The following is a 57,671-nucleotide window of genomic DNA, read 5'->3' on the forward strand; positions in this document are numbered from 1 at the left end:
CTGCGCAAGGACGCCGACCACGCCATCAACCGGCTGCGGCTGCGCAAGCTCTGACGCCCGCTCCTCGTGCGCGTTTTCGGTAGCGCCTGCTACCGAAAACGCGCACGGGCACGGGTGCGGCTACCGGGTGCTACGCCCCGAAACGGCGGTGCCGGGCAGCGAAATCGCGTAGGGCGCGCAGGAAGTCGACGCGCCGGAACTCCGGCCAGTAGGCCTCGGTGAACCAGATCTCCGAGTACGCGCTCTGCCACAGCAGGAACCCGGAAAGCCGCTGCTCCCCCGACGTCCGGATGACGAGGTCGGGGTCGGGCTGGCCGGAGGTGTAGAGGTGCCCGTCGACGGCGTCGACGGTGACGGACTCGATCAGTTCCTCACCGGACAGCCCGGCGGCCTGCTTCTCCCGCAGCAGCGACTGGACGGCGTCGACGATCTCCTGCCGCCCGCCGTAGCCGACGGCGACGTTGACGTGGGTGCCGGTGCGTCCTTCGGTGCGGCAGGCGGCCTCGCTGAGCCGGCGGGCCTGCTCCTCGGGCAGCAACTCCAGCGTGCCGACGATCTTGACGCTCCAGTTCTGCTCCGGCCCGGAGATCTCCTCCACGACGTCGGTGATGATCTCGATCAGGACGTCGAGTTCCTCGGGTTCGCGGCGCAGGTTCTCCGTGGACAGCAGATAGATCGTCGCGGTCTCGATGCCCGCCGCGTCGCACCAGCGGAGCAATTCGGCGATCTTGCGGGCGCCGGCACGATGGCCGTGACTGACGTCGGTGAAACCGTTCTCCCGGGCCCAGCGACGGTTGCCGTCACACATGACAGCGACGTGCCGCGGGTGCTGAGCACCTTCGAGTTGGCGCAGCAGACGCCGTTCGTACAGCTGATACAACACCCCGCGCGCATTCACCCCGACATCACCACGGGGGTCACACTACGCCCACCGGACCCTCCGGTCGCGATGGTGGTCACACCCACACGCGTCGCGGGCGGCACAGGGGTAACGTGACCTTCCAGCAAGAACCTACGGTTGCGTAGGTTACCGAGCAGTACGAAGGGGGTCGGGCCCATGGCGGTGTTCGGGATCGACGAACTGCCGGTGAAGCCGCGCATGCGGGGATGGATCCATCTGTGGGCGTTCGCCGTCTCGGTGATCGCGGGCATCGTGCTCGTCACCCTGGCCGCAACCATCGCCGAACCACCCGCGGGCATCGCGACCGCGATCTACAGCCTCACGGTGTGCGGGGTGTTCGGCGTCAGCGCCCTCTATCACCGGGTCCACTGGCACGATCCCCGCGCTCGCATGTGGATGAAGCGCGCCGACCACTCGATGATCTTCCTGTTCATCGCCGGCAGTTACACCCCGTTCGCGACCCTCGCCCTCCCGCCGGAGACCGGCCGCACCCTCCTGATCGTGGTGTGGTCGGGCGCGGTGGCGGGTGTGGCGCTGAAGATGCTGTGGCCGACCGCTCCTCGCTGGGTCGGCGTGCCCCTGTATCTGCTGCTCGGCTGGGCGATCGTCCCGGTCGCCGGCACGGTGGTCGACACGGCCGGGCTGGTCCCGATGCTGCTCCTGCTGATCGGCGGCATTCTCTACAGCGTCGGCGCGGTGCTGTACGCGACGAAATGGCCGAACCCGTGGCCGCACACGTTCGGGCATCACGAGTTCTTCCACGCCGCGACCGTGCTCGCGGCACTGTGTCATGCGGTCGCGGTCTGGCTCGTCGTGTTCGCCTGAACCGGCCGTGTTCGCCTGAATCGGAGAACCCCGGCCGGCGAGATGTGCCGGTCGGGGTTCTGCGGAGTTCGGGGCGGTTCAGGCGTCGATCGCCTGCTCGGCGGGTTCCTTCCGTGACCGGACGGCATCGATCGCGACGACGAACAGCAGCGACACCACACCCCACATCACGAAGGTGACCAGGTGCGACCCGACGGCGTCGCCGCCGAAGTACAGGATCGAGCGGACCGACTCCACCGCCGCCGGCATCGGCAGCACGCCGTGCAGGAACTTGAAGATCTCCGGCGTCATGTACATCGACATCGCGCCGTTCGAGGCCGGCACGCCGAGGAACATCAAGGTCCCGACCGCGGGGATGACGGCGAGCAGCCCGAACAGGCGGTGCAGCGCCAGGGTGAACATCGAGGTCGTGAACGTCGCGACGATCCCCACTCCCCACAGCGGCAGGAAGTGCCCGTCGACCGCTCCGGTGATGGGGTCGGCGATCACCCAGAGCACGGCCGGCATGAAGAGCGCCCATCCGGCGGCGATGGGCAGCATGCGCCGCAGGACCATGGCGGCGGGCTGCGCACCGCCGGCCACGACGACCACCATGAAACCGGACATGATCCAGCCCATCGCGACGTAGAGCGTGACCGTGCCCATCGTGTCGGAGTCCGGCAGCGGGGCGACGTTCTCCACGGTGAGGGGCACCTGCATGCCGCCGGCGACCTGGTCGAAGACCCGCTGCACGACCTGCTGCTGGCTCATGCCGGCAGCCTCGTTGGTGATCAGGGTCGCGGTGGGCGACGCGGCGGACGGCAGGACGAAGGCCGCCACGATCGTGCGGTCCTGCACCTCGGCGCGTGCCTCGTCGAGCGAGTCGGAGGTGCGCAGGTCGAACAGACCAGCCATGTTCTGCTCGAGCCCTGCGACCACCTGGCCGGCCTGCTCGGTCGTCCCGGCGACCACGGTCACCGGCATCGCGCGCGGCGTCGGCTGGTACATCGCGCCGAGCATGATCGAGAGCATCAGCACGACCATGGCGAAGGGGAAGAACGCGAGGGTGAGGTAGCGGACCCGATCGCTTTCGGGACGCGGCCCGTTGGTGAGCGAGGGCATCGTGATCTCGGGGTCCCCCGCATCGGGGTTGCGGCGACGCTTCAGGGCGTCGACCCCGAGGGTCGCGGCCAGCGCGAGCACGGCACCGAGGACCAGGACCAGAAGGTGGCCACCGAGTCCTTCCCCACCGAAGTACAGGACCGACCTCAGCGACTCCCCCGCGGCCGCGGTCGGCAGGAAGCCGTGCAGGCTCGAGTAGATCGACGGCAACGAGTAGACCGACATGCCCAGGTTCGAGGCGGGGACGCCGAGAACCATGACGAAGAGCATGCCCGCCAGGACCGCCATCGGTCCGAGGATCCGGGTCAGGAACAGCTGCACCGAGCCCACGGCGAAGATGGAGAGCCAGCAGATTCCCAGCACGGTCGCGGTGTGGCCCTGGATCACGCCGAGGATCGGCCCGGCGACGAGCCATACGAGGCTGCCGATCAGGACGGACCATCCGGCGAGCAACGGCACGATGCGGCGGAACCGCAGCAACTCCGGGGAGTTGGACAGCATGATGCTCAGCGGCATGTAGCCCGCGAGCATGAGTGCCTGCGCCATGAACATGACGCCCAGGCCGGCCATGTCGTTCTCCGGCAGCGGAGCGAGGTCCTGGGCGGTGAGGTCGAGACCCTGTCCGAGGACCTGCGGGGCCAGCAGTCCGGTGACCAGCGACGACTGCGACGCTCCCGCCGCGCCCGCGGTGTACACGGTGGCGGTGCCGGCGTCGGACAGCGAGACCGCACCGGAGACCTCACGCGCCAGCACGAGATCGCGCGCAGCCGCGTCGTCGGCGACGATCCGGACGTCGACGGCGTCGGGATCCGCGTCCTCGAGCGCACGCGCGAAGTCGTAGGCCTGCTGGGTGGGACCGGCGACGGCGATCGGCATGTCGTGCGGTGCCGGCGCGTGCATCGCATACAGGTACCCGGTGATCATCATCCCGACCATCAGGAACGGCATCACGAAGATCGCGACGTAGCGCCCGATGTGTTCCTTACGGGCGCGGGCGAGTTCGGCCTCGGTGGGTTCGCCGCCCGGCGGGTCGTTCTTCTCGAGCGTGATGGTGTCGGTCAATTCGGGGACTCCTCGATGCCCTCCGGCGACCCGGTCGTCTCCACGGCCCGGCCCGGAAAAATACGCTGGTTGACTTAAAAAGTTACGCCGAGTGTCTTAAAGTGCCCAAGCCGAACAGTGGTGACCTTCGTCCCACTCGGCGTCGGGGCACACTGTGACCCGAGCGAGAGAAAGCGACGGGACCAATCGTGGGCAGTTACGGCGACCAAGCACGACGAGCACTGCTCGATTCGGCGGAGGAACTCTTCGCCACCTTCGGGGTCGACGCGGTATCGAACCGGCGCATCGCCGAACACGCGGGCAACGCGAACCACTCCGCCGTGAGCTACCACTTCGGCAGCCGGGACGAACTCGTGCGCGCCACGCTCCTCCGTTATTCCGAGGACGCCGCAGCCCGGCGCAGAGAACTCGTCGCACTGCTGGGACCCGACCCGGGAATGCGGGACCTGTTGAGCTGCTTGATCATTCCCTTCACCGATCAGCTTGCGTCGATGCCCGTCCCGAGCTGGCGGGCCCGGTTCCTCCAGCAGCTCAGGACCGTGCCGTCGATGGTCGCGACCGTCGCCGCGAACACCATCGCGGACCCGATCGTGGAGGATCTCGTCCAGCGGGTCCGGGCATACGTGTCCGAGCTCCCGGAGTCGGTGTACGCCGGGCGTTCGTGGCTGCTGGGACGGTTGGTCATCGACGCGTGCGCCGACTACGAGGAACGGCTCGAACGAGAGGACGTGGAGCCGGACTGGACCGGGTTCGCCAACTTCCTCATCGACGCGTGCGCGGGCATGCTCGAAGCCCCGGTCACCAGCGCGGGCGACTTCCTCGGCTACCGCACCACGTCCGCGTGGGCCTGATCGGTCACCCGACGGCCAGCGCGGCGCGCAGGTCCGACACCGAGATCACCGGCCGATCGCACACGAACCCGCGGCACACATAGGCCGCCGGCGCTCCGTCGACGAGGAACCGACCGGCGAACAGCGGCGACGACTCAGGTTCACCGCCCACCACGAGCGATCCGCCCGGAGCCGTCCGCCGCGCGACGTCGAGCAGCTCTCCCCCGCCGACGACGGCCACCTGGATCGGACCGCGCACCGCGGCCTCGGCGACCGTGAGCCAGTGCCCGGCCGATCGGGGTGCCCGTTCGAGCAGCAATGCGGCGGTGGCGAGCGCCGCGTCGGCGGCCTCCCGGTAGCGACCGCCGTCCTCGACCGCCGCGGACAGCGTCAGCAGCGCCTCGGTTACGAGCGCCGCGCCCGACGGGGTGGCGCCGTCGATCGGGTCGCGGGGCCGGGCGACGAGCGTCTCCGCGTCGTCGGCGGTGTCGAACCAGCTGCCCGGCTGCTCAGGGTCGGCGAAATGCGCGAGCGCGATGTCGGCCAGGTCGCGGGCCGGTGCGATCCACGACGGGTCGCCGGTCGCCTGATACAGCGCGAGCAACGCGGTGACCAGGGCTCCGTGGTCCTCGAGCACGCCGACGGGTGCGCCGACGACACCACCGAGCGACGCGCGCCGCAGCCTCCCGTCGACGAGGTGCGTCTCCAGAAGGCGACGCGCGCAGGTCGCGGCGGCGTCGATCCAGTCCGCGCGCCCGAAGGCGGCGCCGGCCTCGGCGAGTGCGGTGACGGCGAATGCGTTCCAGGCCGTGACGACCTTGTCGTCGCGTCCCGGTTGCGGCCGGGACTGCCGGGCCTCGAACAGCCGCGCGCGTACCCGCTCGGCGCGTGCGGCATCGTCTGGGTCGGACGGCAACTGCAGCACCGACATGCCGTCCTCGAACGTGCCGGCCTCGGTGACCTCGTAGAGCCGCGCGGCCCACGCGCCGTCGTCCGGGCCGAGGACCTCGATCAGTTGCGCCGGCGTCCACACGTAGGTGAGGCCTTCGACGCCTGCGGTGTCGGCGTCCAGCGCGGAGGCGAAGCAGCCTTCGCCGGTGCCCAGGTCCCGCAGCAGGAACCCCGCGATGCCCTCGGCGACGCGCCGCGACGCGTCCCGCCCGGTGATACGTGCGAGGTGGGCGTACACCCGCAGCAGCAGCGCGTTGTCGTAGAGCATCTTCTCGAAGTGCGGCACCACCCAGGCCGCGTCGACGCTGTACCGGGCGAAACCCCCGGCGAGCCGGTCGTGGATGCCGCCACGCGCCATCGCGTCGGCCGTCCGTTCGACGACCGCGAGCGTCTCCGGCGTTCCGCTGCGTTCGTAGCTGCGCAGCAGCCCTTCGAGCAGCGCCGACGGCGGGAACTTCGGAGCGCCCCCGAACCCGCCGTGGGTGCGGTCCTCGTCGGCGGCGACCGTGCCGGCGACCACGTCGAGCAGCGCGGCGTCGACGGGCCGGGCCCCCTCCGGCAGCCCGCTGCTGCTGCGCTGCAGTTCCGCCACGATCGCACCGGCCGCGCCGGCCACGTCGTCACGGCGGGTCCGCCAGGTGTGGGTGACAGCGTGGAGCAGTTCGATGAACGACGGCATGCCGCCACGCGCGACGTTCGGGTAGTAGGTGCCGCAGTAGAACGGGGCACCGTCGGCGGTGAGGAAGCACGTCATCGGCCAGCCGCCGTGTCCGGTCGTGGCGACGGTGGCGTTCATGTACACCGCGTCCAGATCGGGTCGTTCCTCCCGGTCGACCTTGATGCACACGAAGTTCTCGTTCATGACGGCCGCGGTCGCCTCGTCCTCGAACGACTCGTGCGCCATCACGTGACACCAGTGGCATGCCGCGTAGCCGATGGACAGCAGGATCGGCACGTCGCGTTCCCGCGCCTCGGCGAGAGCCGCGTCGGTCCATTCCTGCCAGTGCACCGGGTTGTCGGCGTGCTGCTGAAGGTACGGCGAGGTGCTGTGGCGGAGGCGGTTGGCCATGCTTCCGAGCCTGCCACGCCGGGCGGCGTGGGGCTCGTGACAAGCGAGAGCTATTTGCTCTCGGACCCCTTCTTTTCGGTGCCCTCGATCTCGGGCGCGGTCTTCTCCGTGCCCGGCGCGGGGGCCGCGCCCCGGTCGGTGCCCTCGTCGGCGGCCTGATCGGGCTCGGGATGCTCGGGCTGGAACGTCTCGGGCAGCTTGCCGATCCGCTTGTTCATGTTCCGGATGAGCAGTGCCGTCGCGACGAGCAGGACGACGATCAGCGCCAGCCCGACCGGGGACGCCTTGCCGAACTCGGGGCCTGCGGGTTCCTGCGCCAGAACGTCCGCTGCCAGCATGCCGATCGTCATCGCACTCGTCCGTCCTCGATGCCCGCGAACAGATCCGACTCGGGGATCACCGTGTGCACGCGGGTCTTGGCCAACTCGAATTCTTCGGTCGGCCACACCTTCTGCTGAATGTCCAGGGGAATCGCGAAGAACGATCCGTTGGGGTCGATCTGCGTCGCGTGCGCGCGCAGCGCGTCGTCACGTTGCGGGAAGTAGTCGCCGCAGGTGATCTGGGTGGTCACGCGCGCCATGATGTCGCCTTGTTCGGTGCGCCAGCGGTTGAGCCACTCCTCCATCGGGAAGCGTTCACCGCGCCGTTCGTACTCGTCGCGGAACAGCTCGATGCGCCGGCGGATGAAGCCGTGCGAGTAGTACAGCTTGCGAACCTTCCACGGCTCGCCGTCCTCGGGGTGGTAGTCGGGATCGCCGGCGGCCTCGTAGGCGGCCATCGACACCTCGTGGCAGCGGATGTGGTCGGGGTGCGGGTAGCCGCCGTTCTCGTCGTAGGTGGTCATGACGTGCGGGCGGAACTCGCGGATGACCTGGACGAGCTTGCGGGTGGGTTCTTCGAGCGGAACGAGCGCGAAGCAGCCTTCGGGCAGCGGGGGCTTGGGGTCGCCTTCGGGCAGGCCGGAGTCGACGAAACCGAGCCAGCGGTGCTGCACCCCGAGGATTCGGGCGGCCTCGGCCATCTCCTCGCGGCGCACCTCTTCCATCCGCTCGCGGATGCCCGGGACGTCCATGGCCGGGTTGAGGATGTCGCCGCGTTCGCCACCGGTCAGGGTGACGACCAGGACCTCGTTCCCCTCGGCCGCGTAGCGGGCCGTTGTGGCGGCACCCTTGCTCGACTCGTCATCGGGATGGGCATGCACGGCCATGAGCCGTAGTCCGCTCACGTGTTTCCTCCACCTCGCCGTTGTGTGCTCTGTCCGACCGCGCGCCCGGCACCGCAGGCGGGGCACGTCGGTCCTTCCCCTATAGTTCCACCTGACCAGTCCTCCGTCAGCCGTGGCCCCGGGCCCGCGCAGACGGGCACGAAAGCAAAGTGATGAGCAACACCACCGCGAACGACAGATACCCGGCCGGCCGCTACCCGACGGCCGGCGGTTCGTCCCGGCGCACCCGCAAGTGGGTTCTCGGTGCGATCAGTGTCGCCGTCGGTCTGGCCCTGGCGTTCGTGGTGTATCTGCAGTTCGGCCGGTCGGAGATCGAATCGGAGATCATCACCTTCGAGGTCATCGACGATTCGACCGTCGACCTCCAGTTCACGGTGACCCGCCGGGACCCTTCGCAGGAGGCGGTCTGCGTGATCCGGGCCCGGTCGAAGGACGGCCAGGAGACCGGTCGCCGCGAGGTGCTGATCCCGCCGTCCGACTCCGGAACGGTCGTCCTGAATTCGACGGTGAAGACCTCGCAGCGCCCCGGCATGGGCGACATCTACGGCTGCAGCTTCGTCGTTCCCGAATATCTGCACACGCCCTGACCGAACAGCGGCTTTCCGTCCCCGGATCCGCGTTGGTGCTAGAATGGTCGGATACACGGTTCCACCCTTTGGGGCCGTGTATTGCTGCATAGTAGGCAGTACGGCTCCGTTCACCACACCCAGTGGGGGTAACGATCAGGAGCCCATGCTGTCGTGGTCGCTGCATGTGCGCGGCCTGTCGACGGAGCCGGGGGCTCCAACCCGAAGGAAGTGATCGAGGATGACCGAGACCCAGGGCACCTGGCTGACACAGGAGTCGTACGACCGACTCAAGGCAGAACTCGACCAGCTCATCGCGAATCGTCCCATCATCGCGGCCGAGATCAACGAGCGCCGCGAAGAGGGTGATCTCAAGGAGAACGGCGGCTACCACGCCGCCCGCGAGGAACAGGGCCAGCAGGAGGCCCGGATTCGCCAGCTCCAGGAGCTGCTCAGTGCCGCGAAGGTCGGCGTTGCGCCCACCCGGTCCGGTGTCGCGCTGCCCGGATCGGTTGTCACGGTGTACTACGACGGAGACGAGAGCGACAAGGAGACGTTCCTGATCGCGACCCGTGAAGAGGGTGCGCGCAGCAACGAGATCGAGATCTACTCGCCCAACTCCCCGCTCGGCGGCGCGCTGCTCGAGGCGAAGGTCGGCGAGACCCGTGAGTACGTCCTGCCCAACGGCGGCACCATGAAGGTGACCCTCGTCAGCGCGGAGCCGTACCACGGCTGATCGGACGGCCGTGAATCCACGGCCGGTCCTGTCGAACGCCTGAGAAAGGCCCCGACCGTGCGGTCGGGGCCTTTCTCGTGTCCGGACTCAGAAGATCCTGCGGGCCTTCATGTCGGGGAATACCGCGCCGACCCGGACGACGTCACCGGTCGTGGGCGCATGCACCATCTGGCCGCCGCCGATGTAGATGGCGACGTGTCCCGGTCCCCCGGCCTGCCAGTTGCCGAACAGCAGGTCGCCGGGCCGGGCCTGATCCAGCGGGATCTCGGTGCCGACGTGCCATTGAGTTTCCGAGGTGCGCGGCAGCGCGATGCCGGTCGCGGCGTAGACGGCGTAGGACGTGAGCCCGGAGCAGTCGAAGCCGCCGCCGGACGGGCCGTTGATGTTGCCGCCGCCCCACACGTAGGGCAGGCCCAGGAAGCGGAATGCGAGGTCGACGACCTTGTTGCCGGTATCGGTGATGCCGGGCAGGCCCAGGCCCAGGAACGGCGACAGCAACCGGGAGAACGCCGCTTCGGTCGCGCGGATCTTCGCGACGTAGGGCTTGGTCTGGTTCTCGTAGTCGGGTGAGCCCGACGGCATGCCGCCCGAGCGACGGACCGCGCCGATACCGGCGTTGTACGCGGCCAGTGTCAGGTCCAGGGTGTCGCCCTGCACCAGGCCGCGCTTCTTCCAGTCGTCGATGAGCTTGTAGTTGTCGCAGAGCAGCGCACCCGATGCCATCACCGGATCGGCGATGCCGAGGACGTCCGCGATCCCGTCGCCGTCGGCGTCCTTGCCGTATGCGTCCCAGGTGCCCGGCATGAACTGGCCCGGACCTTTCGCGCCGGTCGGCGAGACCGGCGCGGTGGGCCCGTAGCGGAAGCCGTTCTCGGCCGAGTACAGGGCGGCGAGTACGGGCGTGGTGATGCCCTCGCACAGCGACCCGGCCTTCTTGAGCCACGGCGCGAAGACCGCGACGGCCCCGATCGGGGCGAGGCTCGTTCCGGGCAGGATCGCCGGGATCGACGGCAGCGTGATGCCGCCGACGGTGATTCCGGCCGGGGCCTGCGCAACCGGCCCGGTCGCGACCGCGGGCGGCGGTGTCACCGCGAACGGATTCGGTCGCGGTGCCGGAGCGGCGGGAGCCAGGCCGGGCGGGGGTCCCGCGCTTTCCGGGGGTGTCACGAGGGCCGCGGCCGCCTCGGGCGGAAGATGCGGTTCGATCGCGGCCGCCACGGAGTTCGTGGCGTCCACGACCGCCTGTTGCGCCGCCGGCCGAACTGCTTCGGGCAGCGTCGCGATCATGTCCGTTACCTGCTGGTCGACGCCGGGCGCGGACGCCTCGAACGATTCGATGACCTGTGTGACCTGGTCCTTGATCTCCGCCGGAATGTCGGCCCCCTGTACCAGGGCGCTTGCGGCCGTAGCCACTGCAACGATCACGGCCGACGCGTCGACTGACATACGCGAACTCCCCACCATCCATATCCGGAACGACTTCACCGTACGTTGTGATGTCGATCACCGGTGTCGTTTCACCACGTTCATATCACATATATGTAGGAACGTGTTTCAATAAGTCGGCTCATGTTGGACCTCCCCCGGTATAATCCCGGTACCAGAGGTTACAGAAATCCCGCCCGGAACAGGGGCGTCCGCCCGCGAAGCGCCGCGGCGCTCAGCCCGGAATGCCGGTGACCAGCGGCGCGATCGCCTTGCGGGCCACCGAGCGTGCGACCTCGATGTCGTCGAGGTCGTAGACGGCACTGGGCAGCACGAGATAGCTGAGCGTCAGGCGGATGATCGCGTCGGCCTGGAGGTCCGCGTCCGCCGCGGGCAGGACGCCCTCCGCCTGACCGGCCACGATGCGGGCGGCGATGAAGCGCCGGCCGAGTTCGAGGGGCGAGGGATCACCGGCGGAGAGCATCGCCACCAGGGTGGCACCGTGGGCCGGATCCGAGTTCCCCGCAATGAATCGACGGCGAAAGCGCAGGCACGCGACGAAGGCCGCCTCGATGCGTTCCACCGGATCGGTGACCGCGAGGAAGGTTGTGCCGATCTCTTCGAGGAACCCGCGCAGTGCGCGCGCCAGTGCCGCCTCGAACAGCGCGTCCTTCCCGCCGAAGCGGCGGAAGAGCGTCGCGCGACTGACCCCCGAGCGCGCGGCCACGTCGTCCATCGTCGCGGCCCGGGTGCCGCGCTCGGCGAGTACGGCGAGCGCGGCGTCGAACACCCCGTCGTCCGCCTCCGGCGCCGACGACACCTGCTCGATCGCGCGACCGAAAAGACTGGGTAGCGACGCACCGGGGCGGGTCATCCATCCACTATCGCACCTGAGACTATTCTGCTACCAATGATCTCATGACGAACGCGGTGGAGACACGCCCCCATCCGGAGACCACGCCCCTCGATCCGCCCCCGCTGGGTCCGGATTCCGTCGCCTGGTCGGTGTTCGGTGACCTGACGTTCGTACTCGGCGCCTCGCGGCGGCTGCTGATCGACGTGGCGCATCCGATCGTCGCGACGGGTGTGCGCGAATTCTCGGTCTTCGAATCCGACCCGTACGGGCGCGCCGAACGCACCCTCGACATGATCATGGGCGTCGTCTACGGAGAGGAGGAAGCGCTCGCCACGGCACGCCGCCTCCGGGATCTGCATCGCTCGATCAAGGGCACGAATCCCGACGGATCACGCTGGAGTTCACTGAATCCCGAAGCGTTCCACTGGGTTCACGCGAGCCTGGTGCACGGCGTGTACACCCAGCAGAAACTCCTCGGGCGCGGGTGGCGTCCCGGCGAGGTCGAGCAGTTCTACCTGGAGATGCGCCGGGTGGGCCGGCTGTACGGCGTCCGCGAGCAGGACATGCCCGCCGACTGGGCGGCCTTCTGCGCGTGGTTCGACGAGATGTCGGCGACCCGGCTGGAACGCTCGGACATCACCGACCGCGTCCTCGCGGTCGTCGGATCGCCGCAGCCTCCCCCGATTCCATTGGTGGGCAACAAGTTCCTCTGGAACTACACCTCACGGCCTATCGCCGGACGGGTCCTGACCCTGATCACCGGCGGTCTGCTGCCACCGGACCTGCGCGAGATGTTCGGCATGCGCTGGACCCGGAGCCACGAACTCGCCTTCGCCGCGCTCGCCGCGACGTCGCGCACCGTGCTGCCGCGACTGCCCCGGACCGTCCGGATGGTGCCGCAGGCGCGCCGGGCACTGCGCCGCGCGGAACGCCGCACGCACTCGCATCCCGATGCCCGGGTCGTCGACGTGCGCAGCGCCGACGGTACCCGCCTGCACGCCGAGATCCACGGACCGGACGACGCCCCGACGATCGTGCTGGCACACGGCATACTGTGTTCGACACTGTTCTGGCGCAACCAGATTCGTGATCTGAGCAGCGAGTTCCGGGTCGTCGCCTTCGACCATCGCGGGCACGGCCGCAGCGACGCCCCGCGCGCCGGCAACTACGAACTCGACCATCTCGCCGACGATCTGCAGGCGGTGCTGACCGCGACCGTCCCGGACGGGCAGCGCGCCGTCGTCGCGGGACATTCGATGGGCGGAATCGCGGTGATGAGCTGGGCGCAGAAGTACGCGACGGATGCGACGTCCCAGGTGTCGGCGGTCGCGCTGGTGAACACCACGCCCGGCGACATCCTCGACCACGTACGGTTCCTCCGCGGCCCCGAACGCACGCTAGCGCTGCGTCGCCGGTTGGCGCAGTCGGTGGCACCCGCGGCAGGTCTCCCGCTGCCGCGTCGCCTGCCGCTGCGCCGGCAACTGCTCGCCCGCGTCGCGGTCGGTGCCACCGCGGACCCGTCGGTCGCCCGCGAGGTCGACGCGATCCTCGCCGCGACATCCGCGCGTGGACGCGGCGGCTACGGCGCACTGCTGGTGAACATGGTGACCGACGTCGACCCGGCACACGTTCCGGTTCCGGCAGTGGTGATCTCGGGACGTCACGACCGGATCGCCCCGCCTGCGCGGTCGCAGGCGATCGCCGCGCGGCTGCAGCACCCCCTGGGTCTGCACGAACTCGACTCGGGCCACTGCGGGCCACTCGAACGCCCCGACGAGGTCACCGCGGTACTGCGGGACCTGTTGGAAACCACCCGATGAGGCGCGCGATCAGGGCTGTGACCACGTTCGCCGCCGCCACCGCCCTCCTCGCCGGTTCCGCCGTCGCCTCGGCGGAACCACCGTCGGGATTCGACGAATTCACCGGCGTGTGGCCCACCGCGGTCGACCCAGCGTCCTGCCGGCCGGGAGATCTGGTGGAGACCGGGATCCAGGGCGAGGTCCCGCTCGCGGACCGCACCTCCGGCCGCAGCACCGGCGGATACAACTGCAACATCGACCTGATCGGGCAGTACCAGGGCCAGGGCGCCGGTCCGATCAGCCCCACCTACGGCGACTGCGCGTACATCGCGTCGACCTTCCCCACCAATCTCCTCGGCGAGGACGCCGGTGTGCAGGTTCTCGACGTCGGCGACCCGGCGCATCCGGTGCGCACGGCGGTGCTCACGGAACCGGCGATGGTCGGCGGCACCTGGGAATCGCTGAAGGTACACGAGGGGCGCGGTCTGCTCGTCGGCACCGGCGTCGGATTGATCGAAAGCGCCGGCTACATCTCGGTGTACGACATCTCCGAGGACTGCGCACACCCCCGGTTGCTGAACACGACCACCGGTTCGCTGCCGAACATGCCGGTGCCCATCACCACCCACGAGGGCGCCTTCTCCCCCGACGGCAACACCTACTGGGCGTCCGGGATCGCTCCGGGCTGGGTCAGCGCCGTCGATCTCACCGATCCCACGCAGCCGATGGTCGTGTGGGGCGGCCTCACCGGTGTCGCCGCGCACGGCATGGGATTCACGCCTGACGGGAACACCATGTTCCTGTCGAATCTGGCCGGGATGACGATCCTCGACGTCTCGGCGGTGCAGAATCGGCCGCCGCGCACCGTGATCGGCCATCCGCTGCCGCATCTGGGTTCGAAGTTCTGGACCGACGGCCTGCTCAGCCAGCACAGCGTGTACGTCACGTACGACGGCGTGCCGCACATCTTCACCGTCGACGAAGGCGGCTCCGGCGGCGTGAAACTGTTCGACATCGCCGACCCGGCCGCCCCGCGCTGGCGCACCAGCGCGAAGCTCGCGATCAACCTGCCGGAGAACCAGAACCGCTGGGCGTCGAGCAGCGCCGCGAACGGTGCCTTCGGTTACGACGCGCACTACTGCACCGTCGACCGCCCCGACGATCCGCGCGCGATGGCGTGCGGCTGGATCCAGTCCGGCATCCGGGTGTTCGACGTGACGGACCCGGACCGGTTCCGGGAGATCGCGTACTTCAACCCGCCCGCACAGACCGGGAAGAACCTGCAGTTGCCGAATTCGCTGCACGCGACGCTCGGATCGATCGCGGCCCCGCCGATCATCGGCACTCTCGCCGTCGCCCGCGCGATCCTGCAGGGCGAGACCGGAACCGACGGGATCGTCAACGAGCGCAGCCGGCTCGTCGGCGGCGACCTGTCCGCCGACTGGTGCCTCTCGCCACCGGAATTCCACGGCGACAAGCTGTATGTGACGTGCATGGACAACGGGTTCATGGCGCTGCAACTGGATCCGGCGGTGTATCCGCCGCGATGAGCACGACACGTCGCACCACGCTGGTACTCGCCGTGGCCGTACTGTGCCTGACGCTCGGTGTCGCGGTCGGACGGATCTCGTCCGGCGGCGGCACCGATCCCGGCCCCGCGACCGCGACGGTGGCGCTCACCGACGGCGACATCGCGTTCGCGCAGGCCATGTCGATGCACCATCAACAGGCGATCACCATGGTCGACATGCTCGGCCGGGACGTCGCGCCGGACGTGCGTGCGCTCGCCGCGCAGATCCGTACGTCGCAGGTGCAGGAGATCGGAATCCTCACCGGCTGGCTGGAACTCGCGGGTGCACCCGCCCAGCCGACCGGGCACGACCATGTCGGCATGCCGGGCGTCGCGACGAACGTGGAATTGACCCGCCTGCACGACGCCACCGGCCCCAAGCGTGAAATCTTGTTCCTGCAGTTGATGATTCGCCATCATCAGGGCGGGATCGACATGGCGGCGGATGTGGCGCACACGACCGCGGTGCCGGCCGTGCGCACCCGTGCGACCGCACTCGTCGACGAACAGCACCAGGAGATTTCGTTGATGGCCGTGGCGCTGGACGCGCGGGGTGCGACCGTCCTGCCGTATCCGTGACCTGTGCCGGTCGACCCGTGTCAGTCGGCCTCGTCCGAGAAGGGGTCGACCAGCGCGGCGGGGTCGAGGTCCGGGTCGTCGAGGACTTCGAGCATCGCGGCCCGCTGCTCCTCGGCGATCCGCTGGATCTCGCCGACGATCCGCCACGCGTCGCCGACGGACACGAGGCGGGTCAGCAACAGTTCCCCTGCGCCGACCTGCCGGCTCGCGACACGGTCGCTGATCTCGACGGTCTCGCCGGTGACCAGATCCCGCGCGGTCACCGACACACCCGGCTGCACCCGTTCGACCTCGTACAGTGAGCGCTTCGCCTCCAGCCACTGCCTGGCCAGGTCCAGTTCGTCCTCGGGCAGCAGGTAACCGCGCTGCTCGACGAACTCGGCGAACGCCCCGCACTCGAACAGCACCAGATCGGTGATCAGCGGATCGGCGAGCGCCTCGTTCAAGGCCTCGGCGTACTCCTCGTCGAACTCGTCGAGGTCGGCGACGCGATTCTCGGCGAGCGCGAACTGCACAACGGACCATCGCGGGAGGTCGGTGTGCATCGCGGCCTTCTGATACAGCCATGCGGCGCGCTCGGTGAGCGGGTGATCGGCCTTGCCGAGGTGGCACACCTTGTACTTGCGTCCGGAACCGCACCAGCAGCGGTCGTTGCGGCCGAGGTCGGGCCGGTCGACGGGCCGGAAGAACTGCAGTAGTTCGTACAGGGGCTCTTCGTCGCCGCCTTCGATCCGGTCGAGGAGGGTGAGGCCACGCACCGCGTCCCCGCGGTCGGATGCGAAGTGGGCGAGGTCGATCAGGCTCGGTACGAACTCGACATCGGCTCCGGCCGACTGCTCGTAGTGGCGCTCGGCATCCCGCATCCGTCCGTCGTATTCGGCGGCCCGTCCGGCGAACCAGTGCGCAGGTGCGGCAAGTTCGCGAGATCCGAAGGACAGCAACACTTCTGCCGCCTGCGCGAGCGACGCCGGCGCAAGTTCGTGTTCGATGACCTGCCCCAGCGCCACCGCGGCGACGTACTGGTCGGCGAGATGCCGGTACAGCGCGGCGCCGTGCTCGACGAACTGCGGGTCGAGCTCGTCACCGTCCTCGAGCGACTCGACGAGCCCGACGAACATCAGCACGTCCGGGACGGCTTCCCGGTCGAGGTCGAGCTCCTCGGCATAGACGGCGAGCCGCTGTTCGCGCAGGTATTCGGCGAAGTCGAAACCGCGCGGCGCGATGTCGTCCTGATGCCGGTCGAAACCGGCGGCGTCGATCCACTCGTTCAACGGAACGGCCGGTTCGGCGAATGCGGCCGGATCGGTTGCCACGAGACTCAGCAACACATCTTCGAGCAGAAGCGGGAACTCGGTGTCGGCACCGATGCCGGCCGCAAGGTCGGGCCCGGCAGCGAGGTCGCCGTCGACGCGTCGCCACTGCATACGTCCGTCGGTCACGGTGAACGCCACCACGTCACCGGGCGACCACCCCGCGAACGTTCCCGGCGGGAGCAGCAGGATGTACTCGTCCGGAATGTCACCGTCCCCGATACCCCGCTCGACGAGGCGTTCGTCTTCCGGGTCGTTGAAGACGTACCCCACGCGGTCCTCGTCCGGGTTGCCCCACAGCGCTCTCGTCGGCAGGCCGAGCTCGTCGGCGCCGGTCGCGTCGGCCGCGATCTCCGCAGCCGAGAGACGGTGGGTGAACACTCGCCCCTCGAGCAGCGTGTCGACGGCGACGTTGCGCCCGTCCGGAAGCAGGTCGAGGTACGGATGATCGAGGTCGACGACCGCGTACCCCAGTTCGTCGGCGTCACCGAATCCCTCGTCGGCGAGATGCGCGGCGAGGTCGTCGTCGGTCAGCGGTCCGTGCCGACGGAGCACATCGAGTGCGGCGTCGGTGAGGGCGTCGAGGTCTGTGCTCACAACTGTCGATCGTACGGGTCCGCCGGCCGGTCGCAGGACGCAACCGACCGGCGGACCGTGTCGTCTATCCCAGTGCCTGCTCGATATCCGCGAGCAGGTCGGCGGCGTCCTCGATGCCCACCGACAGGCGAACCAGGTCTTCCGGCACCTCCAGCACCGAACCGGCGGTCGACGCGTGCGTCATCGCACCCGGGTGTTCGATGAGCGATTCGACGCCGCCGAGGGATTCGGCGAGCGTGAAGATCTCGGTGCGCTTGCAGAAGTCCAGCGCAGCCTCCCGGCCGCCCGCCAGGCGCACCGAGATCATGCCGCCGAACCGGCGCATCTGCTTGGCGGCGACCTCGTGTGCGGGATGGGACTCGAGCCCCGGGTAGAGCACATGGCTCACGGCCTTGTGGCCGGCCAGCAGATCGACGATCTGCTCGGCGTTGTCGCTGTGCCGCTCCATGCGCAGCGCGAGCGTCTTGATGCCGCGCAGCGTCAGGTACGCGTCGAACGGTCCGGGCACGGCACCGGCGCCGTTCTGCAGGAACCCGAACTTGTGGTCGAGTTCCTCGTCGTTCGTCACCAGCGCGCCGCCGACCACATCGGAGTGGCCGCCGATGTACTTCGTGGTCGAGTGCAGCACGATGTCGGCGCCGAGCGTCAGCGGCTGCTGCAGGTACGGAGAAGCAAAAGTGTTGTCCACCACCAGCTTTGCGTCACCGGCATGCGCGACCTCGGCGATCGCGGCGATGTCGCCGATGTTGAGCAGCGGATTCGTCGGCGTCTCGAGCCACACCAGCTTGGTTTCGGGACGGATCGCCGCGCGCACCTCGTCGACATCGTTGACCGCGACCGGCGTGTACTCGATGCCCCACTGGGTGAAGACCTTGTCGATGAGACGGAACGTGCCGCCGTACGCGTCGTTGGGGATCACCAGGTGGTCGCCGGGGCGCAGCACCGACCGCAGGACGCAGTCGGTGGCGGCCATGCCGGAACCGAACGCCCGTCCGTAGGTTCCGTTTTCGAGTGCGGCGAGGTTCGCTTCGAGCGGTCGCCGCGTCGGGTTGCCGGTCCGGGCGTACTCGAATCCGTTGCGCATGTTGCCGACGCCGTCCTGCGCGAACGTCGAACTCGCGTAGATCGGCACATTGACCGCGCCGGTCTGCGGGTCGGGATCGTATCCGGCGTGGACGGCTCGGGTGGAGAATCCGTGGCTGTGCTGCTCACTCATGCGGTCCAGCCTATCGACATCGGAGACACCGCGGTCCGGTGACGTCGAAGACATCACCGGACCACGACGTCGAAGACGTCACCGGACTGCAGTGTTCGTTCGTCAGGAACCGGCGCTGATGAAACCGAGCAGGTCGTGGCGGGTGATGACGCCGACGGGCTTGCCGTCGTCGATGACCATGAGGGCGTCGGTGTCGCCGAACGCCTTGGTCGCGGCACCGATCGACTCGCCGACACCGATCAGCGGCAGGGCCGGGCTCATGTGCTCGGCGACCGAGTCGGCGAGCTTCGCGCGGCCTTCGAACACGGCGCTGAGCAGTTCCCGTTCGCTTACGGACCCGGCGACCTCACCGGCGGTGATGGGCGGTTCCGCACCGACGACCGGCATCTGGGAGACGCCGTATTCGCGGAGGATCTCGATGGCGTCGCGCACGGTCTCCGACGGGTGGGTGTGCACCAGGTCGGGCAGGTCGCCGGACTTGGCGCGCAGCACGTCGCCGACGGTGGAATCGTCGGGCTTGCCGTCGAGCGGCGAACGCAGGAAGCCGTAGGACGCCATCCACTTGTCGTTGAAGATCTTCGACAGGTAGCCGCGGCCACCGTCCGGAAGCAGCACCACGACGAGCGCGTCGGGGCCCTCACGCTCGGCGACCTTCAGGGCGGCGACGACCGCCATGCCGCACGAACCGCCGACGAGCAGGCCTTCCTCGCGGGCGAGCCGCCGGGTCATCTCGAACGAGTCGGCGTCGGAAACGGCGATGATCTCGTCGGGGATCGACGGGTCGTATGCGCTGGGCCAGAAGTCCTCGCCGACACCTTCGACGAGGTAGGGGCGGCCGGTACCACCGGAGTACACCGAGCCCTCGGGGTCGGCGCCGATGACCTTGACCTTGCCGCCGGACACCTCCTTGAGGTAGCGGCCGGTGCCGGTGATGGTGCCGCCGGTGCCGACACCCGCGACGAAGTGCGTGACCTTGCCGTCGGTGTCGCGCCAGATCTCCGGGCCGGTGGTTTCGTAGTGGCTTTCCGGGCCGCCGGGGTTCGAGTACTGGTCGGGCTTCCAGCCGCCGGGCAGTTCACGGGCGAGGCGGTCGGAGACGCTGTAGTAGCTGTCCGGGTGTTCCGGCGGAACCGCGGTCGGGCACACGACGACCTCGGCGCCGTACGCCTTGAGGGTGTTGCGCTTGTCCTCGCTCACCTTGTCGGGGCAGACGAACACGCACTTGTAGCCGCGCTGCTGCGCGACGAGGGCCAGGCCGATGCCGGTGTTCCCGGAGGTCGGCTCGACGATGGTGCCGCCCGGCTTCAGCGCGCCGGACGCCTCGGCGGCGTCGATCATCTTGACCGCGATGCGGTCCTTCGAGCTGCCGCCGGGGTTGAGGTATTCCACTTTCGCCGCGACGAGCGCCGAGCCCGGCTTGACGACCGAGTTGAGCTTGACGAGGGGGGTGTTCCCGATCAGGTCGACGACGGTTTCCGCGATGCGCATGGCTCCATGTTCTCATTTCACGATGTGGTCCGGCCCGGCGGCCGTCTCGGCGGCCGGGCGGAAACACGACAGAAACACCGCTGCCCGTGCGTGTTTTCGGTAGTGGGAACTACCGAAAACACGCACGGGCAGGCGAGGTTCAGGGCAGGACTATTCGCTCTGGAAGTAGCTCAGCAGTCGCAGGATCTCGACGTACAGCCACACCAGGGTGACGGTGAGACCGAACGCGACGCCCCACGCGGCCTTCTCCGGCGCCTGGGCGCGGATCAGCTGGTCGGCGGCGTCGAAGTCCAGCAGGAAGCTGAACGCGGCGATGCCGATGCAGACGAGGCTGAAGACGATGGCGAGAGCGCCGCCGTCACGCAGGCCCAGGCCGCCGTCGATGAAGAAGCCGGCGACGAGATTGCCCAGGGCCAGGACCAGCACGCCGATCAGCGCGCCCACGATCATGCGGGTCAGTCGCGGGGTGACGCGGATCGCGCCGGTCCGGTACACGACGAGCATGCCGAAGAAGACACCGAACGTGCCGAGAACGGCCTGCGCGATGAGGGTCGATCCGCCTGCTCCACCGAACGTGATGTCGGTGAACATGAACGACAGCGCGCCGAGGAAGAAGCCTTCGGCGACGGCGTAGGCGAGGACGATCGCCGGGTTGTCCATCTTGCGGCCGAAGGTCGCGACGAGGACCAGCACCAGGCCGACCAGACCGCCGCCGATGACGAACGGCGCGGCCAGGTTCACATTGGAGTTGACCAGGAAGTAGGAGACCAGCGCCGAGACCGTCAGCACACCGAGGGTGATGCCCGTTTTGGTCACGACGTCGTCGATGGTCATCGCGCGGGTGGTCGCGGGGCGGGCCCACTGATCCTGCTGCGCGTACTGCGGCTGACCGAATTGCTGGGTGACCTGCGCGGCGCCCGCCGTCGCAGAGCCGAACGTGGCGTATCCGCCGCCCTCTTGCTTGGGCAGGTTGCGGAACACCGGGTTACTGGTGGTGCGCACCGTGCACATCCCTTCTCGTGGTCGGTTCTGTCCGTTCAACGTGCTGCGGGTCGCGGGAGTTCCCGCAGACACCGGCCCGGCACACTCGAGATCGGACGAACCGGACTCTACCGGGTTCGCACGGACCTGGTCACCGTGAACTTGCGGTTCCGTCCCGCCATGTCGGTCCGTCCGACGACCCGCCGCAGGGTTCCCCGGTAGTTGAGATGCGAGTTGTACACCGTCCACAGTTCGCCGCCGTCGCGCAGGATCCGGGCGGCGGCATCGAACATCTTCTCGGCGGCACCGGTGTGCACCGCGGCGCCGACGTGGAAGGGGGGATTGCAGACCACCAGGTCGACGGAGTCGTCGGGCAGCGTCGAGGCGGCGTCGTCGCGCAGCACCTCCACCCGGTCGGCGACGCCGTTCGCGGCGGCGGTCGCGGCGGCCGACGCGATCGCCGCCGCGGACTGGTCGGTCGCGACGACCCGCAGGTCCGGGTTCTGCCGGGCCAGGGACACCGCGAGGATCCCGGTCCCGCAGCCCAGGTCGACGGCCACCGCCGCGTCCGGACGCATACGCGGCAGGAACTCGAGGAGGAACCGGGTGCCGATGTCGAGGCGCGGACCGGCGAACGCGGCTCCGTGCGCGACGACCGTCAGGTCGATGTCGGCCAGGGTCTCGGTCACCGGATAGGTGAACGGGCCCGGGATCGGGGTGCGGGCGGTGAGCACCCGCGACTTCTGCCGTCCGCGGGAGGCCTGCACGTCGGCGAAGGAACGTCCCAGCACGTCGTTCATGGCCAGGGAGATGTGCTTGTCGCGACCACCGGCGAAGACGACGACGTCGGGGTCGGCGTGGCGGGCGATCGTCTCGGCGATCTCGGCGAGCGCGCTCAGCGACCGCGGCAGCCGCAGCAGCACCACCCGCGCGCCGGTCACCAGGGCAGCGTCGAGGCCGTGCCGGGTGTAGTGGTCGGTGAGGCCTTCGCGGTCGGCATTGGCGGCCAGTGCCCGCTCCCCCACCACCGAATCCTGATGGACACGGATACCGGTGCTGCCGTATCGCACGGCGGCACCGAGCGTGAGGGCACCGTACTGGTCGTCGACGACCACGAAGGTGCCCGCCGGCGCCGCGGCGAGCGCGGCGCCGGCTTCGTCGAGGAGCAGCCGATCGGCGGCATCCACGGCAACCAGGTTCGGCGCTTCCACGTCGGGGAAGCGCCGCAACCTGGCGAACAACTCCTGGCAGTCGATCAGCACTCGCCCTTGCCGGCGTTCTCGATGGCGCGGAGCGTGTCGGCCTTCTGGTCCTCGGAGAGGCCCTCCCAGCCCGGGAGCATCTGCTGGGCGTCGGCGACGGACTTGGCGGCCTCCGCGCGGTCCTGTCCCCAGCCCTCGAGCTGCTCGAAGTACGGCAGCATCGCGGTGCAGATCTCGTCGTAGCTCTGGCCGAGCTCGACCCCGGTGGACCCGGTGGCGCCGGAATCGCCGGCGGCGGCCGCCGCGCTGGTCGTGGTGGTGGCCGCGGTGGTGTCGCCGGCCGAGTCGGACCCCTCGTCGGAGGATCCGCACGCCGCCGCAAGCAGGACTGCACCTGCACCCAACAGCGCCGCGAGAGTCTTCTTCATCTATGTCCCACTTCTGGTCGCAGTGTCGTTTTCCGGTAGTCCCGGCGGCAACACGGTAAACGAATCCGCTGGATGGATCAGCGCCGGGCGGTACCTGACCCGACTATCCTGGAGAAACCGGGCGAGGCGGTTTGCAGCGATGGTCGAACAGAATCCGCTCGAGACGCAACGAGCACCGTTCCTCGACGTCACCGACGACGAGGACGCCAACGCGCGCGATCTGGAGGCAGTCGGGTTCGCGGACCCGCAGGAGATAGGTCGCGGAGGTTTCGGGGTCGTCTACCGCTGCCGCCAGGAGGACCTCGACCGCACGGTCGCGGTGAAGGTCCTGGCTTCCACACTCGAACCGGAGAATCTCGAACGCTTCCTCCGCGAGCAGCGCGCGATGGGCCGCCTGTCGGGACATCCGCACATCGTGACGGTGCTGCAGGCCGGCTCGACGCCGGGGGGTCAGCCCTACCTGGCGATGCACTACCACCCCCACGACTCGCTCGAAGCCCGCATCCGCCGCCACGGGCCGTTGCCGTGGCGGGACGTGCTGCGCATCGGGGTCAAGCTCGCCGGCGCTCTGGAAACCGCTCACCGGTCGGGCATCCTGCATCGCGACGTCAAGCCCGCGAACATCCTCATCACCGAGTACGGCGAGCCACAGCTGACCGATTTCGGGATCGCCCGGGTCGCAGGCGGATTCCGCACCACGTCGCGCGAGATCACCGGATCTCCGGCGTTCACCGCACCGGAGATCCTCGAGGGCAAACCGCCCGCCGCGACCTCCGACGTGTATTCGCTGTCCGCGACGCTGTTCTGCGCACTGACCGGGCACGCGGCGTTCGAGCGCCGCAAGGGCGAACGAGTGGTGGCGCAGTTCGTGCGCATCACCACCGAACCGATCCCGGACCTGCGCGGCGAGGGCATCCCCGACGACGTGTGCGCGGCAATCGAGCAGGGCATGGCCACCGATCCGGACAACCGGCCGCAGACGGCGTTCGCATTCGGTGACATCCTCCGGCAGGTCGAGGAGGCGCACTCGCTCGACGTCGACGAGATGGCGCTGCCGACCCACCCCGGCCAGGCCGACCGCCCTCCGCTCGGCTCCGCCACGCACCGGACCGGCGGAATTCCCACCGGAGCGATGCCCACCACCGGATCGCATCGGTACGGCACGTCGGGGGCGACGACACCGTCGACGGCGCCGGCGACCCGATTCCGTCCTCCCTCGACCACACGTCAGCTCGTGCCTCGCACCCGGCTGATCGATCTGCTGCGAGCCGGGCAGCGCCGCAGGCTCACGGCCATCCACGCACCTGCCGGATTCGGGAAGTCGACGTTGGCGGCGCAGTGGCGTGAGGTGCTCACCGGGGAGGGCGTTCCGGTGGCGTGGCTGGCCGTCGACCACGACGACAACAATGTCGTGTGGTTCCTCACCCACGTCATCGAGGCGCTGCGTCAGGTGCGGCCGGCTCTGGCCCAGCTGTTGTCGGAGATCCTCGAAAGCCACGCGGACGACGAGGCGGAGCGGTACGTCTTCAGCGCACTCATCGACGAGCTGCACCGGCAGGACATGCGCACGGCATTGGTCATCGACGACTGGCATCGGGTGGAGTCACCGGAAACCGTTGCCGCACTGGACTTTCTTCTCGACCGAGGATGCCACCACCTGCAGATCGTGGTGACCAGCCGAAGCAGGTCCGGACTCCCCCTGAGCCGCATGCGTGTTCGCGACGAACTCGTCGAGATCGACTCCGACCATCTGCGTTTCGACGTCACCGAGTCCGATTCGTTCCTGCGGGACGTGAGCGGTCTGCACCTCGACCACGAGGACGTCGACGATCTCACCCGCACCACCGACGGCTGGGCCGCGGCACTGCAGCTGGCGTCGTTGTCCCTGCGCGACAGCGACGATCCGTCCGGTCTCATCGAGCACCTGTCCGGCCGGCACCACGCGATCGGTGAGTTCCTCGCCGACAATGTGCTGTCCGCCCTCGAACCGGACATGTACGAATTCCTGTTGGCCACCTCGATCCCCGAACGGATCAACGGCAGTCTCGCCTCCGTCCTCGCCGGCACGAAACGCGGGCAGGCGATGCTCGAGGAGGCCGAGGATCGCGATCTGTTCCTGCGCCATCTCGACGACGAGCGGATCTGGTTCGGCTACCACCACCTGTTCCTGGACTTCCTGCGGCGCCGTCTCGAACGCGACCATCCGGACCGCGTCGCGGATCTGCACCGCACGGCCGCGCGGTGGTTCGCGCGGCACCACATGCTCAGCGAGGCGGTCGACCACGCATTCGGCGCCGACGACGAGCAGTTGGCGGTGGACCTGGTCACCGCGGACGGCCTGTACCTCGCCGAGCGCTCGCACCTGACGACGCTGCTCGCGCTGCTCGACAAGCTACCGCCGCAAGCCGTGGCGAAAAGCCCTCGGCTGCAGTTGAACCTGGGGTGGGGAAACGTTCCGCTGCAACGACTCCCGCAGGCGAAACGGGCACTCGATGCCACGCGGGAAGCTCTGGCCCACAGCGACCTCCCCGAATCGGAGATCGACCTGTTCCGGATCGAGGCGGACGTGCTCGAAGCCTCGATCGAGATGCAGTCGGACCGCCCCGAGCGCATCGAGGAACTGATCCGGGAGTGCATGGAGAAGCCTGAGGACCTGCCGCCGTGGGTGGCTTCGGCCGCAGTCGATTTCGGCACCTACAGCGATCTGTACCGGTTCGATTTCGCGGCAGCCAGACGCCGGCAGGAAGAGGCCGCGCGCTACCACAAGCTGACGAAGGGCACGTTCGCGGCCGTCTACGGACAGACCCTGGCCGGTATCGCCGCAAGTGAGCAGCTCGACGTCGCCGCCGCCGAAAGTCTCTTCCGTGCGGGGTTGCGCACCGCGCGCCGTGACAGCGGACCACATTCCCACTCGGCGCGTCTCACCGCGTCGATGCTCGGTGAACTACTGTACGAGCAGAACCGGATCGCGGAGGCGGAGGAACTGCTCGACGAGAGCCGGCACATGGGTGGCGAGGGCGGCACCCCCGAGTTCATGACCGCACGGTTCGTCACCGCCGCTCGGTTGAAGACGGCGCGCGGTGACCTCGAGACCGCCGTGGCACTGCTCGACGAAGGGACTCGGACCGCGGCCGATCTCGATCTGCCACGACTGCGCGCGCGGATCGACAACGAACGGGTGCGCATGGGGCTACCGATACCGGCTCCACCCGAACGACCGATGTTGGACGACAACACCGTCTTTCCCAATGGTGTCGTGGAGACGACCGCCCAGATCGAGGACTCCACCGCCATCCGATTGCTCTGGGATCGCGGCGATCCCGAGTCGCTGGAACGCGCCTGCGAGTGGGCGCATCGGTGGCACCGGCGGGTGCGCGCCCAGAACCGGCCTCGTGCGGAACTGATGGCCACGCGTCTGCTCGTCGGATGTCTGTTCGCCGCGGGACGCACCGAGGAGGCGGAGCGGAGGCTCGCCGAGGTGGTCCACATCTGCGGCGAGCGCGGCATGCTGCGGTATCTCCTCGACGGAGGTGCGAACACGATCGCCGTGCTGGAGCTTCTGCACAAGCGACTGCGCGAGAATCGGTGGCCGCCCGACTGGCCCACCGTCGACGAGGCATTCGTCGACGAAGTGGCGCGTATCGCGGGCGTCGCGAAGGGTACCGACGGGGTGTCGTGAGTTCGGCGTCCGGTTCGGGCACACTGCGAGCTGTGAGCTCCGCAGACACCGACGGGGTCCGCACGCGGTTGTGGCGCGGCGGACGGCTCGTCGACGAGAATTTTCCGCTGGCCGATGTCTCCGACCACCTCGCGGACGACTCCGCGCTGGTGTGGGTCGACCTGTGGGAACCCGACCACGAGCGGCTGCTCGCACTCGCCGAGGAGCTCGGCCTCGACCCGCACGCCGTCGAGGATTCCCTCGCGCACGGTGAACGCACCAAGGCGACCCGATATGCGACCCACACGTTCCTCACGGTCTACGCGACCAGGCTCGACTCCGGCAGCCCCGACACGGGCGACGACCTGGCCTCGCGGCTGCGGACGAGCCGCGTCTCGGCGTTCGTGTTGCCACGCGGCATCGTCACGGTGTGGCGCGGCGACGCGTTCGACGTCGAGGAGCTGGTGCGCCGCTGGGACGACAACGTGGATCTGATGGTGCACGGCACGCAGGCGCTGGTGCACGGACTGCTGGACGTGATCGTCGACGGTCAGTTCGAGACGATCGAGTTGCTCGACGAGGCCATCGAGGGCCTCGAGGACGGACTGTTCGACGATCACGCGCAGACCAAGACGATCCAGCGTCGCACCTACCGGGTCCGCAAGGAACTCGTCGAACTGCGCCGCGTGGTGCTGCCGATGCGCGAGGTGGTCGCGCTGATCATGAGACACCGTGCCGAGCACGGTAATTCGGTCGAGCTCGACAGCTGGTACACGGATCTGTACGACCACGTGGTGCGGGCGACGGAGTGGACCGAATCGCTGCGCGACATGGTGACGACGGTGTTCGAGACGAATCTGTCGCTGCAGGACGCCCGGCTGAACACGGTGATGAAGAAGCTCACCGGGTGGGCGGCGATCATCGCGGTTCCGACCGCGGTCACCGGTTGGTACGGCCAGAACATCCCGTTCCCCGGTTTCGGCGGCTCGAGCGGGGTCGCGACCAGCGCAACGGTGATCGTCCTGTCCGCCGGACTCCTGTACGTGGTGTTCAAGCGCCGCGGGTGGCTGTAGGTGCGCCTTCGGCGCCCGTGTGCCTTTGTGGCGGTCCCCGCCGCCACAAAGGCACACCGGGCGCGGAGTGCCCACCAGACACACCGGGCGCGGAGCGCCCCGACGTTTCACTCCCGACGTCCGGGGTAACTCCTACCCGAGCGATCACAACCCCGTGATCACACAAACCGAGGAGGACTCGTGGCCGACTTCATCGACAAGGCGAAGCACAAGGCGGAGGAGCTCGGGGGCAAGGCGAAGGAGCACACCGGCAAGGCGACCGGTGATCGCCGTCTCGAAGACGAGGGCAAGAACGACCAGGCGGCGAGCGGCCTGAAGAAGGCCGGCGACAAGGTGACCGACGCCGTAGAGGACGTGAAGGACTCGTTCAAGAAGTGACCGGATGCTCCGGCTCGGGGGCCGCGCGATCGCGCGGCCCCTGGTCGAGCCGGAAAGGCGGGTATTCGTCGCGCATCAACGCCGCGTACGCCCACACCCGGTACGCCCACCGGTTGATCCCCACCACGAGATCGAACAGGCCATCCGGGTAACGGCCGGTGAACAGCAGCGCAATCGCGGCGATCAGCACCAGGATCCCCAGCAGCGACCCGGCGTAATACAGGGCCGGGCTGTCCAGGTCGCCACTCACCACCCATGTCGACGAGCCGGTGACCAGCACGGTGAGGATCAGGTAGTGCGGGATGGCCAGCAGCCACCACTTGACCAGAACCAGGCCGCGTGAGAGCCGCTCGGGGTAGTCGACGTCGAAGTCTGCCGGATAGTCCGTGCGGTGCAAGGTGAACGGCGGATACCGGTCCGTGCCCAGGGCGGAATAGGTGTAGAACGACACGCGCCACCACCAGCGCATCACACCGACGTTGAAGTCGAACAGGGGACGCGGGTACCGGGCGGTGAACAGGATCGCGAAGCCCGCGATGACCGTGATCACGAAGTGCGCGATCGAGAGGAAGAACAACACGACGAAGTGCGGGATCGCCAACAGCCACTTCACGAGCCACAGCCACCGCGACGGCGCGTCGAGGTCGCCGCGCACCGTCACCGGATACGGACCCACGACAGCCACGGCGGGATGCGGCGCATGTACCGGCGGCGGCAGGTGTCTGCCGATGCCGACCGCGCCCAGCACGAGAAGGGGCACGCCGATGACCAGCAGTACGAGTGCGCCGATCATGCACCACAGCGTCAGCGGACCGAGGATCGGAAGGTTCACTCCCGCAGTGAGATCCACACGGACGCCGGGAGAGGCGTCCGCGTTCATCACGACGATCGTCCAGTTCCCTTCCTGGAAGTCCCACTGCAGTTCCTGCGTACCGGGTCCCGAGGCCGACGCGGACCAGAACGTCTGCTCCCCCGGCGGGGCCGGCTGCCCGGCGCCGGGGATCTGCCGGTATCCCGGTTGGAACGGGAAGAAGTCGAGGTCGCCGAGTTCCGTGTGCGCGACACCGGCCAGGTAGCCGTCGACGTCGTCCTGCCGCGCAATGCCGAGGAACACCTCCCGGTCCGGCTCGGCCGCGGTGCCGCGCAGCATGATCCGGCCGAGATCCTCCGGCCCGAACCCCGCAGGCATGTTCTCGTCGACGACCAGCTCGATGTTCTCGGAGACCAGGGCCGCGGTGTCGGTCCGGTACTGCTCCGTCGGCGTCGTGAAGTAGCCGTTGTCGCGCTGGAATGCGTACGCCCAGCCGAGGAACGCGGTGGCGGTGAGCAACGCCAGGCCGAGCAGCGACATCAGGACGCCCACCACGAGCATGATCACTCTGCCGACCCTCATGATCGACCTCCGGTTCGACGCACACGCAGGCCCGTCAACCCTAGCGCTCCGCGAATGTGCCGAACAAGAGTGCGACGGCGCCTCGCAGGCCCGTCAGGACACGTCGAGCTTGCCCGACAGTTGTTCGAGGCGACGCAGACTCGCGCCGTCCAGCCCCACGATCTCGGCGCTCTTGCCCCTCTCCGCGTACTTGTGCAGGACCGAATCGAAGGTCGCGACCGTCGAGGCATCCCACACCTCCGCGTCGGTGAGGTCGATCACGATGCGGTCGGGGTCGTTCGCGTAGTCGAACTGGTAGACGAGGTCGTTGCTCGACGCCCAGAACAGCTCGCCGGAGACGCGATAGGTGCGGACACCGTCCGCGTCGGCCGTGTGGATCCGGGTCATGTGCGCGACGCGTCGTGCGAACGCGACCATCGCCGTCAGCACACCCGAGACCACCCCGATCGCGAGATTGTCGGTGAGCAGCGTCACCACCACCGTCACCGCCATGACGAGGGTCTCGCTGAGCGGCATCAGTTTCAGGGTGCGTGGCGAGATGCTGTGCCAGTCGAGGGTTGTCACAGCGATCACCAGCATCACCGCGACGAGCGCGGCCATCGGGATGGCGCCGACGACCTCGCCGATGGTGACGCACAGCACCAGCAGGAACAGCCCGGCGAGGAACGTCGAGATGCGGGTCCGTGCACGACCTTCCTTGACGTTGATCATCGTCTGGCCGATCATCGCGCAGCCGCCCATACCGCCGAACAGTGCACCGGCCCAGTTCGCGACGCCCTGTCCCCACGCTTCGCGGGTCTTGTCGGAGTGGCTGTCGGTCAGGTCGTCGACGAGTTTCGCGGTCATCAACGACTCCATGAGTCCGACGAGCGCGAGCCCGACCGCGTAGGGGGCGACGATCCGCAATGTCTCGACGTTCAGCGGCACGTCGGGAATCATCCACGTCGGGAAGCCGCTGGGCAGGTCGCCCTGATCGGCAACGTCGGGCACGTCCAGGCCGAACAGCACCACGATGCCGGTGAGCACGACGATCGCGATCAGCGCTGCGGGCACAGCGGTGGTGAGCTTGGGGATGAACACGATCATCGCGATGCCGGCTGCGACGAGCGGATACACCGCCCACGGAACGTCGAACAGGTGCCGGAGCTGCGCTGTGAAGATGAGAATCGCCAGGGCGTTGACGAAGCCGATCATCACCGACCGCGGAATGAAGCGCATGAGTTTCGCGACACCTGCGACGGCCAGCAGGATCTGCACCGCACCGGCGAGCCACACCGCGGCGATGAGGTAGTCGAGTCCGTGCGACGCAACGAGCGGGGCGATCACCAGGGCGGTAGCGCCGGCCGCGGCCGACACCATCGCGGGCCGGCCACCGACGAATGCGATCGTCATCGCCATGATGCACGAGGTGTACAGCGCGACCTTCGGGTCGACACCGGCGATCACCGCGAACGACACGACCTCGGGGATCAAAGCAAGGGAGGTCACGAGACCGGCGAGGATCTCCGTGGTGAGGCGCCGGGGCGAGCGGAGGGTTTCGAGCACAGTTTGCACCCGGGAAGTCTAGGCACGGAAACACGACGAAGCCGGTCTCGTGTCCCTCTGGTGCGAATCGCCGCAACGTGTAGTGTGGACACATCGGACAGCTCGCTTCGAGTGTTCGAGGTCGGCGGCGCTCCCATGGTCCACAATCACCATCCGAGCAGCACGCGACCATCCGAAGAACCACCCTGGCACGTCTCCACCCGGTCACGGACCTTTCTCGACCCCGTGATCGCCTGTTGTACCGAGCCGTACCCGAAAGAAGGACGCTATGAGCAACGACACCGAATTCACCGGTCCGCTGTTCCTGCAGCCGAGCAACCCGGACGACGAACAGCTGCCCGAGATCACGCAGCCGCAGCCGCAGAGCGCCCCGAACTACGACGGGCTGTTCTCTTCGCGCCCCTGAGGCCTGTTCCAGGACATCCGCCGCGTACCGGTGCGGGCGAAATACTTTCCCCCAGCACCGGTTCCACGTTGTTACCGGTCGATTGCGTCACCGGTCCCCGTATTGCCGTGATGTTTCGTGCTGTCCGGCGATCACGATGGGGGCGAAGGTCGTTCCCAAGGTTCCGCCCCGCGGATCGGCGCGGACCGGCGTGATCGTCGGCTTGTCACCGCGACCGGCCGAGGACGCACTCGTCCTGCTCGCCTGCCACGGTCACCGAGCGCGCCAAATCGACACGCCCCCAACCGGAGCTGCCGTCCGGTGACGGGCCTGCTTCGCTCGGGGAGTACCGACCCGCGCCATCACGGCACCGTCGACGAGCAGGGCGAGTAGCGTCGGCACACAACGTCCCGAACGCGGGGGTTCACATGAAGCACTTCCGAATCGTCGACGAACACGGCGGGGTCATCGACGAACAGCCGTTCCGCACGGCCGACGAGGCTCACGCGTGGGCGACCACCCATCCCCGGTCGGAGCTGGGACCGTGGTCTCTCGAGGAACAGGTGGACGGTCGGTGGCAGCAGCTCGGAGGCTCCGAACCGACCTGACACCGGCCTTGACCGATCCTCGGGTCGATACCCGCCGAGGCCGCCGACGGGCACGCGGATTCGGGTAGTCGCCTACTCGTGTTTTCCGGTTCCACCGCTGCCAGGCTTCTGGCATGGACACGGAACCGTTGTCGATGACCATCGTCGGACCGCCGGCGCTGTCCGGGACCGTCCTGCAGATAGGTCCGGGACGCCAGGTCCTCGGGTGCGACGCGTGTGCCGATCTGAAGATCGACGATCATCGGGTCGGCGCACGTCACGCCGCGATCGACCGCTTCGGCGGCCGGGTCGTCGTCGAGGATCTGGGGTCCTCCCACGGGACCTGGGTCGGCGGCGAACGTCTCCGCGGGGCTCGTGAATTGCACGACGGCGAGATCGTCACGTTCGGCCGTGTCGAGGTCCGGCTCGAGCAGGTCGACGAAGCACTCCCCCCGATCCGCGCGAATCCGCGACCCCCGCCGGCCGGTTCCGACGACCGCAACCCGGACGACGATTACGCCCAGCAGCGGGAGAGCTTCCTGCACGAGGTCAGAACGGCGAGGGCGTGGGCCCGATTCGTGTTCTGGGTCGGATTCGGAATGGTGCTCGTCGGAGTATTCGGGTGCACCTGGTTCCTCGCCGACGGAGCCGACGAGCCGGGCACCGCGTCGGTGGCGACCGCCGCGACGGACGAATTCCCCGCGTTCGGGCCGCACACCGTCCTGGGACCGGTCGGAACGCACTTCTTCATGATCGGGTTCGTCGGCCACTTCGTGCTGATTCTCGGCTCGTTCCTGTGGATCATCGCGGCCGCGCACGTGCGGCGGGTGGACACCGACCCGCGCTATCCCTGGAATTCGCACGCCGCGCGATGAGAGACGATGCGCTACTCGAAAATTCGGGTAGCCGTGTACTCGTGTGCTCCGGACGTGCCGTTGCAAGGCTTCTGTCATGGACACGGACACACCTTCGATGACCATCCTCGGACCGCCCCCTCTCGCCGGGACCGTCCTGCGCCTCCGGCCGGGGAAGCAGGTCGTCGGGCGCAGCGCGCACGCCGATCTGCAGATCGACGATCGGCATCTCAGCGCACGGCACGCCGTGATCGACTGTCTCGGCGGTCGAGTGTTCGTCGAGGACATCGGCTCGTCGAACGGCACCTGGATCGACGGCGAGCGGATTCGGGGGATCCGCGAGCTGCACAGGGGCGAGTCGGTCACATTCGGTTGTGTCGAGGCACGACTCGCTCCGGCGGACGTAACGGCGCTGCTCCCCGGGATCGAGCCTCGCCACCCACCGCCGGTCAGGTTCGACGTGGGGAGCCAGCAGGCCGGCCACATCAACAACGTCGGCCACAACCAATACAACAGCTACGTCCAGCAGCGCGAGAGCTTCCTGCGCGAGGTCGCTGCGTCGAGAACGCGGGCGCGGTACGTGTTCTGGATCGGGCTCACGATGGTGCTCGTCGGGGCGCTGGGATACGCCTACTTCCTCGTCGACGCCCTCGGAAGCCTGAGCACCGCGTTCGAGACGGGCATCGAACCGGAGAGTTTCCCGATCTTCGGTCCGGACACCGGTTTCGGTCCGGCCGGACTGATCTTCTTCATGATCGCGTTCATCGGTCAATTCGTGCTCGTCGTCGGGTTGATCCTGTGGATCGTCGCAGCCGCTCGTGTACGGCGAGTCGACACCGACCCCCGCTATCCGTGGAACGCACCCGCATCGAGATGAAGGGACACGTCATGGTTTTCAACATCGGCTCACAGCAGGGAGCGATCAACAACGTCGCGGGAGATCAGACGATCCATGGTGGGCAACATGTTTCGTTCACCACCGCGGAGGCGCTCGCGTCTGCCGGTGAACTGGCCCGCGCCCTGCGCGAACTGGGACTCACGGAGAGCGCACACGAAGCCGACGACGTCGAGCGGGAACTGAAGCAGCACACGCCGAACCGTGAGCGTATCGCCGCCCGGCTGACGCGAATCGCGCAGACGGTCACCGCGGTCGCAGCGGCGGGTTCCGCCGTTCACGGACCGCTGGTCGCACTCGCCCGATGGTTGGGCACGCTGGGATCCCCCGTTCTGCGGGTCCTCGGACTCTGAGCAGGAGTCCTTCGGCGACGACCGGAAATGTCGCTGCGGGGTGCCACGTGCGCACCCACCAACGATCAAGCCCCGCACGCCGATTCCTCACAGAAGCCGTGAAGACGATTGTGAAGCACAACGAGTCCTCGGGAACTCGCCGAGAGCCACTGAACCGAACAGGCGCGGTGCCCCCAGTCGGACTCGAACCGACACTCGGCGGATTTTAAGTCCGCTGCCTCTGCCAATTGGGCTATGGGGGCGCTGCCGCGACCGGTCGGCCGGTCGCGGCACCGCCTCACACCCTAACCGGCGAGCTCGGCGACTTCGAGCGCGCGTACCGATTCGGCGACGGCCTCGGGATGGTCGATCCGGTCGAGGGCGACGATCTCGCCGGAGAATCGTGGACGTCCAGGAACGCCGCGGACCGGCACCGCCCGTTCGCGTCCCGCTATCGCACCACCGACATCGCGATCCCGTCGAGGATGTCGTGCTCGCTGACGACCAGCTCGGTGATCCCGGCGCGGGCACCGAACTCGTCGGCGAGCACCGTGGTGACGATCGCTCCCCCACCGATCACGTCGACCCGGCCCGGGTGCATCGGACCGTAGGCGGCGCGCTCGTCGTGGGTCTGCCCGAGCAGCGTCGAGCACACCTCGCGGAGCCGGTCGAACCCGACGGTCGACAGGTGCACCTTCTCGGGGTCGTACTCCTCGAGACCGTGCGCGATCGCCGACAGCGTGGTCATCGTGCCGGCGACGCCGACCCACGTGTGGGCCTGCTCGACCGGCACGTGCGCGAGCGCCTCACCGATCTTCTCCCGCGCGACGACGCGGGCCTCGGCGATCTGCTCGGCCGTGGGCGGATCGTCGTGCAGGCACCGTTCGGTGAGCCGCACGCACCCGATGTCGGTGGAGTACGCGGCGTGCACGCCGTCGGCGTCGCCGAGCACGATCTCGGTGGAGCCGCCACCGAGATCGACGACGACGAAAGGTCCACGCGCGGAATCGAGTTCGCCGACCGCGCCGGTGAAGGACAGCCGGGCCTCCTCGTCACCGGAGATCACCTCGGCCTCGGCGCCGGGGATGACCGCGCCGAGCACCTCGCGGGTCATCGAGAAGAAGTCCTCGCGGTTGCCGGCGTCGCGGGTCGCGGACGTGGCGACCATCCGCACGGCGGTCGCTCCCGTTTCCCGGATCAGATCGGCGTACTCGGCGAGCGCGACGCGGGTGCGTTCGATGGCTTCGGGAGCGAGCATGCCGGTGGCGTCGACGCCCTGGCCGAGCCGCACGACCCGCATCAACCGGGTCACGTCGGTCAGTCGACCGTCGGGTCCGATGTCGGCGATCAGCAGGCGGATCGAGTTGGTCCCGCAGTCGATCGCGGCGACACGGCTCATTCCGACTCCCCGCGCAGTTCGGCATAGGTGGGCCAGTCCGCGGGAATCGCGGTGCCCCGCAAACCCGCGTCGGCCGCGAGGGCGACCGCTTCGTCCCCGAACGGGTTGACCCCCGGGCCCTTCGCGAGCGAATGCGCGATGAGCACGTGCAGGCACTTGACGCGGTCCGGCATGCCACCGCCGGTGAAGTCGGTGCCGAGCGATTCGATCGCGTCGCGTTCGGCGAGATACGCCTCGTGGGCGCGGCGGTAGGCGGCGGCGAGCTGGGGGTCGGTGCCGAGACGCTCGGTCATCTCCCGCATCACCCCGGCCGATTCCTGCCGGCTCGCTTCCGCGGTCAGACGCGGATCGGTGAGGTAGTACAGCGTGGGAAAGGGCGTGCCGTCGGGCAGCTTCGGTGCGGTCTTGACCACTCCGGGTGCGCCGTCCGGGCAGCGGTAGGCGATGGCGAGGACGCCGCGCGGGGTGCGCCCGAGCTGGGCGGCGACGGCATCGAGGTCGGACTGTGCGACGGGATCGGTCACCCGGTCGGTTCTCCTGCTTCTGGGGGTGCCACGGGCATCTGCCGGGGCACCGGTTCGGGCTCGGGTTCGGGCGGCGGTTCGGACACCGATCGCCACAGGTCGCTGTACCACGCGCCGGTCGAGGGTCGTTCCTGGATCTTCTCCTCGTCGACCCGACGGCCGTCGCCGGGAAGCTGCACCTGGTAGGGGGTGTCGCCGGGCATCACGAATCGCAGCCGTTCCCGGGCCTGCGCCCGGATCCACGCCGGATCCTCGATGTGCGCCTTCTGCTCCCGCAGCGCGGCGATCTCCTGCTCGAGCGCGACCCGTTCGGCTTCGACGCGGTCCGCTTCGGCGCGCTGGCCGACGTAGGTGCGCAGCGGCATCGCGAGGGTCAGCGCCAGGCCGCACACGACGAGCGCGAGCACGACGGCACGGCCGGTGGACAGACCCAGGAAGGTGCGTTCGGTGCGGGTCTTGCGGACCTCGCGGGGCGCACCGACGCGGGTGGGCCGGGCCCGGTTGGCGGAACCCCGGCTGCGACCCGGCGCCGAGGTGACGGGATCTTCGCGTCCTGCCGGACGCGCACCCGCCGACTCGGCCACCGGGTCGGGCGACGTGGTAGATCCCGACGGACGGGATCGGCTGGGCCGCCGCGAACCCACCGCACCCTCGGAACGGGCGCGTCGGGCGCCGGGCCGGGATCTACCGCGTTGACTCATACCGCTCCGGTCACGCCTCGGGGTTGAAGCGCGGGAACGCCAGCTCACCCGCGTAGCGAGCGGCATCGCCGAGGGACTCCTCGATGCGCAGCAGCTGGTTGTACTTCGCGACGCGCTCGGAGCGGGCCGGGGCACCGGTCTTGATCTGGCCGCTGCCGACGGCGACGGCCAGGTCGGCGATGGTGGTGTCCTCGGTCTCGCCGGAGCGGTGGCTCATCATCGTCTTGTAGCCGTTTCGGTGTGCGAGATCGACGGCGTCGAGGGTCTCGGTGAGCGTGCCGATCTGGTTCACCTTCACCAGCAGCGCGTTGGCGGCACCCTTGACGATGCCCTCCTCGAGGCGCTCCGGGTTGGTGACGAACAGGTCGTCGCCGACGAGCTGCAGCTTGTTGCCGATCTTCTCGGTGAGCGCGACCCAGCCCTCCCAGTCGTCCTCGCTGAGCGGATCCTCCACGGAGACGAGCGGGTAGGCCGAGAGCAGGTCGTTGTAGAAGTCGGCGAGCTCGTCGGCGGTACGGACCTTGCCCTCGAACTTGTAGCCGGTGCCCTCGGTGTAGAACTCGGTGGCGGCGACGTCGAGCGCGAGCGCGACATCCGAACCGAGCTTCAGGCCGGTCTCGGCGATCGCCTCGCTGATGAGGTCGAGCGCTTCCTTGGTGCCGGCAACGTCCGGAGCGAAGCCCCCCTCGTCCCCGAGACCGGTAGCCAGGCCCTTGCTCTTGAGGACCGACTTGAGCGAGTGGTAGACCTCGGCGCCCCAGCGCAGGGACTCCTTGAAGGTGGGGGCGCCGATCGGCGCGACCATGAACTCCTGCACGTCGACGCCGGTGTCGGCGTGGGCGCCACCGTTGAGGATGTTCATCATCGGCACCGGCAGGATGTGGGCGTTCGGGCCACCGACGTAGCGGAACAGCTCCAGACCGGACGACTCCGCACCGGCCTTGGCGACCGCGAGCGACGCGCCGAGCAGCGCGTTCGCGCCGAGCCGGCCCTTGTCGGGGGTGCCGTCGGTGTCGAGCAGCGCCTGGTCGACGGTGCGCTGTTCGGTGGCGTCGAGGCCGATGATGGCCGGCGCGATCTCACCGAGAACCGCCTCGACGGCCTGCTCGACGCCCTTGCCCAGGTAGCGGTCGCCGCCGTCGCGCAGCTCGACCGCCTCGTGCTCACCGGTGGACGCACCGGACGGCACCGCAGCGCGAGCGAAACTTCCGTCGTCGAGCAGCACCTCGACCTCGACCGTGGGGTTGCCCCGGGAGTCGAGGATTTCGCGGGCTCCTACCTGCTCAATGATGGCCACTGGCTGATTCTCCTTCGATGGACTTCACGCTGCGGGGTCTGCACGCTGGGGACAGCCTAACGGTCCCCACCTGGGCACGAGGCACCACTCGCCCCGGAGCCGCGACCGAACCCGGACCGATCGGACTCCGGTCGGTACAAATCGACCGGACCGGTCACGGTCGCACCCCGACGCTGTAGGCGGCGGCGCGGTCGCGAACCAGAGCCATGTAGTCGGCCGAACGGTTGTAGGCGAACAGCGCGGCCGTCCAGCCTTCCGCTGTCGTGAGGTCGCCGCCGCGGTCGCACAGATACAGTCCCGCGCTGAGCGCCGCGTCGTCGAGATTGTCGGGGTCGGCGACGCCGTCGCCGTTGGCGTCGGTACCCCACCGGACCCATGTTTCGGGGATGAACTGCATCGGGCCCATCGCCCGGTCCAGGACGGGATCGCCGTCGAGTCGGCCGCCGTCGGTGTCGCGGATCTCTTCGAGACCGGGTCCACCGTCGAGGGGAACCCCGCGGATCGGCGGCGACACCGCGGCGTTGTCGTCGGCGCGGGCACCCCCGTGCCGCCCGTGCCCGCTCTCGACACTGCCGATCCCGGCGAGCGTGGTCCACGCGAGTCCGCAGTCCGGGCGGCTGCGAGCCAGCACGACGGCCGCGTGACCGTAGGCCTCCAGGGCGACGACGGGGATGCCCATTGCCTCGGCCTGCGGTTCGGCCCAGTCGCGCAGCTGCGCAGCGGTGCGGCCCGATCCGTCCACGTCGATGGCCGGCACCGGGAAACCCGCGCCCGGCGGAACGCCTTCCGGGATGGGGATCGGTGGTTCGCTCGGCGTCAGGATCGAGACGGCGACGGCCAGGACGACCACCGTCGCGAGCACACCGAACAACAGCCGCGGCCACGGCGAACGAGGTCGCACGGGCCGCGGGAGCGGTGGATTCGTCGCAGTCGGCTGCACGTCCCCATCTTCCACATCGCTATTAAAGGCCAGGTAAAGGGGCTTAAGGCCCTTGCCCGATTCGCACTCGCGCGGTGTATGTTTCGTTCCGCACCAAAAGAAGAGGTTCGCCTCACCTAACCGCGCTGGAGTTCCATATGTCCGTGTTTGCCGCCGCCGGCGCTCCGTCCATCGCCACGCAGCTCGCCGGCTCCGGCCTCATCGGACTCCGGGAAGGACTCGAAGCCGGCATCGTCGTGATGATCCTCGTCGCGTTCCTGGTCAAGGCCGAGCGGCGCGACGCGTTGAAATGGGTGTGGCTCGGCGTCGGCATCGCCGTCGCGATGGTCGTCGCGACCTTCCTCATCATTCATTTCGGCACCTCGACGCTCGACGGCCTGGCCGCGGAGATCGCCGCCGGCATCGCCTCCCTCGTTGCCGTCGTCATCGTCACCGCGATGGTGCTGTGGATGCGCAAGGCGGCCCGCTCGATCTCCGGCGATCTGAAGTCCGGGATGGAGAAGGCCCTGATCGTCGGTCCGTCCGCGGTGCTGACCCTGGCCTTCTTCGCGGTCGGCCGCGAAGGACTCGAGACCGCGCTGCTGATGGTCGGCTACGCCGAGAACACCGCCGGCAGCGTGTGGCCGCTGGTCGGCCTGCTGCTCGGCATCGCCCTGGCCGCCGTCCTCACCGTCCTGATGTATCTCGGGGCCGTCCGCATCGACATGGCCAAGTTCTTCGAGTACACCGGGGCGTTCCTCGTCGTCGTGGCCGCCGGCATCCTCGCCTACGGGATCCGCGCCCTGCAGACCGGTGGCGTGCTGCCCGGCGCGAGCAATCTCGCCTTCGACGTCTCGGCCCACTACGACGCCGGCAGCTGGTACGGCACCGTCCTCGGCGGCATCCTCAACGTGCGCCCGGACCCGACGGTCCTGCAGTTCGTCGCCTGGCTGGCCTATCTGGTGGTCGTCCTGTTCCTGTTCCTGCGCCCGACCGCCTCCCCCGCGCCGGCTCCTGCGGCCGACGAAACCGCCACCGTCTGAATCTTCCGTTCCGTGCACAATCTCCTCCCGAAAGGCACCGACCCGATGCGTCGTACCACCTATGCCCTGGCGGCCGCCGCCGTTCTACCCCTCGCACTCGCGGGCTGCACCGAGAAGTCGTCGGCCGACGCCGAGGCCGTCGCGGTCACCGCCACCGACTCGACGTGCGAGGTCGCCGTCACGGAGGGCACCACCGGGCACAACACGTTCGCGGTGACCAACAACGGAACCAAGGTCACCGAGTTCTACGTGTTCGACAACGGTGACCGCGCGCTCGGCGAGGTCGAGAACATCGGCCCCGGCCTGACCCGCCAGCTCATCGTCAACATCCCCGAGCCGGGCGACTACGAACTGTCCTGCCGCCCCGGGATGGTCGGCGAGGGCATCCGGCAGGCGTTCACCGTGACCGGTGATTCCAAGGCCGCCACCGACGCCGACGGCAAGCTCGCCGAGGCCGCCGACGGCTACCGCCGCTACATCCGCAGCCAGACCGAGGCGCTGGTCACGACCGTCGGCGAGTTCGTCGCCGCCGTCAAGGCCGGCAACGTCGACGAGGCCAAGCGCCTGTACCCGCTCTCGCGCACCTACTACGAGCGCATCGAGCCGGAGGCCGAGAGCTTCGGCGATCTCGACCCGCGCCTCGACCTGCGCGAAGCCGACCTGGAACCGGGCCAGGCGTGGACCGGCTTCCACAGGCTCGAGAAGGACCTGTGGGTCGACGGCCTGAAGCCCGACACCAACGCCATCGCCGACCAGCTCGTCGTGGACATCCAGGAGCTGTCGGACCTGGTGAACGCCGACGACTACACCGTCGATCCGACCCGCATCGCCGGTGACGCGCAGGGCCTGCTCGACGAGGTGTCGACCTCCAAGATCACCGGCGAGGAGGACATCTTCTCGCACACCGACCTGTACGACTTCCAGGCCAACGTCGACGGCTCGCAGGCCGCGGTCGCCGCGCTGCGCCCGATTCTCGACGAGCAGGATCCCGAACTCGGCCAAGCCATCGACGCCCGCTTCGCGGATCTCGACGCGGCGCTCGCGCAGTACCGCCAGGGCGATGTGTTCGTCTCCTACGACACCGTCACCGAGCCGCAGCGCCAGGAACTGTCCCGCCTGATCGACGCGCTGTCCGCCGAGGTCAGCAAGGTGCAGGGCGTCGTCGCGGAGGCGTCGGGCGCATGACCGGCCGGCCGACCACCGAACCCGATCCGCAGCACTCGTCCGGAATCTCCCGGCGGCGGCTGTTCGGCGCCGTCGGCGCCGGAGCGGTACTCGCCGGTGCCGGCGCGGTGGTCGGCCGGGCCACCGCACCGCACCCGGGCCCCGGCACCGACGGTGTCGTGCCGTTCCACGGCGAGCACCAGGCCGGCATCGTCACCCCCGCCCAGGACCGCATGCACTTCGTGACGTTCGACGTCACCACCCGCGACCGCGACGAGCTGATCGATCTGCTGAAGACGTGGACCGCGATGGCCGAGCGGATGACCGCCGGGCTCGAGGCCACCGAGGACGGCGCGACCGGCGACGGCGCGTACCACCCGCCGAGCGACACCGGCGAGGCGCTGGACCTGGACGCGTCGCAACTGACCCTCACGATCGGGTTCGGCCCGTCGCTGTTCGACGACCGGTTCGGACTCGCCGATCTCGCGCCGGCCGCACTACAGGACCTTCCGCACTTCCCCGCCGACAATCTCGATCCGGCACGGTGCGGCGGCGACATCGCGATCCAGGCCTGCGCGAACGACCCCCAGGTCGCCGTGCACGCGATCCGCAACCTCGCGCGCGTCGCGTTCGGCACGGCGTCGGTGCGGTGGTCGCAACTCGGGTTCGGCCGCACCTCGTCGACGTCCACCTCGCAGGTGACGCCGCGGAACCTGTTCGGGTTCAAGGACGGAACCAACAACCTCAAGGCCGAGGATCCGGCCGCGCTCGCGGAGTCGGTGTGGGTCGACGCCGCCGACGACCAGGCCTGGCTCGCCGGCGGCACCTACCTGGTGGCCCGGCGCATCCGCATGCTCATCGAGCAGTGGGACCGCGCGATCCTCAAGGAACAGGAAGCGGTGATCGGCCGAGACAAGCGCGAGGGTGCCCCGCTCGGTCAGAAGAACGAGTTCGACGAACTCGACCTCGAATCGAAGGGTCCGGACGGACTGCTCGTCCCGGAGACCTCGCATGTGCGACTGGCGTCGGCACAGAACCTCGGCGGGATCCGCATCCTGCGGCGCGGCTACAACTTCACGGACGGTTCCGACGGTTTCGGGCACCTCGACGCCGGGCTGTTCTTCATCGCGTTCTGCCGCGATCCGCAGAAGCAGTTCGTGCCGATGCAACTCGCACTCGCCCGGGCCGACGCCCTCAACGAGTACATTCAGCACGTCGGATCCGCTGTCTTCGCGTGTCCACCCGGCCCCACCGAGGGCGGGTACTGGGGGCAGCAACTGTTCGAGGCCTGAAAATGCGCCTACGCCGGTGATTTCGCCCTGAATCACCGACGCAGGCGGGGGAAGGTGGGCCGCCGAGGGGTGGGACGGCCCACCGGGGGTCAATAGGCGCCGTTGCCGCGCAACACCGCGCCGATCGTGCGCCACAGGATCGCGAGATCCATGGCGAAGGTCCAGGTCTCCACGTATCTCAGGTCCGCGCGCACCGATTCCTCCCACGAGAGGTTGCTGCGCCCGCTGACCTGCCAGAGTCCCGTGAGCCCCGGCTTGACGAACAGGCGTCTGCGCATTCCGTCCTCGCTGTAGCGGGCGACTTCGGACTCGAGCGGTGGACGCGGACCGACCAGCGACATGTCGCCGGTGACGACGTTGAACAATTGCGGGAGTTCGTCCAGTGAGTACCTCCGGATGAACTTGCCCACCCGCGTCACCCGGGGGTCGTCGTAGATCTTGAACAGCACACCGGCCCCGATGTCCCGGTCGGCGACCTCGGCCAGCCGATCCTCGGCGTTCACGACCATGCTGCGGAACTTGTACATCGTGAAGGTTCGACCGTCCCGTCCCACCCGCGTCTGTTTGAACAGCGCCGGCCCCGGGCTCGTCACGCGGATCGCGACGGCGATGGCGAGCAGCACCGGGGCGAGAAGCGCGACGATCAGCAGCGCGGCGACCCGGTCGAAGACGTTCTTCACCAGCCAGGACGGGCCGGAATAGCGCGGTGCGGAGAACTTCAGCAGGGGAAGACCCGCGAGCGGAGCCATGTGCAGCCGCGGACCGACCAGATCCATGAGAACGGGTGCCATGAGGAGGTCCGTGCCGGTCCGCTCCAGATCCCAGCTCAGCGCCCGGGTCTTCGAGTGCGTCCAATCACTGGACGGCAGCAGCGCAACCGCCTGGAATCCGTGCAGGGCGACGATGCCGACGATGTCGTCCTCGGTGCCCAGGACGGGTACGTCGTCGATCGCGAGTGGTGCCTTCCCGCGGAACGAATCGGCCGGAAGGCAGATACCATCGATTTCCCATCCCGAATCCAGGAACTCGGACGATCGCGCCAGCAGTTCGTGTACTTCCACCGTGTCCCCTGCGACCAGAACCGACCAGACATACGCTCCCTTCCGTCGCCGCCTCCGGATGTAATGGCGGAGCCCCAGACGAGCGCACACCGTCGTGAGCGCGGCCAACGGCAGGGCACCGAAGATCCACGACTGACCGGCGGCGGTTCCCCACGCGTAGCCGGCCACCGCGAGCACCGCGATCGCGAGCGCGTAGGCGCGGCCGACCCGCCGGAACTCCTCGGCTCCCGAACCGAGAATCCTTGCATCCCAAGATCTCTGAGACGCGAGGGCAATCATCGCCACGATCGGCAGGACCGCGACGAGGCCGAGCGAGCGGCCGGCCGGAAACGCCAGATGGTGGTAGCCGAATGTCACCACGGCGTCGGCCGCGAGGACACACAGAAGATCGACGCAGCACGCGAGCACCGCATATCGGCGTTCCCACCACGGACGCGAAACCTTTTCCGGAGCAGCACATCCCGGGAGCACTCCGCGGGCCACAGGCGCCGCCGGCTCGAACGAGAATGTAATCCGGGATACGAATTCCCCCACCCCGGCCCCTGCACCTCTGTCGTTCTTGTACATGGAAAAGGACCCCCATTCCGGGGATGAATGGCTCCAGTTCCCTAAAAACCTACCTGAGGATTGTTTTGGGCGCAATAACGAACTGCGGGTCCCCACCCGGGTCACTTCGTGCTCTCGAACCGGGTCACGCCTCACCGATGTAATGCATCCACTCCAGTACGAGTAGTGCCTGCGCCCAGAGGTCTCGGATCTATCGCCGATCCTCGATGCGATCGGCCGCGAGCGACTCGCGGCTGCCCTCACGCCGCCACGGCAGATCGATCCGGCCGCGTCGGAGCATCTCGCCGATCACGTCGGCAGGCCGGGGCCGGCTCAGCAGGAAACCCTGCGCGCGAGTGCACCCGAGCGCGAGCAACTCCGCGGCCGCCACTTCGGATTCGAGCCCCTCGGCAACCACGTCCAGACCGAACGCCGCCGCCAGGCCCATGATCGATTCGACGATGACCCGGTCGCTCTTGCTGCGCTGCAGGTTCAGTACGAACACCTTGTCGATCTTGAGTGTCTGCACCGGAAGCGATTTCAGGTGCGCGAGCGAGCTGTACCCGGTACCGAAGTCGTCGATCGCGCAACGGACACCCAGCCGGTCGAGGCGGCGCAGCGTCATGCGCGAGCGTTCCAGATCGCTGACCACCACGTACTCGGTGATCTCGATGCCCAGCGACGAGCTGTCGAGACCGAATTCCTCGAGGGTGCTCTCCACCGTCTCGACGAAATCGAGGCTCACCAGCTGCACCGGCGAGACGTTGACGTTCATCCGGAGGTTCAGTCCGGGTATCTCCTTCTTCCACTGGGCCAGCTGTGCGCACGCCTCGTGCAGAACCCAGGCGCCCAGCTCACCGGCCAGGTTGGTCGACTCCGCCACCTCGATGAACTCCGTCGGCTGCAGTCTCCCGAGCACCGGATGGTTCCAGCGGACCAAGGCCTCGACCCCGACGATCGTGCCGTCGACGAGATCGACTTCGGGCTGGTACTCCAGGGTGAGATGTTCGCTGTCGATGGACGTCCGCAGACTGAGCTCGATCAGGTTGCGGCGTTCACTGGCCCCCCGCATGTCCTCGGTGTATGCGACGACACTGTTGCCACCTTTGCTCTTGGCCATCAGCATCGCCTCGTCGACGCGCCCCAACAGCGCCACCGGCGTGATGCGACCCGGTTCTCCGACCGCCACGCCGAGGCTGCCCCCGCGCCCGACTACCTGACTTCCGAGCTGAACCGACATCCCGACCGCCCAGCGCAACGCGTCGGCGCGCTGGTGGGCGTCTTCGAGGGACACCGGACCGTCGAGGACGATGACGAACTCGTCGCCGCCCAGCCGCGCCACCAGATCACCCGGATCGCACACGCGGAGCAGGCGCTGAGCAGTGCGGTAGAGGAACACATCGACGGCCGCGTGCCCCAGGAAGTCGTTGAGCGGTTTGAGCCGATCCAGGTCCAGGAAAAGTACCGCCACCGGTCCCGGTTGCCCCGGCCGCAGTCGCTGCTCGAGGTGTTCGAGCAGTGCCCGACGGCTGGCCAGTCCGGTCAGTTCGTCGTGATACGCCGCGTCACGCAGTTCCTGTTCGGCGCGCACCCGCGCCTGCACCTGCGCGAGCAGCGCCGCGATCATCGTGAGTGTGTTGATCTCCTCCTCGCTCCAGTCCCGCTCGCCCGCCTTGATGAATCCGAGCGTGCCGGTCGTGACCGTGCCCGAGATCAACGGGACCGCGGCGACGGAGACCGCGGGCACGCCGGACCCGGCGAAGACCCGGTCGGCGTAACCCGAGCCGGATTTCGACGGACTGCTGACCGCGGGTTCCTTCATGTCCTCGGTCATCGCGAAGATCGGGTCGGCGTCGCGGAAATACACGACCCCCAACGGGTCCGGATCCGGGACGAACGGTCGCGGGGGCCACTCCGCCACCAGGACGGTCGCGTGGATGTCGTGGTCGTTGTACCGGAGGAACGAGGTGTCCACGCCGAAGTACTCGACGAGTGTGCGCAAGACCTGCTCGATCGCGGACCGATGGGTGACCGCGTCCACCGGCATCAGGAACGAGGCCACACGTGTGACGATGTTCTCGACACTTCCGACAGCCATCTTTCACCACCGAAAATTTGTGTCAACGACTCCGCTCGACCGCGTACGACGCCGAATTCAGGACGATCTTCGTACCCTATCCGAGCGTCGAGCGCTACGGATCGGTTCCGGCGTTCCGTGACCGACCCGGAGCAGAATCGCATGCCGGTCCCCCGGTTTCGATCCGAGCACGTCATCGAGCGCGGAACGCAGCCGGCGGATCGTGGGTACCCGAGGCGCGCAGAGGCGGACCAGATCCTCGTCGTCCTCCGCGTAGAGGAAGACCGGCGACGTCGGCTGGACCGACAGCCCGAGCTCCTGCGCGCAGATCCACACGTTTTCGGTGACCATCCCGGCACGCATGTAGTCGACCGGATCCGGTCCCGGCGCAGTCACGGCGATCACCGCAGCACTGTGGCGTATGCGCTCACCGGTGATGCGCCCGAGGCCCTGGCCGAGGTCCCACTCCTCCAACTGTTCGAGCACGTCGTTTCGCAGTGCCACTTCGAGCATGGTGCGCTCGACGTCGTCCAGACCGAGCGCGTCGACATCGATCCCGCTCTCGAGGCCACCGGAGGCGGGCCAGCGCAGCTCGGCCACCATCTCGCGTCGCAACGACTCGGTCAGATAGCGGATCCGGTCCGATTCGGCGAGGATTTCGGCGACGGCGGCCAGATTCTCGGCGCCCTCGACGACGCGGATGTCGCCGCCTTCCTGCCGGGCCGCGGCGTGCAACGCCTCGATTTCGGTCTCCGACAGCGACGTCCCGTCACACGGTCGCCGATTGGTGCAGCGGGCGAGCGTCGCGTCGTACCGGGCGGCCAGGGAGGGGTCGGCGCCGGCGGCGAACTCCATCGTCGCGAACGGCTCCCCGACTCGGCCGAGGCCGTCGGCGGCCCACCGCACCGGTCCGAGAATGCCGTGGGCGGCTGCGGCGATGCGGGCGTTCTGCAGTGCAGCGCCGAGCGCCACATACGTGCCCCGACATCGGATATCGATGGCGGTGGGAACGAAATCGGCCGCGAGTGTGACGGTGAGGCAATCGTCGTCCGCAGTGATCGACCAGGGCTGGCTGTTCCCCCCGGAGGGGGCTCGGGAAGCCGCGTACAACACCCGGTCCACCGGGTCGTCGGGAGGGCCGCCGAGGTCGACGGGCCGATCGGGTGCCGTCACCCGGCCGGCCGGAGGAACGAGCCCGTCGAGGAGATCGTCGATGTCCACGCCGGACCGCCCGGACTTCAGGGACATACCCAAACCGATCCGTCGCACCGCGGCTGCGACCGCCGCTCCCCCCAGCATCACCTCACTGCCCAGCTGAGGCCAGGTCGTCAGTGATCGATCGATCTCGAGGAGCGAGGCGCCCATCCGGGAGGAGAGCCGATCGGCACCGAGCAGCCGGAGTGCGAACAGGATCTTCTCGCGGCCGGACAGGGTTGCCAGCCGCTCCGGCCGGACGTCCTCGAACAGTCCGTGGAAGGGCGTTGCGGCATCCTGATCGAAACGCTCGACGTCGATCAGCCCCCGGTCGCTCGTCGCCATGACGACGGGCACTCCACGCTTCGCGGCCTCGATCCGCAATCCGATCTTGGTGTCGAACGAATCGCACTCGTCGACGAGCACGTCGAGCCCGTCGACGAACGCGGCCGCGGTGTCCGGCCGGACTCCGTCCGGCCACACGCAGAGCTCGAGATAGGGGTCCAGCTCCGCGAGGCGCCGGGCCACGACGACGGCTTTGTTGACACCGAGGTCCACCAGCGAACCGGGCACGCGGTTGAGGTTCGACAGTTCGATCGCATCGAAATCGGCAAGCCGCAGCGTCCCACACAGACCGTCGAGCACCAGCGCCTGCGCGACCGCGGAACCGGCACTGAGCCCCACCACACCCACCGTCTGCTCGCGCAACCGGTCCTGCTCCTGCACCGTGAGCTTGTTCCGGTTCCGATCGAATCGGAGTCGCCGGAACGATCGGGGACCGAGCACCCGCACCACGGTCCGCCGCCACGGATAGTGCACCCACCGCGGAGCCTCGTCGAGCAGGTCGGAATCCGGGGAGGGCAGTATCCCCCGCATTTCCTTCAGCTGATCGGCCAGACGATCGACGACCGCAACGCCTGGATCCGCGCGCAGGGCATGCAGGGTCTCCATGTCCGTTGCCCGGCCTTCCACGAGCACGGACGCTTCCCAGGTCGAACGCCCGAGCGCAGTCACCTCGCGTCCCCGCCGCTCGGCGGCACCCGCATCTCGGCGACGACGACCGGAGCCTGGGGACGGTTGCGATGCCTGTCCCACCACATCAGGCGTGTCCGGTATCGCGCGTCCGGGTAGGGAGTCGCGCGGATACGGTGGTCCACCACGCCACCGCAGGTCTTCCACAGTTCGAGCACGTTGTCCGCCGCCGTGGCCATCATGAACCGGACGTCGAGCAGGTCCATGAACATCGCACCCATCTGCGCCAGCGCGAGTGTCAGTTCACGCCGATGCGGCAGTCCCTCGGCGACCCAGGCCGCCTTCGCCTCGATGACTCCGGCCGGGATCCGGGCCTCGATCATCCTCCGGATCCGGTCGACGTCCTGCGGCGTCGTCCACTCGTGAAGAGCATGGGACTCCTCGGCCCGGGTGTACGGCCCCTGGGCACGCAACCCGCCCACCACGACGCCCCGCGAATCGAGTGCCGCGTGGAACAGGGCCGTCGTCTCACCGCTGCGCACCCGCTCGTAGTCCAGGGCGGATTCCACCCCGAAGCGCCGGTAGGCGCGCAACGCACCCGAAATGTACTCGCGCCACAGATCCGGCACAGCGCGCGGCGGGGCGGCCACGAAGTGATATCCCGACGCATGGTCCCGGTGAACAGAAACCTGCGACTGCGTCGTTTCCGCCACCGGTTTCGACGCAAGCCGCACGGCTCGGTTCATTGTTCACCCTCCGAACGTGTCACTCCCCCGGCCGGCGTGCACACGTCCGCTGCAACGACCGACTCGTAACAATCATCGCGTACGGATTGGAGGGATGAGACGTTTACGGCTCAATCCCTCTCTTTTTGATCAGATTGATCAGACCAACCGGATGAACAGGTCCGTTTCACCGTCCGATCGGATGGTCGCCACCTCACCGCCGTAGGCGCGTTCGATTCGTCCCTCCTTCTCCGCGAGTTCGACCTGATCCCAGACGTCCTCGACCGGATCGCCGTCGTCGGCATCGTTCGTGAAATGAGCAAAATATGCGGTCGGTACCGTCACCATCGAGTCCCCGACCGGGAGGTCGTCCACACCATTGCAGCGGTACCCGACCACCGCGGACCAGCCCACCTCGGGATTGCACACGTACGCCACGACGACCTCGTCGATGCCACGTGCCCGTATGCGGTCCTCGGTGAACGCCATCAGTTCCGAACGCTGGGCCGCTGCACCGGGTGCCATTCCCGGGAGAACCAGCCCTCCCACTCCGAACGAGTGAAGTTTCACAACCTCGAAACTCACTGCACACCAACGTCTTTCGATGATCCGACGTGGTCCGGAAGACTGATCGACACGTAGAGATCGATCGCGTACGCGTGCGGATAGAACTCGAAATCGCCCACGAAGGATCGGACGATCGCACCCGAACTTTCCGCGTCGTGGATCTGCTCCCACAGATCGGCGACCACACCCGGGAACGAACCGGTCGACGAGAACTTTGCATACGTGCCCGCAGGCACCCAGGACACGATATGACCCGGTGTCACCTGGTCGAGCGAATCACACTGGTATCCCACGGTTTGCGTGTAGTACGAGCCGACTTCCTCCGCAGGATCGGTGTACGCGGACGCGAGCGGTCCGCCGAGCTCCTGCTTGAGGACGGCATGCCATGCTCGCTCGAGGTCTCGATCACGCAGCTTTCCCAGCGGCCGGCGGGGGCTGCGGACCGGCAACCCCGCCACCAGGGTTCGTTTTCGCTGGACGATATGGAACGACATCGGGCAACCTCCCAACCCTCTGGTTCCGAACAGCACACATCCCGCGTGGTCCCCCGACGAATGCGAACGATGTGAGTTACATCGAGTCTAGGGCCGCTTTCCGGCGGTTTCTCCACAACCTCCAAAAACAATCTCGAAGTCTCTTTTCGTCTTTCCTGCAGCCTTCAAGTATGGTTAGCTGGGCTTGTCGGACTCTGCGTCGCCATTTGAGTGTCGGTGCGGATCCTCAGCGCCCGAGGGGTTAAGCGATGAGATGCCGTCTCTGCGATTCCGAACACCTGCTGAGCGTGCTGGACCTCGGCGCCACCCCGCCCTGCGAGCGATTCCTCCTCGAGGAGGAACTCGACCTCCCCGAAACCACCTATCCCCTCCACCTCCGCCTCTGCGAAGACTGCCTCCTCCTGCAGATTCCCGCGCTCATCACGCCCGAGGACACGTTCTCGGACTATGCATACTTCGCGTCGTACTCCGACTCCTGGGTGGAGCACGCACGCCGTTTCGTCGAGAGGGCCGTCCACGACCTCGAACTGGGTCCGCACTCGTCGATCGTCGAAGTCGCCAGCAACGACGGATACCTGCTCCGCCACGTCGTCTCCGCCGGCATCCCGTGCCTCGGCATCGAACCGTCGGTCAACGTCGGGGCCGCCGCCCGCGGGATCGGGGTGCCCACGCTCACCGCGTTCCTCGACGAGGGCACCGCCGAGGACATCCGCCGGGAGTACGGTCCGGCCGATCTGGTCGTCGCGAACAATGTCTATGCCCATGTCCCCGACCTGCTCGAGTTCACGCGGGCACTCCGCATCCTCGTTGCCGACGAGGGATGGCTCAGCATCGAGGTCCACCACGCGCTGAACCTGGTCCGCGCGGCCCAGTTCGACACCATCTACCACGAGCACTTCCAGTACTACACGGTTCTATCGGCGATGCGCGCGCTTGCGACCGCCGGCCTGGAGGTCGTCGACGTCGAACAACTGAACACCCACGGGGGATCCATTCGGCTGTGGGTGCGACCCGAGGAGTCCGCCGGCCCCCCAGGCCCCCGGGTCGAAGCTGTTCTCGAACAGGAACGGGAAGCCGGGTTACATGCGACGCAGGGGTACACGGATCTCGAGCCCCGTGCGCAAGCGATCCGGAGGGAACTCCTGCGGTTCCTGCTGGACTGCCGCGACCGCGACCTGACGGTCGTCGGCTACGGCGCCCCAGGCAAAGGCAACACCCTCCTGAACTATTGCGGCATCCGCCCCGACCTGATGCGGTACACCGTCGACCGCAACCCGTACAAACACGGCCGCTACACCCCCGGCGTCCGGCTTCCGATCCACCCACCGGAGGACCTCCAGAAGGACCGGCCCGATGTCGTCGTCGCGCTGCCGTGGAACCTCGAGCCGGAACTGACGGAACAACTCCGAACCATCGACGCGTGGGGTGGCCGTCTGGTCTTCCCCCTACCGACCCTGCACACCGCTATCGGTCCCAGCGACTTCGTAAGGAGCGTCAGATTATGAAGGTCGTACTCTTCTGTGGCGGATACGGCATGCGCATGCGCAACGATCGCCACGACGAGATTCCCAAACCCATGCAGATGGTGGGGCCCCGACCCCTGCTGTGGCACATCATGAAGTACTACGCCCACTACGGCCATACCGACTTCATCCTCTGCCTCGGTTACGGCGCGACCAAGATCAAGGAGTTCTTCCTCGACTATCACGAGGAACAGTCCAACGACTTCGTCATGCACGACAACCGGATCGAGATGCTCCACACCGACATCAGCGACTGGTCGATCACCTTCGTCGACACCGGGCTCGAATCCGCGATCGGCGAGCGACTGCGTCGTGTCCGCGCTCATCTCGGCGGCGAACGGTACTTCCTCGCCAACTACGCCGACGTACTGACCGACGCTCCCCTCGACCACATGATCGAGTGCTACCACCAATCCGGAGCTGCGGCCTCGATGCTCGTCGTTCCACCCCAATCGTCGTTCCACTGCGTCAACGTCGCCGAGAACGGCGAGATCAAGGAGATCATCCCCGTCGGCAACCTGCCGATCTTCGAGAACGGTGGGTACTTCGTGCTGAGTCAGGAGATCTTCGACCTCCTACCGCCGGGCGGCGACCTGGTCACCGACGTCTGCGGGACCCTCGCGGGCCAGGGGCGACTGTTCGGGTACCGCCACGACGGCTTCTGGAAGCCGGCGGACACCTTCAAGGAACGTGCCGAACTCGACGACAACTATGCGCGCGGTATCCATCCGTGGACGGTGTGGGAATCGGAACCCGCGGGGGTGCAGTCGTGATCGAACTCCTGGCCTCGGGCGTACGCGAGATCGCCGCGATCGGCGCGCACTGCGACGACATCGCGATCGGGGTCGGTGGCACACTGCTCACCCTGACGGCACGAGCGACCGCACCCACACGCGTCCACGTCTTCGTCATCGCCGGGGAGGATTCCCGGCGTGAGATCGAGGAACGGCACGCACTTGCGGCGTTGTGCCCCGGCGCCGAGATCGAGTTCACCATCCTCGACGTCCCGGACGGTCGCGCCCCGGGATACTGGGAGGCCATCAAGACCGCCCTCGAAGCGTTCCGGCGCGCGTGCGAACCCGACGTGGTCTTCGCGCCGCAACGCGGGGACGCTCATCAGGACCACCGCCTGCTCGCGGAACTGGTGCCGACGGCGTTCCGCGATCACCTGATCCTCGGATACGAAATCCTCAAATGGGAATCCGACACCCCTCGAACGACGATCTATCACCCGCTGACGCGCAAGATCGCCGAGGAGAAGGCACGAATCCTGCTCAAGCACTACCCGTCCCAGACCGATCACGACTGGTTCGACGAAGACGCGTTCCTCGGATTGTCGCGGCTCCGCGGCGTGCAGTGCCGGCGACCGCACGCCGAGGCGTTCATCGTGGAGAAGGCCACCATCGCCTTCGGAAAGGCATGAATCATGCGCGTTCTCGTCACCGGCCATCAGGGCTATCTCGGATCGGTCATGGTGCCGGTACTCCGGGCACACGGCCACGATGTCACAGGTCTGGACTCCGGTCTCTTCGCCGATTGCGTACTCGGCACCGAACCGGACGACCCTCCGACGCTGCGCCTCGACCTCCGTGACGTCACGGCCTCCCACCTCACGGGTTTCGACGCGGTGATCCACCTCGCGGCGCTGTCGAACGATCCGCTCGGCTACCTGGAGCCGCAGATCACCTACGAGATCAACCACGAGGCCTCCGTCCGGCTCGCACGGTGCGCGAAGGCGGCAGGTGTACGCCGCTTCCTCTATGCGTCGACCTGTTCGGTGTACGGTGCGGCCGGGTCGGATCCGGTCGACGAGAACGCACCGCTGCGCCCCCTCACGCCCTACGCCGAGAGCAAGGTGCGCGTAGAAGACGATGTCGCGGCGATGGCGGACTCCGGATTCTCCCCGGTGTTCCTGCGCAATGCGACGGCCTTCGGATTTTCTCCACGGTTGCGCGCGGACATCGTGCTCAACAACCTGGTGGGGCACGCGGTGCTCACCGGCAAGGTCAAGGTCCTGTCCGACGGCACGCCCTGGCGGCCGCTCGTCCACGCCCGGGATATCGCGCAGGCATTCGCGCGGTGTCTGGAGGTGCCCGTCGGGACGATCCACTGCAAAGCGTTCAACGTCGGCGCCGAGATGAACAATCAGACCGTCGCGGAGATCGCACAGGCTGTGGTCGACACCGTTCCCGATTCGACACTGATGATCACCGGTGAGTACGGATCCGATCCGCGTTCGTACCGGGTGGACTTCGGTGCTGCCCGCACGAAACTGGAGTTCGAGGCGACATGGAGTGTCGCCGACGGAGCCGCGGAGTTGTACGAGCAATACACGCTCGCCGGACTCACCGCGGAGGACTTCGACGAACGATTCACCCGGCTGGCTCGACTCGAAATGCTCAGGAGAACGGGAGTTCTCGATGACTCGATGCGCCGTGTCACCTCAGCAGCGTGAGCAATTCCTGCCAACTCCCGGCGTTCGCATCGCGCTCGGACACGACCGTCACGGGCAGCGGCCATTCGATCGCCAGATCGGCATCGTCGTAGGCGACGGCGAGGTCCTCCGCGGGATCGTGCGGCCGGTCGATCCGGTAGCAGACGTCCGCGGTCGGCGTCAGCGCCTGGAAACCGTGCAGGAATCCCGGCGGAACGTACAGGTGGCGGAACTCGTCGTCGTCGAGCACGAATGTCTGCTTCGTCCCGAAAGTCGGCGAAGCGGGCCGGATATCGACCAGCACGTCGTGAATCGCGCCGTGGGCGCACCGCACGAGCTTCGCTTCCCCGCGACCCGCGCGTCCGTGCATACCCCGGACAACGCCACGGCCGGAACGGGATTGGGAATCCTGGACGAACGATGCGGCCGCGCCCGGTCTGCCGAGGTACTCGTCGAAGATCGACGCGTCGAACGTACGGGTGAACAATCCACGGTCGTCGCGGTGAGGCTGCGGAACAAGAACCAGGACGTCGGACAGGTCCGCCTTCTCGATGCGCATGAGGAGATCGTCCCATGAACGCATGCCGAGGATGCGGGATGCCGAATCTGCAGCGAGTACTGGATCTCGGGCAGGTTCCTGCGGCGGACAGTTTTCCCCGGGTCTCCGACTCCGTCCGAGACGACGAGGCCTGCCACTCCCTTGCGATGGATCTGTGTACCGTGTGCGGCCTCGCACAGCTTGCCGACGACGACACCACCACCGCCGAACCTCGTGGAATCGAACCGCAGGCCCTGAAGGAGCAGGCAGCAGAAGCGGTTCGGCGGGTCCGCGAATCGGGGCGGCTCCGGGGCGCGACGGTCCGCGAGTTCGGAAGCCCACACGGAGGCACATGGCTGCCGCTACTCGCCGAACACGGTTTCACCGTGCATGACGGACCCGCGGACGTCGTGATCGACAGCTTCGGCATCATGCACGATCCGAATCAGCGTGCGGCCTTCGCCGAACGAGCCGCGGCGACCGCACCGGACGGACTGTTGCTGCTGCAGTTCCACTCACTGGCCACCATCGTCCGGCTCGACCAATGGAATGCACTGCGTCACGGCCACTTCGCCTACTACTCGACAGCCGCACTGGTCCGACTGCTCGACGATGCCGGCATGTGCGCCGTGGACGCATGGACCTTCGACCTGTACGGCGGCACGGTCCTGGTGGCTGCCATGAACGGGCGTGGGAAACCCGGCGACTCGGTGCAGCGGGTCATCGTCGACGAAGCCGGGGCAACCGATCCGTGTGCCGTCCGCGCCCTGCAGCTCGCGGCCGACGACCACGCGCACTCGCTGCGCACGTGGCTCGAGAACGAAACCCGCTCCGGTACCCGGGTTTATGCGTACGGTGCGGCGTCCCGTGCGGTGGCACTGTTCCATCTCTCCGGAATCGACCGCAGGCTCGTGACGGCGGTCGCCGATGCCTCGCCCGCCAAGCAGGGACGCCGCATGCCGGGCACCGACGTACCGATCATCTCGCCGGAGGAACTCGTCGCCGCCGAACCGGATCGGGTCGTGCTCACCCTGCCCGACCTCTTGCCCGAAGTGGGGCGGCAATACCCGTCGCTGGAGGGTCGTTGGGTGGTCGACGGCCGATCCATTCGATGCGCCGCCACGACCGCGGCACCGGTATCCGGTCCGGCATCCGACCTGTCGTCACAGTGCTCCGAGGGACGTGATGCACGGTAGACGGGCAGTACTTCTGAAATGTGCGCGGGTATGGGTGTATCCGTTGTGGTGTGCCGTCGGCCGTTCCGACTCGGCCGATGCCGTCGTCGAGGATATCGACTGGTGGATGCGATGCATCGGCGACGCCGACCTTTCGGCACTCGACGAGTACTCTCGCTTCGCTTACCTGGCCGGAGCGCTGCCCGAGTTCCGCACGCTGGTCCACTACCGGCTTCGCGGGACACCGCTGCCACTTCGACTGCTGCTTCGCCGGCTCTATCGGCCGGCGGCCACACTCACACTCGACGCAGAACGGATCGGTCCCGGCCTGTTCATCCAGCACGGAGTCGGCACGATCGTCGCAGCGGAATCCGTGGGCAGCCACTGCTGGATCAATCAGCAGGTCACCATCGGACACGATGCCAACGGCAAGCCGACGCTTCGTGACGACGTGCGCGTAGGAGCCGGAGCGGTCGTGATCGGCCCGATAACGCTGCACGACGGAGCAACTGTCGGGGCGAATGCCACCGTACTTCACGACGTACCTCCGGGAACGACCGTCGTCGCCCCGCTGGCCACCGTCCTCAGACGTCGCCGAGTGGACGTCGACGAACCAGCCTAGGCACCCACAGCAAACACGGAATTACCTGCGCCACGAGAATTCCCAACACGGAAGCGGCAACCACTCCCAATGCACCGATCGGTCCTGCGGCCACTCCCCCGACACCAAGGCATATCGCGGCCATCACCACCGTCCACAGAGCCTGCCAGCGCGCCTCGTCGGGTCTGGTAAGCAGCACATTGGCAGGCAGGTATACCGCCTGCACCACGAGAAGGGCACCGAAAGCCGCTGCAAGCGGCAGTGACACCACAATTTGCCTACCTGACAATATCGATGTCACCACAGGTCCCAGCAGGGTCAACCCGATCGCCACGACAACCGCGTAACCAGCGAATACGACGGTAAGACGCCACCACATCCGGACCGTTTCGGTCGCGGCAGATCTCCGTTTCACGAACACCGGCCAATAGGCCAAGGCTGCCGTCGACAACACCGACCAGCACACACCGTAGATCTGGGCCATCAACGCATACTCCGACAACTCAGCGGGATCGGACCGATGAGCGAGCAGTATCCGTCCCGCCTGCAGCCCGACGGGCATCCCGACCGCGACCACGAAGAGCCACCCACTTCCCTCCAGCAACCGACTCCGGGCCGAGGTCGTCGAAACCCTCGCGAACGCCGAACGGCCCAACCCGCTTGCGCGGAGAGCAAGCACGGTGCCCAGGATCTGGCCGCAGAGCAATCCACCCAGAGACGAGACCGCATACCAGATTCCATCGACATCGATCGCATTCAGGATCAATGTCACCAGTAGGGCAAACGCGGGACAACTCATGAGCACCAGCGTGGCCAGAGGGTTCCGATCGATACCTATCAGAATGCGCACCCCGAGACCGGCAGGAATCGTCAGCGCAAAGACCGAGGCGGCGACCGTGATCGCCCACCTGTCCGAGGCGCCGGTCGACATTCCGAGGAGAACCCCCCAACCGTCGAAAGCCATGACGACCAGTGCCAGGACCACACATCCGGCAGCAATCGCCCCCAATACGCGATACGCGCGCCGAATCACCTCGGGGGCTTCCGGGTCTCGGTTCGGCCCGTGCAGCATGGCACTTGCACTCAGTACCGTCGCACCGATCCCGAGATCTGCGAACGGAACGAGAAGCGTGATGGTCGCGACCAACGACACGAGCCCGAACACGGCGGACCCGGTTTCACGCACTATCAAGGCAGTGTTGGCAAGTCCCAGCGCCGCGACTATCGGCGTGCCCAGAACTCGGTACACCGTGCTGTAGACCACGGCACGGCTTTCCTCGGGCGCGAGCCGATCTCGCTCCGACGCCATCAGCGGATCGAGGCACGTGTCCGGTGCAATACGATCCGCACCGCGGAGAGAACGGCGTAGGTGAGCGCAAACGGGCCCGGCCTGCCGTGTCGTAGCGACGACCAGAGTGAACGCCGCACTCCCGACAGCGATCGCGCGAACACCGCCGCGCTGACCGGACTCGTGCACAGATAATCGCCTCGCACGCGAGGTGCTTCCATGCTCAGCATGCTCAGGCCCCACGCTATGTACTCGTCCGTACGGTCGGCCGTACTGCGTGATACGGACAGACCACTGACGTCGTACGTGCTCAGAACATC

55 protein-coding genes and 1 tRNA gene (2 of these 56 running past the window's edge) are annotated in these 57,671 nt (G+C 67.9%); 25 read left to right on the plus strand and 31 right to left on the minus strand.

The features are described from left to right. A protein-coding gene (gene coaA, locus ACWDTS_RS01255) for a type I pantothenate kinase (protein ID WP_197257217.1) crosses the window boundary here: on the plus strand, nt 1–54 show its end. 879 nt of this gene lie to the left of the window's left edge; the window shows 54 of its 933 coding nt (coding positions 880–933); its start codon lies off the left edge, out of view; the stop codon is at nt 52–54. 76 nt (nt 55–130) lie between these two features. Here the strand turns inward: coaA and ACWDTS_RS01260 are convergent, their stop codons facing one another. Beyond that, nucleotides 131–898 (minus strand): isoprenyl transferase, encoded by a 768-nt coding sequence (locus tag ACWDTS_RS01260; protein WP_197257219.1) that lies wholly within the window; start codon nt 896–898, stop codon nt 131–133. Nucleotides 899–1,057: 159 nt separating this feature from the next. Here ACWDTS_RS01260 and trhA point away from each other — a divergent pair, with 159 nt between their 5' ends. Beyond that, nucleotides 1,058–1,726: a PAQR family membrane homeostasis protein TrhA gene (gene trhA / locus ACWDTS_RS01265; RefSeq protein WP_450117385.1), complete on the plus strand. Its 669-nt coding sequence runs from the start codon at nt 1,058–1,060 to the stop codon at nt 1,724–1,726. A gap of 78 nt (nt 1,727–1,804) precedes the next feature. Here trhA and ACWDTS_RS01270 read toward each other — a convergent pair whose 3' ends face one another. Beyond that, nucleotides 1,805–3,889, minus strand: coding sequence for an ABC transporter permease (locus tag ACWDTS_RS01270; protein ID WP_450117386.1), 2,085 nt, complete (start codon nt 3,887–3,889; stop codon nt 1,805–1,807). Between the two features lie 188 nt (nt 3,890–4,077). Between ACWDTS_RS01270 and ACWDTS_RS01275 the strand changes: the two genes are divergently transcribed. Further along, nucleotides 4,078–4,740, plus strand: coding sequence for a TetR/AcrR family transcriptional regulator (locus ACWDTS_RS01275; RefSeq protein WP_450117387.1), 663 nt, complete (start codon nt 4,078–4,080; stop codon nt 4,738–4,740). A gap of 4 nt (nt 4,741–4,744) precedes the next feature. Here the strand turns inward: ACWDTS_RS01275 and ACWDTS_RS01280 are convergent, their stop codons facing one another. The 3 genes from ACWDTS_RS01280 to mca are packed head-to-tail and all read right to left on the minus strand — an operon-like array spanning nt 4,745 to nt 7,964. Then, on the minus strand, nt 4,745–6,739 hold the full coding sequence (locus ACWDTS_RS01280; RefSeq protein ID WP_450117388.1) for a thioredoxin domain-containing protein: 1,995 nt from the start codon (nt 6,737–6,739) through the stop codon (nt 4,745–4,747). Between the two features lie 50 nt (nt 6,740–6,789). Beyond that, complete coding sequence (locus ACWDTS_RS01285) at nt 6,790–7,089, minus strand: hypothetical protein (protein ID WP_450117389.1); 300 nt, start codon at nt 7,087–7,089, stop codon at nt 6,790–6,792. Then, entirely contained in the window at nt 7,086–7,964 is an 879-nt protein-coding gene (gene mca / locus ACWDTS_RS01290) for a mycothiol conjugate amidase Mca (RefSeq protein ID WP_450117390.1), read from the minus strand. The genes ACWDTS_RS01285 and mca overlap by 4 nt, the downstream gene beginning before the upstream one ends. A gap of 152 nt (nt 7,965–8,116) precedes the next feature. On the opposite strand from mca, the gene ACWDTS_RS01295 reads away from it, so the two are divergent. After that, nucleotides 8,117–8,551 (plus strand): DUF4307 domain-containing protein, encoded by a 435-nt coding sequence (locus ACWDTS_RS01295; RefSeq protein WP_197257235.1) that lies wholly within the window; start codon nt 8,117–8,119, stop codon nt 8,549–8,551. A 220-nt stretch (nt 8,552–8,771) separates the two neighbouring features. Continuing rightward, nucleotides 8,772–9,266 (plus strand): transcription elongation factor GreA, encoded by a 495-nt coding sequence (greA, locus tag ACWDTS_RS01300; RefSeq protein WP_197257236.1) that lies wholly within the window; start codon nt 8,772–8,774, stop codon nt 9,264–9,266. Nucleotides 9,267–9,353: 87 nt separating this feature from the next. Here the strand turns inward: greA and ACWDTS_RS01305 are convergent, their stop codons facing one another. Together ACWDTS_RS01305 and ACWDTS_RS01310 are read right to left on the minus strand one after the other, a co-directional pair. Further along, nucleotides 9,354–10,712: an NlpC/P60 family protein gene (locus ACWDTS_RS01305; protein WP_450108239.1), complete on the minus strand. Its 1,359-nt coding sequence runs from the start codon at nt 10,710–10,712 to the stop codon at nt 9,354–9,356. A gap of 214 nt (nt 10,713–10,926) precedes the next feature. Further along, nucleotides 10,927–11,565: a TetR/AcrR family transcriptional regulator gene (locus ACWDTS_RS01310; protein WP_450117391.1), complete on the minus strand. Its 639-nt coding sequence runs from the start codon at nt 11,563–11,565 to the stop codon at nt 10,927–10,929. Nucleotides 11,566–11,609: 44 nt separating this feature from the next. Here ACWDTS_RS01310 and ACWDTS_RS01315 point away from each other — a divergent pair, with 44 nt between their 5' ends. Genes ACWDTS_RS01315 through ACWDTS_RS01325 form a run of 3 tightly spaced genes read left to right on the plus strand, consistent with a single transcriptional unit; the run spans nt 11,610 to nt 15,495 of the window. Then, nucleotides 11,610–13,367, plus strand: a complete 1,758-nt coding sequence (locus ACWDTS_RS01315; RefSeq protein ID WP_450117392.1) for an alpha/beta fold hydrolase — start codon at nt 11,610–11,612, stop codon at nt 13,365–13,367. Beyond that, nucleotides 13,364–14,896, plus strand: coding sequence for an LVIVD repeat-containing protein (locus ACWDTS_RS01320; RefSeq protein ID WP_450117393.1), 1,533 nt, complete (start codon nt 13,364–13,366; stop codon nt 14,894–14,896). Before ACWDTS_RS01315 ends, ACWDTS_RS01320 begins: the two co-directional genes overlap by 4 nt. After that, on the plus strand, nt 14,893–15,495 hold the full coding sequence (locus ACWDTS_RS01325; protein WP_450117394.1) for a DUF305 domain-containing protein: 603 nt from the start codon (nt 14,893–14,895) through the stop codon (nt 15,493–15,495). Before ACWDTS_RS01320 ends, ACWDTS_RS01325 begins: the two co-directional genes overlap by 4 nt. 20 nt (nt 15,496–15,515) lie before the next feature. Here the strand turns inward: ACWDTS_RS01325 and ACWDTS_RS01330 are convergent, their stop codons facing one another. The 6 genes from ACWDTS_RS01330 to ACWDTS_RS01355 form a co-directional block, all read right to left on the minus strand. After that, nucleotides 15,516–17,402 carry an SEC-C domain-containing protein gene (locus ACWDTS_RS01330; protein WP_450117395.1) on the minus strand — a complete coding sequence of 629 codons (1,887 nt, stop codon included), beginning with the start codon at nt 17,400–17,402 and terminating at the stop codon, nt 15,516–15,518. 64 nt (nt 17,403–17,466) lie between these two features. Next, on the minus strand, nt 17,467–18,618 hold the full coding sequence (locus ACWDTS_RS01335) for a cystathionine gamma-synthase (RefSeq protein WP_450117396.1): 1,152 nt from the start codon (nt 18,616–18,618) through the stop codon (nt 17,467–17,469). A 102-nt stretch (nt 18,619–18,720) separates the two neighbouring features. After that, nucleotides 18,721–20,106: a cystathionine beta-synthase gene (locus tag ACWDTS_RS01340; RefSeq protein ID WP_197257247.1), complete on the minus strand. Its 1,386-nt coding sequence runs from the start codon at nt 20,104–20,106 to the stop codon at nt 18,721–18,723. Between the two features lie 150 nt (nt 20,107–20,256). Further along, nucleotides 20,257–21,108: a Bax inhibitor-1/YccA family protein gene (locus ACWDTS_RS01345; protein WP_197257249.1), complete on the minus strand. Its 852-nt coding sequence runs from the start codon at nt 21,106–21,108 to the stop codon at nt 20,257–20,259. 107 nt (nt 21,109–21,215) lie between these two features. After that, entirely contained in the window at nt 21,216–22,349 is a 1,134-nt protein-coding gene (locus ACWDTS_RS01350) for a class I SAM-dependent methyltransferase (RefSeq protein WP_450117397.1), read from the minus strand. Further along, complete coding sequence (locus tag ACWDTS_RS01355; RefSeq protein ID WP_197251631.1) at nt 22,343–22,717, minus strand: hypothetical protein; 375 nt, start codon at nt 22,715–22,717, stop codon at nt 22,343–22,345. Before ACWDTS_RS01355 ends, ACWDTS_RS01350 begins: the two co-directional genes overlap by 7 nt. Nucleotides 22,718–22,856: 139 nt before the next feature. Between ACWDTS_RS01355 and ACWDTS_RS01360 the strand changes: the two genes are divergently transcribed. From ACWDTS_RS01360 to ACWDTS_RS01370, 3 genes are all read left to right on the plus strand, one after another. Continuing rightward, nucleotides 22,857–26,396 (plus strand): protein kinase domain-containing protein, encoded by a 3,540-nt coding sequence (locus ACWDTS_RS01360; protein ID WP_450117398.1) that lies wholly within the window; start codon nt 22,857–22,859, stop codon nt 26,394–26,396. A 32-nt stretch (nt 26,397–26,428) separates the two neighbouring features. Next, nucleotides 26,429–27,448, plus strand: coding sequence for a magnesium transporter CorA family protein (locus ACWDTS_RS01365; RefSeq protein WP_197251632.1), 1,020 nt, complete (start codon nt 26,429–26,431; stop codon nt 27,446–27,448). Between the two features lie 180 nt (nt 27,449–27,628). Further along, nucleotides 27,629–27,826: a CsbD family protein gene (locus tag ACWDTS_RS01370; protein WP_197251633.1), complete on the plus strand. Its 198-nt coding sequence runs from the start codon at nt 27,629–27,631 to the stop codon at nt 27,824–27,826. On the opposite strand, the gene ACWDTS_RS01375 is transcribed toward ACWDTS_RS01370, so the two are convergent. Next, nucleotides 27,816–29,219, minus strand: coding sequence for a DUF4389 domain-containing protein (locus ACWDTS_RS01375; protein ID WP_450117399.1), 1,404 nt, complete (start codon nt 29,217–29,219; stop codon nt 27,816–27,818). The genes ACWDTS_RS01370 and ACWDTS_RS01375 overlap by 11 nt on opposite strands. 93 nt (nt 29,220–29,312) lie before the next feature. Then, nucleotides 29,313–30,773, minus strand: coding sequence for a SulP family inorganic anion transporter (locus ACWDTS_RS01380; RefSeq protein WP_374068673.1), 1,461 nt, complete (start codon nt 30,771–30,773; stop codon nt 29,313–29,315). A 259-nt stretch (nt 30,774–31,032) separates the two neighbouring features. On the opposite strand from ACWDTS_RS01380, the gene ACWDTS_RS01385 reads away from it, so the two are divergent. The 5 genes from ACWDTS_RS01385 (at nt 31,033) to ACWDTS_RS01405 (ending at nt 33,838) form a co-directional block, all read left to right on the plus strand. Then, on the plus strand, nt 31,033–31,170 hold the full coding sequence (locus ACWDTS_RS01385; RefSeq protein ID WP_197251635.1) for a hypothetical protein: 138 nt from the start codon (nt 31,033–31,035) through the stop codon (nt 31,168–31,170). Between the two features lie 407 nt (nt 31,171–31,577). Further along, the gene (locus ACWDTS_RS01390; RefSeq protein ID WP_197251636.1) at nt 31,578–31,757 is read left to right on the plus strand and encodes a hypothetical protein; all 180 of its coding nucleotides are present in this window, start codon (nt 31,578–31,580) and stop codon (nt 31,755–31,757) included. A 113-nt stretch (nt 31,758–31,870) separates the two neighbouring features. Then, entirely contained in the window at nt 31,871–32,611 is a 741-nt protein-coding gene (locus ACWDTS_RS01395) for an FHA domain-containing protein (RefSeq protein ID WP_450117400.1), read from the plus strand. Between the two features lie 97 nt (nt 32,612–32,708). Then, the gene (locus tag ACWDTS_RS01400) at nt 32,709–33,467 is read left to right on the plus strand and encodes an FHA domain-containing protein (protein WP_450117401.1); all 759 of its coding nucleotides are present in this window, start codon (nt 32,709–32,711) and stop codon (nt 33,465–33,467) included. 11 nt (nt 33,468–33,478) lie between these two features. Continuing rightward, a complete protein-coding gene (locus tag ACWDTS_RS01405) occupies nt 33,479–33,838 on the plus strand; it encodes a hypothetical protein (RefSeq protein ID WP_197251639.1) in 360 nt (119 codons plus the stop codon). A 168-nt stretch (nt 33,839–34,006) separates the two neighbouring features. Here the strand turns inward: ACWDTS_RS01405 and ACWDTS_RS01410 are convergent. The 7 genes from ACWDTS_RS01410 to ACWDTS_RS01440 form a co-directional block, all read right to left on the minus strand. Further along, nucleotides 34,007–34,080 (minus strand) — tRNA-Leu (locus tag ACWDTS_RS01410). 42 nt (nt 34,081–34,122) lie between these two features. After that, entirely contained in the window at nt 34,123–34,251 is a 129-nt protein-coding gene (locus ACWDTS_RS01415) for a hypothetical protein (RefSeq protein WP_450117402.1), read from the minus strand. Nucleotides 34,252–34,268: 17 nt separating this feature from the next. Further along, nucleotides 34,269–35,216, minus strand: coding sequence for a Ppx/GppA phosphatase family protein (locus ACWDTS_RS01420; RefSeq protein ID WP_197255426.1), 948 nt, complete (start codon nt 35,214–35,216; stop codon nt 34,269–34,271). Further along, nucleotides 35,213–35,740, minus strand: a complete 528-nt coding sequence (locus ACWDTS_RS01425) for a DUF501 domain-containing protein (RefSeq protein WP_450117403.1) — start codon at nt 35,738–35,740, stop codon at nt 35,213–35,215. The genes ACWDTS_RS01420 and ACWDTS_RS01425 overlap by 4 nt, the downstream gene beginning before the upstream one ends. Next, entirely contained in the window at nt 35,737–36,324 is a 588-nt protein-coding gene (locus ACWDTS_RS01430) for an FtsB family cell division protein (protein ID WP_450108258.1), read from the minus strand. Before ACWDTS_RS01430 ends, ACWDTS_RS01425 begins: the two co-directional genes overlap by 4 nt. A gap of 127 nt (nt 36,325–36,451) precedes the next feature. Further along, a complete protein-coding gene (gene eno / locus ACWDTS_RS01435) occupies nt 36,452–37,738 on the minus strand; it encodes a phosphopyruvate hydratase (protein WP_248676446.1) in 1,287 nt (428 codons plus the stop codon). 154 nt (nt 37,739–37,892) lie between these two features. After that, nucleotides 37,893–38,678: a lytic transglycosylase domain-containing protein gene (locus ACWDTS_RS01440; protein WP_450117404.1), complete on the minus strand. Its 786-nt coding sequence runs from the start codon at nt 38,676–38,678 to the stop codon at nt 37,893–37,895. A gap of 137 nt (nt 38,679–38,815) precedes the next feature. On the opposite strand from ACWDTS_RS01440, the gene efeU reads away from it, so the two are divergent. From efeU to efeB, 3 genes are read left to right on the plus strand one after another with little or no spacing between them, the layout of a single operon-like run. Further along, nucleotides 38,816–39,700 carry an iron uptake transporter permease EfeU gene (gene efeU / locus ACWDTS_RS01445; protein WP_450108261.1) on the plus strand — a complete coding sequence of 295 codons (885 nt, stop codon included), beginning with the start codon at nt 38,816–38,818 and terminating at the stop codon, nt 39,698–39,700. A gap of 45 nt (nt 39,701–39,745) precedes the next feature. Continuing rightward, nucleotides 39,746–40,885, plus strand: a complete 1,140-nt coding sequence (gene efeO, locus ACWDTS_RS01450; protein WP_450108262.1) for an iron uptake system protein EfeO — start codon at nt 39,746–39,748, stop codon at nt 40,883–40,885. Then, complete coding sequence (efeB, locus tag ACWDTS_RS01455; protein WP_450117405.1) at nt 40,882–42,156, plus strand: iron uptake transporter deferrochelatase/peroxidase subunit; 1,275 nt, start codon at nt 40,882–40,884, stop codon at nt 42,154–42,156. The genes efeO and efeB overlap by 4 nt, the downstream gene beginning before the upstream one ends. Before the next feature lie 89 nt (nt 42,157–42,245). Here efeB and ACWDTS_RS01460 read toward each other — a convergent pair whose 3' ends face one another. From ACWDTS_RS01460 to ACWDTS_RS01485, 6 genes are all read right to left on the minus strand, one after another. After that, nucleotides 42,246–43,784 (minus strand): sugar transferase, encoded by a 1,539-nt coding sequence (locus tag ACWDTS_RS01460; protein ID WP_282582413.1) that lies wholly within the window; start codon nt 43,782–43,784, stop codon nt 42,246–42,248. 190 nt (nt 43,785–43,974) lie between these two features. Further along, a complete protein-coding gene (locus ACWDTS_RS01465) occupies nt 43,975–45,861 on the minus strand; it encodes a bifunctional diguanylate cyclase/phosphodiesterase (protein WP_450117406.1) in 1,887 nt (628 codons plus the stop codon). 57 nt (nt 45,862–45,918) lie between these two features. Beyond that, nucleotides 45,919–48,048 (minus strand): Rv1355c family protein, encoded by a 2,130-nt coding sequence (locus tag ACWDTS_RS01470; protein WP_450117407.1) that lies wholly within the window; start codon nt 48,046–48,048, stop codon nt 45,919–45,921. Continuing rightward, complete coding sequence (locus ACWDTS_RS01475) at nt 48,045–48,656, minus strand: hypothetical protein (protein WP_248676286.1); 612 nt, start codon at nt 48,654–48,656, stop codon at nt 48,045–48,047. The genes ACWDTS_RS01470 and ACWDTS_RS01475 overlap by 4 nt, the downstream gene beginning before the upstream one ends. 234 nt (nt 48,657–48,890) lie before the next feature. Then, entirely contained in the window at nt 48,891–49,256 is a 366-nt protein-coding gene (locus ACWDTS_RS01480; RefSeq protein WP_231610852.1) for a hypothetical protein, read from the minus strand. 56 nt (nt 49,257–49,312) lie between these two features. After that, on the minus strand, nt 49,313–49,792 hold the full coding sequence (locus tag ACWDTS_RS01485) for a GyrI-like domain-containing protein (protein WP_197252998.1): 480 nt from the start codon (nt 49,790–49,792) through the stop codon (nt 49,313–49,315). Between the two features lie 248 nt (nt 49,793–50,040). Between ACWDTS_RS01485 and ACWDTS_RS01490 the strand changes: the two genes are divergently transcribed. Genes ACWDTS_RS01490 through ACWDTS_RS01505 form a run of 4 tightly spaced genes read left to right on the plus strand, consistent with a single transcriptional unit; the run spans nt 50,041 to nt 53,770 of the window. Beyond that, entirely contained in the window at nt 50,041–51,297 is a 1,257-nt protein-coding gene (locus ACWDTS_RS01490; RefSeq protein ID WP_450117408.1) for a methyltransferase domain-containing protein, read from the plus strand. Beyond that, nucleotides 51,294–52,088, plus strand: a complete 795-nt coding sequence (locus tag ACWDTS_RS01495; RefSeq protein ID WP_450117409.1) for a glucose-1-phosphate cytidylyltransferase — start codon at nt 51,294–51,296, stop codon at nt 52,086–52,088. Before ACWDTS_RS01490 ends, ACWDTS_RS01495 begins: the two co-directional genes overlap by 4 nt. Beyond that, a complete protein-coding gene (locus ACWDTS_RS01500) occupies nt 52,085–52,738 on the plus strand; it encodes a PIG-L deacetylase family protein (protein ID WP_450117410.1) in 654 nt (217 codons plus the stop codon). The genes ACWDTS_RS01495 and ACWDTS_RS01500 overlap by 4 nt, the downstream gene beginning before the upstream one ends. 3 nt (nt 52,739–52,741) lie before the next feature. Then, nucleotides 52,742–53,770 carry an NAD-dependent epimerase/dehydratase family protein gene (locus tag ACWDTS_RS01505; protein WP_450117411.1) on the plus strand — a complete coding sequence of 343 codons (1,029 nt, stop codon included), beginning with the start codon at nt 52,742–52,744 and terminating at the stop codon, nt 53,768–53,770. Here ACWDTS_RS01505 and ACWDTS_RS01510 read toward each other — a convergent pair. After that, nucleotides 53,754–54,308, minus strand: coding sequence for a dTDP-4-dehydrorhamnose 3,5-epimerase family protein (locus ACWDTS_RS01510; protein ID WP_450117412.1), 555 nt, complete (start codon nt 54,306–54,308; stop codon nt 53,754–53,756). The two genes, ACWDTS_RS01505 and ACWDTS_RS01510, sit on opposite strands and share 17 nt — an antisense overlap. A 14-nt stretch (nt 54,309–54,322) precedes the next feature. On the opposite strand from ACWDTS_RS01510, the gene ACWDTS_RS01515 reads away from it, so the two are divergent. Continuing rightward, nucleotides 54,323–55,483 carry a transferase gene (locus ACWDTS_RS01515; RefSeq protein WP_450117413.1) on the plus strand — a complete coding sequence of 387 codons (1,161 nt, stop codon included), beginning with the start codon at nt 54,323–54,325 and terminating at the stop codon, nt 55,481–55,483. Between the two features lie 106 nt (nt 55,484–55,589). Beyond that, nucleotides 55,590–56,084: a serine O-acetyltransferase gene (locus ACWDTS_RS01520; RefSeq protein WP_450117414.1), complete on the plus strand. Its 495-nt coding sequence runs from the start codon at nt 55,590–55,592 to the stop codon at nt 56,082–56,084. Here ACWDTS_RS01520 and ACWDTS_RS01525 read toward each other — a convergent pair. Then, entirely contained in the window at nt 56,047–57,327 is a 1,281-nt protein-coding gene (locus tag ACWDTS_RS01525; RefSeq protein WP_450117415.1) for a lipopolysaccharide biosynthesis protein, read from the minus strand. The two genes, ACWDTS_RS01520 and ACWDTS_RS01525, sit on opposite strands and share 38 nt — an antisense overlap. Before the next feature lie 44 nt (nt 57,328–57,371). Continuing rightward, nucleotides 57,372–57,671: the 3' portion of a glycosyltransferase family 2 protein gene (locus ACWDTS_RS01530; RefSeq protein WP_450117416.1), read on the minus strand. It continues 582 nt past the right edge of the window; the window shows 300 of its 882 coding nt (coding positions 583–882); its start codon lies off the right edge, out of view; its stop codon occupies nt 57,372–57,374.

Source organism: Rhodococcus sp. NPDC003383 (assembly GCF_053589115.1).

Bases quoted from the DNA above. Each gene is read 5' to 3' on its own strand.
- trhA (WP_450117385.1), top strand. From the start codon at position 1,058: ATGGCGGTGTTCGGGATCGACGAACTGCCGGTGAAGCCGCGCATGCGG.
- ACWDTS_RS01280 (WP_450117388.1), bottom strand. From the start codon at position 6,739: ATGGCCAACCGCCTCCGCCACAGCACCTCGCCGTACCTTCAGCAGCAC.
- ACWDTS_RS01285 (WP_450117389.1), bottom strand. From the start codon at position 7,089: ATGACGATCGGCATGCTGGCAGCGGACGTTCTGGCGCAGGAACCCGCA.
- ACWDTS_RS01295 (WP_197257235.1), top strand. From the start codon at position 8,117: ATGAGCAACACCACCGCGAACGACAGATACCCGGCCGGCCGCTACCCG.
- greA (WP_197257236.1), top strand. From the start codon at position 8,772: ATGACCGAGACCCAGGGCACCTGGCTGACACAGGAGTCGTACGACCGA.
- ACWDTS_RS01305 (WP_450108239.1), bottom strand. From the start codon at position 10,712: ATGTCAGTCGACGCGTCGGCCGTGATCGTTGCAGTGGCTACGGCCGCA.
- ACWDTS_RS01310 (WP_450117391.1), bottom strand. From the start codon at position 11,565: ATGACCCGCCCCGGTGCGTCGCTACCCAGTCTTTTCGGTCGCGCGATC.
- ACWDTS_RS01315 (WP_450117392.1), top strand. From the start codon at position 11,610: ATGACGAACGCGGTGGAGACACGCCCCCATCCGGAGACCACGCCCCTC.
- ACWDTS_RS01320 (WP_450117393.1), top strand. From the start codon at position 13,364: ATGAGGCGCGCGATCAGGGCTGTGACCACGTTCGCCGCCGCCACCGCC.
- ACWDTS_RS01325 (WP_450117394.1), top strand. From the start codon at position 14,893: ATGAGCACGACACGTCGCACCACGCTGGTACTCGCCGTGGCCGTACTG.
- ACWDTS_RS01335 (WP_450117396.1), bottom strand. From the start codon at position 18,618: ATGAGTGAGCAGCACAGCCACGGATTCTCCACCCGAGCCGTCCACGCC.
- ACWDTS_RS01340 (WP_197257247.1), bottom strand. From the start codon at position 20,106: ATGCGCATCGCGGAAACCGTCGTCGACCTGATCGGGAACACCCCCCTC.
- ACWDTS_RS01355 (WP_197251631.1), bottom strand. From the start codon at position 22,717: ATGAAGAAGACTCTCGCGGCGCTGTTGGGTGCAGGTGCAGTCCTGCTT.
- ACWDTS_RS01360 (WP_450117398.1), top strand. From the start codon at position 22,857: ATGGTCGAACAGAATCCGCTCGAGACGCAACGAGCACCGTTCCTCGAC.
- ACWDTS_RS01375 (WP_450117399.1), bottom strand. From the start codon at position 29,219: ATGAGGGTCGGCAGAGTGATCATGCTCGTGGTGGGCGTCCTGATGTCG.
- ACWDTS_RS01385 (WP_197251635.1), top strand. From the start codon at position 31,033: ATGAGCAACGACACCGAATTCACCGGTCCGCTGTTCCTGCAGCCGAGC.
- ACWDTS_RS01390 (WP_197251636.1), top strand. From the start codon at position 31,578: ATGAAGCACTTCCGAATCGTCGACGAACACGGCGGGGTCATCGACGAA.
- ACWDTS_RS01395 (WP_450117400.1), top strand. From the start codon at position 31,871: ATGGACACGGAACCGTTGTCGATGACCATCGTCGGACCGCCGGCGCTG.
- ACWDTS_RS01400 (WP_450117401.1), top strand. From the start codon at position 32,709: ATGACCATCCTCGGACCGCCCCCTCTCGCCGGGACCGTCCTGCGCCTC.
- ACWDTS_RS01405 (WP_197251639.1), top strand. From the start codon at position 33,479: ATGGTTTTCAACATCGGCTCACAGCAGGGAGCGATCAACAACGTCGCG.
- ACWDTS_RS01420 (WP_197255426.1), bottom strand. From the start codon at position 35,216: ATGAGCCGTGTCGCCGCGATCGACTGCGGGACCAACTCGATCCGCCTG.
- efeU (WP_450108261.1), top strand. From the start codon at position 38,816: ATGTCCGTGTTTGCCGCCGCCGGCGCTCCGTCCATCGCCACGCAGCTC.
- efeO (WP_450108262.1), top strand. From the start codon at position 39,746: ATGCGTCGTACCACCTATGCCCTGGCGGCCGCCGCCGTTCTACCCCTC.
- efeB (WP_450117405.1), top strand. From the start codon at position 40,882: ATGACCGGCCGGCCGACCACCGAACCCGATCCGCAGCACTCGTCCGGA.
- ACWDTS_RS01460 (WP_282582413.1), bottom strand. From the start codon at position 43,784: ATGTACAAGAACGACAGAGGTGCAGGGGCCGGGGTGGGGGAATTCGTA.
- ACWDTS_RS01465 (WP_450117406.1), bottom strand. From the start codon at position 45,861: ATGGCTGTCGGAAGTGTCGAGAACATCGTCACACGTGTGGCCTCGTTC.
- ACWDTS_RS01480 (WP_231610852.1), bottom strand. From the start codon at position 49,256: ATGGCACCCGGTGCAGCGGCCCAGCGTTCGGAACTGATGGCGTTCACC.
- ACWDTS_RS01485 (WP_197252998.1), bottom strand. From the start codon at position 49,792: ATGTCGTTCCATATCGTCCAGCGAAAACGAACCCTGGTGGCGGGGTTG.
- ACWDTS_RS01490 (WP_450117408.1), top strand. From the start codon at position 50,041: ATGAGATGCCGTCTCTGCGATTCCGAACACCTGCTGAGCGTGCTGGAC.
- ACWDTS_RS01495 (WP_450117409.1), top strand. From the start codon at position 51,294: ATGAAGGTCGTACTCTTCTGTGGCGGATACGGCATGCGCATGCGCAAC.
- ACWDTS_RS01505 (WP_450117411.1), top strand. From the start codon at position 52,742: ATGCGCGTTCTCGTCACCGGCCATCAGGGCTATCTCGGATCGGTCATG.
- ACWDTS_RS01510 (WP_450117412.1), bottom strand. From the start codon at position 54,308: ATGCGCATCGAGAAGGCGGACCTGTCCGACGTCCTGGTTCTTGTTCCG.
- ACWDTS_RS01515 (WP_450117413.1), top strand. From the start codon at position 54,323: ATGAACGCATGCCGAGGATGCGGGATGCCGAATCTGCAGCGAGTACTG.
- ACWDTS_RS01520 (WP_450117414.1), top strand. From the start codon at position 55,590: ATGCGATGCATCGGCGACGCCGACCTTTCGGCACTCGACGAGTACTCT.